Below are 57671 nucleotides of genomic sequence, written 5' to 3' on the forward strand. Positions count from 1 at the left end.
TGGCGTCCAACCGGGATCAGGTGCAGGCGCAGCAGTTCCTGCTGCAGCGGGTGGTGTCGGCGCTGGTCACCGGCGAGAGCGATCCCGAGCAGCCGCCGTTCCGCCGGTCGGTGGTGGCGGCGTTCGGGAGCATCGCGATCGCGGTGGTCGTGCTGGCGGGGTTCGGGGTGTACGGGATGGTGTCGCCGGGCGGGAGCACGGCGTGGCGCGGCGAGTTCGTGGTGGTGGAGAAGGAGACCGGCGCGCGGCACGTCTACCTGGACGGTCGGCTGCACCCGGTGGCGAACTACGTGTCGGCGTTGCTGGCGTTGGGCAAGCACGCGGACACGCGCACGGTGTCGCGCGAGTCGTTGGCCGGTGTGCCGCGCGGTCCGCGGATCGGGATCGAGGACGCGCCCGACTCGCTGCCCGGCCCGGCCCGGCTGCTCACCGGCGGCTGGACGATGTGCTCCCAACCCCGGCCGGACGTCACCGGCGCCACCGTGAACGACTCGGTGCTCGTCGTCGGCGGTGACGTCCCGGGCGGGAAGCCGCTGGCGTCGGAAGCGCTGTTGGTCGAGGTGCCGGACACCGGTGACCAGTACTTGCTCCTGCGTGGTTTCCGGCACCGGATAAAGGAGGCCGACACGGTGGCGGTGGGGCTCGCGCTGCGGTCGCAGCCGCGGGCCAGGGTCGGTTCGGCGCTGGTCGACGTGCTGCCGGCGGGCGAGCCGATCGCGCCGATCGCGTTGCCGGACACCGGCGCGGCGTCCAAGGCGGCGCCGGGTGCGCGGATCGGGCAGTTGCTGGTGGTCGAGACGTCCGGTGGCGAGGTCCAGCACTACCTGGCCGAGGCGGAGGCGCTGAGGCCGATCTCGGAGTTGCAGTACGACGTCCAACGGGCCTTCCCGCCGACCGCCCAGGCCTACGACGGCGGGCAGCCGGTCGGCATCCCGCTGGGTCTGGTCGTGGCGGGGCAGGCGAAGCAGGGACCGCCGGTGGCGACCGGGCCGGGCAAGCCGCCCACCGCGCGGCCGGAGTTCGCCGCGGTGGACGGCTCGGCGCTGTGCGCGGAGTTCGACGGCGAGGGTTCGCCGCCCACCCTCGTGGTGGGTCCCGACCTGCCGGCCCCGGATCCCCTGATGACCGCCACCGCCCGGCGCACCGGGACGGGGACGCCGCTCGCCGACCGCGTCGTCGTGCCACCGGGCCGTGCGGCCGTGGTCGAGGTGATGCCGGGCCCTGACGCGCCCGTGGGCACGGTGGCGCTGGTGACCGACCAGGGCCGCGCCCACTCGCTGGCGAGCCGCGAGCTGCTGGAAGTGCTGGGGTACAAGGACGTCACGCCCGTGCGGCTGCCGGTGAGCCTGGTCTCCCGCGTGCCGCACGGCTCCCCGCTCGACCCGGCCGCCGCCCTCCGCCGGGCCTGAGTCCCGACGACGAGACGCCGCACCGCCCGTCGCTCGTGGCGACGGGCGGTGCGGTGCGTCCCGGGTCAGCGGCCGGTCAGGGGGGACCTCGACTCCTCCGTCTGCCACAGTTCCTCGTCCAACGCCTCCGCCTCGGCGGTCCGACGCCGGTCGGTCCGGGTCGGCAGCACGCCACCCGGGTTCACCCTGCCCCGCAACGTCTCCGGAACTCCCGGCGTGCCGACGCGGTGACGTCCCCGACCCGCCGGCGGGCGCTGGGCCTCGCCCGGCTTCGGCTTGCCGGAAGCGGGCTGCGCCGCGCCCGACACCGGCGGCACCATCGGCGGCACGCCACCCCGCGTCGTCGGCTGGGACGTCGACGTGGCGCCCGACGCCGGCAACGCCGGTGGCGGCGGCGGGGTCAGTGCGGCGGCCGAGAGGGTGCCGGGCTTCGCCGCCCGGGGGATCATCGGCACGCCCGGCTGACCGGTCAGGCCCGCGCCTCCGATGCCCCGCCCGCCGACACCGCGTGCGGACAACGCCGCCGAGACGCCCGGCGTGCCCACCGGCGGCGCGACGGGGAGCTGCGGCAGCGCTGTGGACGGACGGGCCTGCGGCAGGTCGACCGACGGCGCGGACGGCAGCGCCGGCGGCGCCACCGCGCCACCGGACAGGGCCGGACCGCCGGCCGCGCCACCAGGCGCCGCGCCACCAGCCGCCGCACCGCCGGCGGGACCACCGGCCGCGCCACCGGCCGGACCACCGGCGGGACCGCCCGCGGCACCACCAGCGGGACCACCGGCCGGGCCGCCACCGGCCGCCTCAGGACCGCCGCCACCACCGGCCGACGTGACGCCCGCGCCCTGCCCGGCCGCCTGGACGGCGCTCGTCGCCTCCGTGAAGAACCCGGCCAGCACCTGCATCCGCGCCGCCGCCCGCCGCTGCAGCTCCGCGTACTGCCCCTCGGCGGACCCGGCGCCCGCCGAGTTGACCGCGGCCATCAGCTGCTTCTGCGTCGCCAGGCACAGCTCGATGAACTCCTTCGCCTCCGGGATGTCCTTGGCGAGCTCGTCCAACGCCACCCAAGGCTGCGCCGAGTCGATCCGCGCGACCCACTCGGCCATCCCGCGCTCCGCCTTCGCCGCCCGCGCCGCGAACAGGTCGCCGGCCTGGTCCGTCCACTGTGGAGCCAACACGGCGATCTCGCGGCGCAGCGACTCGCCGGACAGCGCCAGCTCGTCCCGCGCCTCCCTCCACATCCGGCTCGCCTGCCGCAACCGCGGCACGTGGCTGACCTCGTTGCGCACCATCTCGGCCATCTGCTCCAGCGTCATCCCCGCGTAGCTCATGCCAGCGCCTCCAACTCCTCGTTGGGCCCACGACGGACGCTGCGGGACCGACGGGCCGCCTCGGCGAACACCGGCGCGGGCCCGAGCGGCGCGGTCTCGCCCGCCCTGACCAGCGCCTGCGCCCCGGCGCCGTCCCCGCGCTGGTAGTCGTCGGCGCACGCCACCGCGATCTCCCGGCACCGGGCCAACTCCTGGTCCACGGCGGTCAGGTACGTGGTCAGCGCGGTGGTCGACGCCTCGTCGGCCGCGCGGAACGGCGGGCACTCCAGCACACCGCCGCCGCACCCGCCCGGCGCGGCGTACGGCGCCACTCTCGCCAGGTCCAACGGACGCGGCCGGAACGCGGCCATGTCCTCGGTCATCCCCTCGATCACTGATCGCTCCCTCGGTCCGGATCTGCCACTTGCACCAGCGACGGCGCGCGCCGCCGGTCGACCAGCCGGCCGCGCCCCGGTGGCAGCGGCTCGGGCTTGAGGCCGCCGAGCAGCGGCCCCTCGTTGCGGTCGCCGGACAACATCAGTCCCGGCGAACCGACGTCGCGCAGCCTCGCGACGAACGTCTCGAACAGCGCGCGCCCCGCGCCACCGGTCCGCCGCGTGAGCACGACGTGCAGCCCGATGTCACGCCCCTGCGGCAGGTACGGCAGCAGCGCCAGCAACGGGTTGTCCAGGCCGGTCGCGACCAGGTCGTAGTCGTCGACCAGCACGAACAGCTCGGGCCCGGTCCACCAGTTCCGCGCGCGCAACCGCTCCGCCGTCACGTCCGGGCCCGGCAGCCGCGCCGCCATCGCCCGCGCCGCCTCCGACATCAGGTGCGCGGTGGTCGACGTGTCACCGCCGTAACCGAGCAGGTGCGTGTCCGGCACGTCGCCGACCAGGCCGCGCCGGTGGTCCACCACGAGCAGCCGAGCCTGCTCGGGCGTGCGGTTGGCCACGATCCGCCGGGCCAGCAACCGCAGGAACGACGTCTTGCCGGACTCCGCGTCGCCCAGCACCAGGAAGTGCGCGTCGGCCGCGAAGTCCAGGCGCACCGGCCCCAGGTCGTGCTCGGCCACGCCGATCGCGAACCGCAGGTCCGCGTCGACCGCGGGCAGGTCGGCCTCCGCCACCCGTCCGGGCAGCAACCGCACCGGCGGCGCGGGCGCGCCCGGCCAGGCCGCGGCCACCGCGTCGACCAGCTCGCCGAGGGCGGGTGTCGCGCTGTCCACATCGGACCTGCCGTCGATCCGCGGCAGCGCGACCAGCAGGTGGTGCTTGCCCGGCGTGATGCCGCGCCCCGGCGCGCCCTCTGGCACCGCCGCCGCGCTGCGCCGGTCCACGACGCTGTCCATCGGGTCGCCCAACCTCAGCTCCAACCGGCTGCCGAACAGGTCCCGGATCCCCGGCCGCAGGTCGAACGGCCGCGCGCACGCACCCATCACGTGCACCCCGAACGACAGCCCGCGCGTCGCGATGTCGGAGACCACGTCCTCCAAGTCCTCGAACTCCTTGCGCAACGTCTGCCAGCCGTCGATCACCAGGAACACGTCGCCGTGCGGCTCGTCCGCGAACCGCCCCTGGCGCCGCAGCGCCCGGAACCCCGCGATGCCGTCCACGTCGTGCTCGGCGAACAGCCGCTCCCGGCGTTCCAGCACGGCGGACACCTCGGCCACGGTCCGCCGCACCGCACTCGCCTGCTGCCGGCCCGCCACCCCGCCGACGTGCGGCAGCCCGCGCAACGCGCCCAGCAGCCCGCCACCGAAGTCCAGGCAGTAGAACTGCGCCTCCGCCGGCGTGTGGGTCAACGCCAGGCTCGCCACCGCAGTCCGCAACGCCGTGCTGCGCCCGCTGCGCGGCCCGCCCACCACCAGCACGTGCCCGGCCGCACCGGACAGGTCGAGCTCCAGCAGGTCGCGCCGCTGCTCGAACGGCCGGTCCACCAGGCCCACCACCGCGTGCAGCCCGCCGTTGCGCCGCGCGTCGACCGGGCACAGCCCGCGCACGGGATCCGCGTCCAAGCCGCCCAACAGCTCGTCCAAAGTGGACGACCGGTCGAGCGGCGGCAACCACACCTGGTGCGCGGGCGTGCCCCGACCGGCCAGCCGGTCGACCAGGATGTCCAGCAGGCTCTCGCCCACCGCTTCCTCGTCCACCGGGTCCACCGCGGGCACGACGGGCGGCGGCGCGTAGTCGGTGGTGAAGAGCGCCATCCCCGGCACCTCCACCGAGCCCGCCGCGACACCCGTCCCGGGCCTGCGGTGCACACCCGACACGTACGCCGACCGGAACCGCACCATCGGCTCCGTGCCGAACTTCAAGTAACCGTGGCCGGGCGCCCGGGGCAGGCTGAACGCGTCCGTGACGCCCAGCACGGTGCGGCTCTCCAGCTCGGAGAACGTGCGCAGCCCGATCCGGTACGACAGGTGCGTGTCCAGCCCGCGCAACCGGCCCTCCTCCAGCCGCTGGCTGGCCAGCAGCAGGTGCACGCCGAGCGACCGGCCCAACCGCCCGATCTGCACGAAGATGTCCACGAAGTCGGGCTTGGCCGACAGCAGCTCGCTGAACTCGTCGCACACCACCAGCAGCGTCGGCACCTCGGGCAGCGGCGCGCCCGCCGCACGCGCCCGGTCGTAGTCGCGCAGCGAGGCGAAGTTGCCCGCCGCGCGCAGCAGTTCCTGCCGGCGCACCAGCTCGCCGTTCACCGCGTCGGCCATCCGGTCGACCAGCGGCAGCTCGTCGACCAGGTTGGTGATCACCGCGCTGGTGTGCGGCAACCGGTCCAGGGTCGCGAACGTCGCGCCGCCCTTGAAGTCGATCAACGCGAAGTTCAGCGACTCGGGCGGGTGCGTCAGCGCCAGCCCCAGCACCAGGGTGCGCAGCAGCTCGCTCTTGCCCGACCCGGTCGCGCCGATGAGCAGCCCGTGCGGGCCCATGCCGTCCTGCGCGGACTCCTTCAGGTCCAGCTCGACCGGCGTGCCGTCCTCTCGGATCCCGAACAGGATGCGCAGCCGGTCCCGGTTGGGCCGCGGCTGCCAGTTCTCCCCCGGCTCGTAGGAGTACACCTCGCCCAGGTCGAGCAGGTCCTCCAAGCCGGTGTCGCCCGCCAGCGGCTGCTCGCCGGCGCTGCCCGCGGTCAGCCGCAACGGCGCCAGCTCACGGGCCAGCGCCTCGGCGGACGGCAGGTCGAGCACGTCGGCGCGACCCAGCTCGACGTCGCCCTCCACCGTTCGGGCGCTGAGCACGCCGTCCCCGGACACCGCCAACGCCAACGTCCCCCGCTCCGGCACGCGCGGCAGCGGCGACGACAGGTCCAGCACGGTCACGCCCTCGACGCCGCCGCCGGTCATGAGGTGGTCCGAGCCCGCGACCGCACCGCCGTCCAGCACCACCACCAGGTGCGGCCCGGCCGTGCCGCGCGCGCCGTCGGGGTCGAACCGGGGCCGGTCGGCGAGCAGGTCGTCGAGCAACGCCTCCAGCGCGACCACGCCGGAGGTCACCAGCCGCACCGGCCCCACCGCGTCGGCGCGGTCGGGGTGCAGGGCGTGCGGCAGCCACTTGACCCACTCCCACGACGGCCGCCGGACGTCGTCCGCGCACACCGCCACCAGCACGTCGTCCGGCGCCTGCAACACCGCCAGCTGCGCCAGCACCGCCCGCGCCAACGCCGCCGCGCGGTCCCGGTCGCCGCCCACGTGGATCACGCCGAACCCCGCGAGCGCCAGCGCCAGCGGCAGGTCGGCCACGGTCGCGTAGGTGGTCAGGAACCTCCGCAACGCCAAGGCGGACAACGGTTCCAGGCGCTCCAGCGGCACGGTGTCCGGTGGCACGAGGTCCAGTGCCGGGCTCTGCGGGCCGAGTCCGACGCGCACGACGGCGAAGTCCGCGTCGGACCGGCGCCTCTCCCACCGCCGGTCCGACGCGGCGAGCGTCAGCAGCGCGTCCGGCTCGGGGTGCAGGTGGGCCAACGCGTCGCGCTGGCGGTGGATCGACCGGGTGACCCGCACCCGGTGCTGCGCCAGCTGCCGCAGGTACGACCGCCGCGCGTGCGCCATCTCCCGCTTGCTCGGACCGCTGTTGTTCAGCAACGACACCAGCACCATCGCCAGCATCGCCACCCCGAAGAGCCCGAACACGACGAACCGCAGCGCGCCGGTCGTGCCGCCGCCGAACACCAGCAGCATCGCCGCCATGATCGCCACCATCGGCAGCACCACGACCAGCTGCGTCCACGCGCGGGCGGCTGGCTGGGGCAGCTCGGGCGGCGCCTCCAGCACAAGCTCGCCGGACGGCATCTCCGGCGCGGGCCTGCGTCGGGGCCTCGTCACCACCACGGTCGCCACGCCGGCTCCCCCTTCTTCGGTGTCGGGACCGATGGTGGTGCCGGGTGGACGGTCGGCGGGCGGTGGTGGCAGGAACGTGCCGCCGGCCACCGCCGCCCCGGGTCCGCGCGGTTCGCTTGGCAGCGCCGACCGGCAACCAGGGGAAAGGAGAACCGGAGTGCAGGACCAACTTCACGGTGTCACCGAGACACTGGAGCGCGCCGCCGCGATGGCGGCCACCGTGTCCGGTGACATCGAAGGGCACCGGGCATCGCTGCGTCCGACCGTGGACGCGCTCAAGGGCGCGTGGGAGGGCACCGCGCGGCCCGCGTTCGACTCCGCGCACGCCCAGTGGGAGGCGGGCATCGCCCGGCTCACCACGGCGCTCAACAGCCTCGGCGAGAACACCAGGTTCTCCTCGAACACCTACCTCAACGCCGACCAGGCCTCGGCGTCCGGGCTGAACGCCGTGCAGGGCGCGAGCCCGTTCGGCGGCGCGCTCGGCTGACCGCCGGGCCGGACCAGGAGAGGAACGACATGCTCATCAAGGGCAACTTCGCCCAGCTCGAAGGGCTCGCCGCGCAGATCGCCTCGACGGTCGCCAGGGTCGAGCAGGAGATGGACACCTGGCGCACCACCGCCGGCGCCACCTCCGCGGACTGGCTCGACCAGGCCGGTGGCCAGTTCAGCGAGATCAGCGCCGCGTGGCACCAGGTGTCGACCGCGCAGCAGGCCATGCTCCAGGCGCTGCGCGGCGGGGTGGACAAGGCCAACGCCGAACTGCAGCAGGCGCTCGGCTCGGCCGTGGCACGGGTCGGCAGCACGGGGATCTGAGCAGGCACGCGAGAAGGCCCCGACGCCCACCGGCGTCGGGGCCTTCTCCGCGACTCAACGGCCTTCCCCGCGGCTCAGCGGGGGAACAGGAACACCTGGTCCGGCACCTCCGCCGGGGGCGGCCCCTCGGGCAACGGGTCGAGCCTGGTCGGCGTCCACCGCCGACGGCGGCCGTTGACCAGCACGAACGCGAGCGCGCCTGCGGCGGCCACCGCCCCGGCGGCCACCACGACGTGCCCGCGCGCGTCCGCCACCGCGGCACGCCACCACGCCCGTTCCCGTGCCGCGCCGGCGTCCTCGACCGGCTTGACCACCACCGGCATCACGTCCGGCTTCGCCGCGGTCAGCCCGTCGGTGACCGCGCGGTACGGGTTGACCACGCCGACGCCGTACGCGGCGGCCTCACCGCGGGCCGGGCTCGCCGTGGCCAGCAGCCGACGCGCCACCTCCGGCGCGGGAAGCTCCGGCCACGCCGCCCGCACCAGCGCGGCCGTGCCCGCGACGAACGGCGCGGCGAAGCTCGTGCCCTGCCAGTAGGAGTGCCCGCCCGCCCTGGTCGCGCCGGCCACCTCCTTGCCCGGCGCGACCAGGTCGACGTAGTCACCGAGCTGCGAGCCGGGCACCCGGTCGCCCGCGATGTCGATCGCGCCGACGCCGAGCACGCCGTCGTACGCCGCCGGGAACGACGCGAGCCGGGCGCCGCCGTCCTGCTGCCGGTTCCCCACGGCGGCCACCACGAGCGCGTCCTTCGCCACCGCGTGCGCCACGGCGTCCCGCACGTCCTTGTTGTCCTCCTGTCCGGACATCGACAGGTTGATCACCTTCGCGCCCTGGTCGGCGGCGTACCGGATGCCGCGGGCCAGCACGACGGGGTCGAGCGCGTTCACCGCGCCCGTGTCGTCCAGGTCCCGGTCCGCGACCCGCACCGGCAGGACCCGCGCACCGGGCGCGACACCGTGGAAGCCGACGCCCGCCACCGGGTCGGCGGCGACGATGCTCGCCACCGCGGTGCCGTGCGAGCCGCAGTCGAAGTCGCCGGGCAGGTCGCCGACCAGGTAGAAGTCCTCGCCGCGCGCCACCTTCCCCGCGGCGCTCAGCTGCGGGTGGTCGCGGTCGACCCCGGTGTCCACGATGGCGACGAGCACACCGGCGCCGGTGCTGTGCGGCCACGCCCGCGTCACGTCGAGCGCCTGGTGCGCCCAGGGCAGCTCCTTGATCGGCGGTCGCGCGGGCTCGGGGTCGCGGCAGGCGCCCGGCGGCGGCGCGGCGTGGGCGTCCGGTGTGGACAGTGCCACGAACGCGACGGCCGCGAGCGCGGCGCTGAGTCGTCTCACGGACCCATCGTCGGCACCGGGCCCACCACCCGTTCGCGCTCTGGCCGGAAACGGCCACGCACCAGGCGACATGGACACCGCCGTCTGCCGACGACCTGTGCGCCTCACGGACAACGCGCGGACCCACCGCCGTCTTGGAGCTGAACCTGCCCCCGGCCGCCGCACCGAGCAGCCGGACCGCCCCGCCCTTCAGGCCCCTGGGCGCACGTCACCCGACTCGTCGCACGGCAAGGTCTCCTCGCCGTGCACGTCGGCGTAGTCCTCGGCCATGTCGTCCGCGGCGGCGCGCATCGCGTCGGACGACACGCTGATCACCCCGGCGAACGGCCGGTCGACGTCCCGGATGAGCAGCAGGCTCAAGGTGAACAGCGTGGTGAGCACCACCAGCGTGGCGGCCTCCACCGCGCGCTTGCGTGCGGGCAGGTTGAACGCGAACGCCATCACGGTGACCGCGAGCGTGATCACCATGAACCAGTAGAGGATCTCCGGGATCGCGGGCACCGACTGCGCCACCCGCTCACTGCGCGCCTCCGAACGCCGCGCGTCCGTCTCGACCAGCGTCTCGAACACGGGGTCCGCCGCCCCGAGCTCCTTGAACACCGCGCGGAACCGGGTGCTCCAGACGCTCGGCTCGGGCGACGTTCCGCTGCCCTCCTCCATGTTCGGCCACTCGTGGGCCAGCACGGCGCGGGCGTAGCAGACGGTGGAGCCCTGCAACGTCCGCGCGGCGGGCTCCGGGGCGAACTCGGAGACCTCGAAGAAGTGGTCGACCACGTTGGCCTCGACGCGCGCCGCCTCGTCCGCCGCGCTGCACGACTCGGCGGCCACCACCAGCACGAACGCCAGGAGCAGCACGGCCAGCGTCCCCATCGGGCTGGTCAGGTCGCTGTTCGTGATCGGCTCGCCGGGCTCGATGTGGCGGCGGCGCTTCAGCAACCAGTTGAAGAACAGGCCCAGGGCCGGCGCGCAGAACGCGGCGCAACGGTGGTGATCACCGGTTCAGGGGTGGACCCGGTCGTGGTCGCCCACAACTCGAACGACCGCGACCACCCGTCCAGGTCACGGCCGCATCACGAAACGGTGGCCGCACGCGTGACCGGGGGTTGTGATGCAGCTCATGAGGACGCATGCTGACGGCCTGTTGGGAGCGCTCCCAAGCAGCGCCCCGTGAGGAGCAGTCGAGTGAACAACGGACCGAGACGACGGCGCGTCGGGCTGACCCTGGCGGCGACCGCGGCGTGCGTGTTGATCGGCGTGAGCGGCGCCGGGGCACAGGGGACGGTGGCGGCTTCGGGACCGCCGCACCTGCCCAAGGGCACGGCGTTCTACGTCGAACCGGACAGCAACGCCGCGCGGCAGGCCGAGCAGTGGCGAGCCGAGGGACGCACCGCGGACGCCGACCTGATGACGGGCTTGGCCGCGCAGCCGACCGCGATCTGGTTCACCACGGCCGGCGCGGAGCAGGTGCGGCAGAACGTGCGCGACGTCGTGCGCGCCGCGCGGGCCAAGGACCAGGTGCCGGTGCTCGTGGCGTACTTCGTGCCCTACCGGGACTGCTCGCAGTGGTCGGCGGGCGGCGCGCGCAGCGAGCAGGAGTACAAGGAGTGGATCGACGCGTTCGCCGCGGGCATCGGTGACGAGAAGGCGGTCGTGGTGGTCGAGCCTGACGGCCTGGCCCTGCTGACCAGCGAGCCGTGGTGCACGATCGGGCCGGACGCCGAGCTGGTGCCCCAGCGGTTCCGCGAGATCAACCACGCCGTGGACGCGCTCAAGCGCGGCAAGCACACCCGCGTCTACCTCGACGCCGGGCACTCCGCGTGGCAGGCGCTCAACGACTACGACGCGGGCTACGGCGAGCCGCGCCAGCAGCTGGGCATCGTCAACCGCCTGCTCCAGGGCGGCGTCACGCGGGCGGACGGTTTCGCGCTCAACACCTCGAACTACCGCTTCACCGAGGACCTGGTCCAGTACGGCACGCGCGTCTCCAAGTGCATCCACCTGCGCACGAAGGCGGGCGCGACCACCTGCCCGGCCGACGAGGAGCTGGACGCGATGCCCGTGCACAAGGCGAAGATGACGCACTTCGTGCTGGACACCAGCCGCAACGGCCGCGGCCACTACACGCCCGGCGAGGGCGAGACCGACTGGTGCAACCCGCCTGGCCGCGGCCTCGGCGAACGCCCCACGGCGAACACCGGCGTCCCGCTGGTGGACGCGTTCCTGTGGATCAAGCGCCCGGGTGAGTCGGACGGCGAGTGCCAGGGCGGCCCGGCCGCCGGGCGCTGGTGGCCCGAGCAGGCGCTGGAACTGGCGGAGCTGGCCTCGCCGCCGCTGCGCTGACGTCGACGTCGGGGCCACCGGCCGCCGGTGGCCCCGACCCGGCGAACCCCTGGCCGCGGGTAACCTGTCGGGGAACGGACATCACGGCGGACCAGGGGTGACAGTGTTCAGCGTGCCCGAGGCGCGGGAAGAACTGACCAGGCTCCTGCCGGTGCTCACCGAGATCGTCGAGGTCCGGGCGGACGCCGCCGAGCTGGCCGCCTCGCTCGACGGCGGCGGGCCCACCGACCTCGGCGGCCTGCCCGAGCTGAAGGCGGCGCAGGCCCGGCTGGACGACCTCATGACCACGGTGCAGGCGACCGGCGCCGAGCTGAAGGGCTTCGCGCCCCTGCTGGTCGACTTCCCGTCCGAGCTCGACGGAGTGCCGGTGCTGCTGTGCTGGATCGAAGGCGACCGAGGCCTCGACTGGTACCACCGGACGGACCTCGGGTTCGCGGGCCGACGCCCCCTGCCCTGACGGCTCGGCCGTTGCGGTGCGACAGCGACCCGTTCGCGGCACGGCGAAGGCCCGCAGGGCGAGGAACCCGGCCCTGCGCGACGCCAACCCACCGGCGATTTCCGGCAGCCCGCGCCGCCGCGCAACGGACCCGGAACCACCCGCAGAGGCCCGATGTGACATGGGTTCGGGTGCCATGGGGGTGCCCGCAAGGGCCCCATGTCACATCGAGCCGGCCTCAACCACCAAGCAGCCGCCCCAACCGGACCTCACCCGAGCAGCCGCCCCAAACCGAACTCCCCGAACAGCCACACGGGATCAGAACGCGATACCCCACCCATCAATCTTCCCGGTGTCGTACGTGTACACGTCCTTCACCCGCAACTTCCACGTCCCGTTCTTCTCCTCAGCCGACGTGTCCACCTTGAACGTCTCATGGATCCCGTCCACCGAGTTCTCCCCACCCGAACGCCGCAGCACGTACACCGCACCGCTCGGACCGATCAGCTCCACCGCCAGATCAGCGGTGTACGGGTGCACGATGTCCACCTTCACCGAGGTCGTCGCCGTCCCACGACCGTCGCATCCGGACACCACGATCTCCGACGTCACGGCCTCACCGGCGTCCGGGATCGCCACGTCCTCGTCGGTGGTCCCACCCTTGCAGGTCGGCGGGTTCGGGTCGCCGCCGCTGATGAAACCCGTGTACAGCAACTTGTTCGGCGTACCGGGGCCGGAGTTCTTGACCACGCCATCGGTCGCGTTGTCGATCAACGCCTTCGCCACCTCCGCCGGAGTGGCCGCGGCACGACCGGGGTTGGCGCCCAAGTACAACGCCGCCGCGCCCGCCACGTGCGGTGACGCCATCGAGGTGCCGTTGATCGTGCGTTCCCCGCCGTCGTTCCACGTCGACGTGATCTTGGTGCCGGGGGCGAAGATGTCCGTGCAGCGACCGAAGTTGGAGAAGGACGACCGGGTGTCCGTGTTGTCCGTCGCGTTGGTCGTGATCGCTTCCGGGGTGCGCGCCGGCGACGTCTTGCACGCGTCGCGGTTGTCGTTGCCGGAGGCCACGGCGACCGTGACACCGGCCGCCACGATCTTCTTCACCGCGTCGTCCACCGCCGTGCTGGCCGCTCCACCGAGGCTCATGTTGGCCACGGCCGGCTTCGCCGCGTGCTGCGCCACCCAGTCCAGGCCGCCGATGACCTGCGACCACTGGCCCGAACCCTGGCAGTTGAGCACCCGCACGCCGACCAGCTTCACGGCCTTGGCCACTCCGTACGTGGTGGAGCCGATGGTGCCCGCGACGTGCGTGCCGTGGCCGTTGCAGTCCTGCGCCTCCGCGTCGTCGTCGATGAAGTCGTGCCCGTCGGCCGCCCGACCGCCGAAGTCGCCGTGCTCCTTCTGGATCCCGGTGTCGACCACGTACGCGGTCACGCCCGCGCCGGTGCTGGTGTAGGTGTACTTCTTGTCCAGCGGCAGGTTCTTCTGGTCCACCCGGTCCAGGCCCCAGGTCGGGTTCTCCTGGGTGTCGGTGGCGTGCGCGAGGGCGTCCTGCTCGACGTACTCGACCGCCGGGTCGGCTGCCAGCCGGCGCGCCTGCGCCGCGCTCATCGAGGCCGCGAACCCGCGCAACGCCGCGGTGTAGGTCCGTTTGACCTCGCCGCCGTACGTGCCGACCAGGGCCTGCGCCGTGGCCGGCGTCTGCTGCACGCTGACCGCGGTCTCCCGCAGCGCGACGATGTAGCTGTCCTTCACCGCGCCCGGCCGACCGGCGCCGAGGACGTCGCCCTCGGGTTGCCGCCCCGCGGCGTGGCCGTGGCCGTAGCCCGCGCAGGCCAGCAGCACGGCCGATGTCGCCAGGGTTGAGGTGACGACCCGTCGCCGGGTCGAGCGGTCGTGTCGCATCGGTCGTTCTCCGTTCACTCGGCCGCCCAGCAGGGGTGTCGGTGAAGACTGACGGCCACGTGGACCAACCCTCCGGTGACGACGGACGTCTGACGACCCGGACAACGGCGCGCAGGCCCGCAAGAACCCCAAGGCGCAACGGCCTGAGGGACCTCGACCAGCTCGTCACCACTCGACTACCCGGCGCAGTCCCCCGTCATACCTCCGGAGCAGTCACCGGATCGGGCGATCGGCCGCGCCGACTACCCCGATAGGCCCTCTCCCGCGCCCGCGCGAGGGCCGCCGGCGCCAGGTCCAGGCCCGGCGGCCGGTTCCGGATCGGGTCGAGCGCGGGCAGGTCGCGGTCGACGTCCCGCGGCCGGACCACGAGCCTGCCGACCGGCCGCCACGGCGCGCCGATCTCCAGCGCGAACCCCAGTTCGGCGGGCAGTTCGGCCAACGCCGCCGAGGACAGCCGACGGTGATCCGGGACGGCGGCCAGCCAGACCAGCCGGTCGCGCCAGCGGAACGGGCTGATGCTGCCGTACCGGGCGCTGGTCCACGTCCGGGCGGGCCGTGGCAGCACGCGGGCGACGCACGTGGACAGCAGCACGTCCCACGGCCCCGGCAGCCGGAACGCCAACCCGAGCACGTCGGGCAACCCACCGGGCGTGCCCACGCCCTTGGACAGCCGACCGGACACCTCCGTCACGCCGACGGGCAGCGGCAGCCCGGGGTCGAACGTCACGGTCACCGTGCCGTCGAACCACCGGCCACGCGGGTGGAACGCCTTGGCGTCCCGCGCGCCGGCCAGCACGCGGAAGGCGGGTTCGACGAGGTCAGGCACTGCGCGCATGCGGATTGCCCTTGAGCGCCGAGCCCAGCGCCACCATGCCCAGGCCGAGCCCCAGGTGCAGCCAGTCGTCGGCCGCGTCGACCGGCACGAAGTTCGCCGCGCTCCCCTTGTCCACGATCAGCCCGTACAGCCACAGCACGAGGTACACCGCGCCGCCGCCGATCAGGAACGCCCGCGCCGCCGACGCCGTGCGCGCCATCGCCAGGCCCACCACGCCGAACAGCAGGTGCACCAGGTTGTGCAGCACGGACACGTGGAACACGCCGATCAGGTGCGCGCCGGATCCGGGGCCGGCGAACGTGATCTCGTCCAACCCGGTGGTGATCCCGGGGACGAACCCGAGCACACCCACCAGCAGGAACACGATCGCGACCGCCATCGCCGCCGCGCGGACCGGGTGCGGCAAGCGCGTGGTCGCACTCATAGCGGATCACCTCGCCTGTGACGGTGGCTCCCGCTCGACTACCCCTCGACGACCGCTCGAAACAGCCCGTCACCCGGCACTGACGGGCCCCTCGTCGGCACCGGGTCTTTCCCCAGCACCCGCATCCGACGCCGCACGACCACCTCCACGCGACACACGCCCAGCACGGGCAACCGCACGCCCGTCCCGCGACCCCGTCCCACCGCCGGCCGCACCAGCCACCGCACGACCACCCGCCACCCCATCCACCGCGCGACCATCCACCGCGCCACCCGGCACACCATCCACCACACGACCCGCCGCGCCGTCCACCGCGCCCCGCTCCTCCCCGCTCGCCGCCGCACGCCCCGTCGCCGCCGAGGCCACGTCCGGGTAGCGCGGGAACAACCGGTCCAGGTCCGTCCGCTCGAACACCCGCCGCACGTGCGGCGGCACGGCGGCCAGCCGCAGCCAACCACCCGCCCGCTGGGCCCTCGCCCTCGTGCGGACCAGCGCGCTCATCGCCTGGGCGCCGCAGAACGCGACCCCCGACATGTCGAGCACGATCCGGTCACGTCCCTCGCTGACCAAGCGGTCCATCCGGTCCAGCACCCGGCGCGCGCCCGCCAGGTCCAGCTCCCCGGTCGCCACGACCACCGCGCACCCCGTCCGGTGAGCCTCGACCGACAGCGCCAGCATCCCGATCCCTTCACGCCACCCGGCAGTACTCGTCGTCATCGCCGCCCGCGCCGACCAGGGAGAGCAGCAGCCCCTCCCTGGTCGACCAAGGGCATATCTCCACCTCGTCGTGCCCCGTGGCCACCATCAACGCCTCCGCCACCAGGGCCCCCGCCAACGACTGCTCCGCACGATGCCGGGAGATGCCCGGCAACCGGGCGCGCCGGGGCACGGGCATCCGGGACAGCCGGGGTATCCAGCCGCGCAGGTCGGCCAGGCGCAGGGAGCGCGGCACGAGCGGTCCCTCCTGCTGCGGTCTCGCCCCGGCGAGCCGCGCCAACTGCTGGAACACCTTCGAGCAGCCGACGGCCCGGTGTCCGGCGACCGACGTACCCTCCAGCGCGGCCACCACCCGGTCGTGCACCAGCACCTGTTCCCGGGCCAGGCCTCGGTGGTCGCGCGGCGCGGTGCGGTCGAGCGCGAGCCGCCGGGTCATCGTGCGGGCGCCTAACGGCAGCGAACGCGTGAACGACGGCTCCACGTCGTCACCGACGGCGAGCTCCACCGTGCCGCCGCCGACGTCGAGCACCAGCAGCGGGCCGGCGCGCCAGCCGAACCAGTGCCGCGCGGCCCGGTAGGACAGGCGGGCCTCCTCCCGGCCGGGCAGCACGCGCAACCGCGTGCCGGTGCGGCGGGCGACCTCGGCGATGACCTGCTCGGCGTTGGGCGCGTCGCGGATGATGGAGGTGGCGAAGGGCACGATGGCGGAGACGCCGGCGCGGTCGGCGATCCGGTGCGCGGCTTCGACGGCGGTCACAACCTGTTCGACGCCCTCCGGGCGGAGTCGGTTGTGCCGGTCGAGCGCCCGGTCGAGCCGGAGCCGGGTCTTGTGCGAGACGATCGGGTGCAGCGGCGAGCCCGAGACGACGACCAGGTTGGCGCTGAAGCAGCCGACGTCGATCACGCCGACCTGACCTGGTCGTCCGGACATACGTCACCACCATCCAAGTGAGAGAGGTACCGGGAGGGGTGCCCAAAGGCGCATCGGGTGAAACCGGATTGGGTGATCCGACTCCGGGTAGTTCACGGTCATGAGTGCTTCGGAGAGGCCGTTGGCGGTGGTGACCGGCGCGTCGAGCGGGATCGGGCTCGAGCTGGCGAAGGTGTTCGTCGAGCACGGGTTCGACCTGGTCGTGGCGGCGGAGAACGACGTGGTGCACGACGTGGCACGGGAGTTGGCCGCCGGTGGGGCGCGGGTGGACCCGGTGCGGGCGGACCTGGCCACGTTCGAGGGCAACGAGGACCTGGTCGCCGTGGTCGAGGGCGTGGGACGGCCGGTGGACGCGTTGGCGGTCAACGCCGGGGTCGGCCTCGGCGGTGATTTCGTCGACGACAGCGACCTGCGCAGCCACCTGCGGGTGGTCGACCTCAACATCTCCTCGGCGGTGCACCTGGCGAAGCGGCTCGTGCCCGCGATGGTGGAGCGCGGCGCCGGCCGGGTGCTGTTCACGTCGTCGGTGGCGGCGACCGCGCCCGGGCCGTTCCACTCGGTGTACGCGGCGTCGAAGGCGTTCCTGGCGTCGTTCTCGCAGGCGTTGCGGGAAGAGCTGCGCGACAGCGGGGTGACGGTGACCGCGCTGATGCCGGGCCCGACGGACACCGACTTCTTCCGCCGGGCGGGCATGACCGGCACCAAGGTCGCGACCGGGCCGAAGGACGACCCGGCGGACGTCGCGCGGGCGGGGTTCAAGGCGCTGGTGGACGGCGACGACCACGTGGTGGCCGGTTCGCTGCGGAACAAGGCGCAGGCCGCAGCCGGCCGCGTCCTGCCGGACCCGGTGAAGGCGCGGGCGATGCGCGCGATGACCGAACCGGGCTCTGGGAACACCTGACCGGCGCCGGGGAACACCTGGCCGAAGCCGCCGGGGAAGAACCGCCGACCGAGGATCGGCGTTCCGCGATCTCGGGCAGGATCAGAACTCCGGGATGTCGGGCACCCGCCTCCTCGACCTCTCATCCGGCGCACCCGACTCACCCGACGCCCGTGCCGCGCGGTGATCGCGCGCCACACACGGCTCCGGCGTCTCGTCCCCGATCAACGCCCGGTACTCGTCGACCTCCTGCGGGGTCGGGTCGATCGGCGCTTCCTCCGCGATCTCGTCCGGGTCGACCGGGTCGATCGGCTCTTCCGCCCGCTCCCGGGGCTCCAGTGGTTCCTGTGCTGCGGTCATGACCGCTGGTTACCCAGTGTGCGAATGCTCGAACGGGGTAACCGTGACGCCGTGACCATCCACGCGAGACGAGACGTCCCCGCCCTGCCCGACCTGGTGTTCATCGCCGCCGCCGACCCCGCCCGCCTGGCCTCCTGGCTGCCCGACCCCTACCAGGTCGTCGGCCGCGCGGACGACGTGCTGATCCTGCGCGCCAACGACGAGCCGCACCAGGTCAGCCTCGCCGCCGACTACGACCAGCTGCTCCTCACCTGGACGCCGCTGGCCGAGCACGGCTGCCGGGGCGAGCTGCGCGTCTCGCTGGCCGGGGTGGCGGGCAGCGTCGCCGAGCTCCGGGTGGACGACTGCCCCGACGACCAGCTGCCGTCACGCCTGCTCGAAGCCCTCGCGAACGAAGTTGAGCAGAACCTCACCGCCGGCTGATCATGCGCGGGTGGACATCCGCACCGCCCGGCCGGACGAACTGCCGCTGCTGCCCCCGATCGAACGGGCCTCCGGTGAGCCCTTCCGCGATTTCGGCATGCCCGAGATCGCCGACGACGACCCGATGCCGCTGAGCACCCTCGCCGGTCTGCACGTCTGGGTGGCCGTCGACCCGCACCCGGTGGCCTGGATCGCCGTCGAGGTGCCGGCCGAGGACCGGGCGGCGCACGTCGAGCAGATCTGCGTGCACCCCGACCACGCGCGGCGCGGCATCGGGGCGGCGTTGCTCGACCACGTCGGGCGCTGGGCCGCGACGCGCGGGCTGGACGCGTTGACCTTGACCACGTTCCGCGACATCCCGTGGAACGGCCCTTATTATCGACGGCTCGGGTTCCACGAGGTGGCCGACCTCTCGCCGCGTCTGACTGCCGTCGTGGCGGCGGAAGCCGCACGTGGCCTGGACCCGGCGACACGTGTTTGCCTGCGCAGGCCGCTTCCGTGACGGTGATCGGGCGCGATACTGAACGGGCAGGCCCTCCCCTGCCAGCAACCGTTCGGAGGTTCCCCCGGTGGTCGACTTCGTGCACGAGGCACTGCTCTACCGCGACGACGAGGACTACCTCGCGGGGACAGTGCCGTTCGTGCGCGACGGCGTCGCCGCGGGTGAACCGGTGCTCGTGGCCGTGCCGCGACACGGCATCGACCTCCTGCGGCGCGCGCTGGGCGGGCTGGCCGAGCAGGTCGAGTTCCTGGACATGAGACGCGCCGGGCGCAACCCGGGCCGGATCATCCCGGGTGTGCTGACCGCGTTCACCGACAACAACGCCGCCACCGGCCGGGTGCGGATCATCGGCGAGCCGATCTGGCCGGACCGCACGGAACTCGAGTACCCGGCCTGCGTGCAGCACGAGGCGCTGATCAACACCGCGTTCGAGGACCGGCCCGCCTGGATCCTGTGCCCGTACGACACGGCGAACCTCGCGCCGGAGGCGGTGCGCGACGCGGAGACCACGCACCCGGTCATGGTCGAGGGGCAGCAGCGCAGACCGAGCACCGGCTACCGCGAGCCGTTCCTGATCGCCGAGGAGTTCAACCGGCCACTGCCGTCGCCGCCGCCGAACGCGCTGACCCGCCGGTTCGACCTCGACGCCCTCGGCGTCACCCGGCGGCTGGTGGCCGCGTTCGCCGTCGAGACGGGCCTGACCGCCGACCAGGTGGAGGACCTCGTCCTCGCGGTCAACGAGCTGACCACGAACAGCGTGGTGCACGGCGGCGGCTTCGGCACGCTGCTGCTGTGGCGCGAAGGCGGCGCGGTGGTGTGCGAGGTGCGTGACGCCGGCCGGATCGCGAGCCCGATGGTGGGCAGGCGCAACCCCGGCGTGGACTCCCGCGGCGGGTACGGCGTGATGCTGGTGAACCTGCTGTGCGACCTGGTCCGCGTGCACACCCACGAGGCCGGCACGGCGATCCGCGTGTACGTCGGCTGACCCCGCACCCACTCCGGGCACACCCCGCGCCACCCCCGGCGGACCACCTCACCGCCTGCCGAACCCGTCTGCGTCGTGTGTGCTTGCACACCCACCGACCGCCGTCTCCGGATCCACGCTGGTCACGAATCGCCCTTCGCGCGCAATTCGTGCCGCCGCAGGCGCGCCGCCCGGCAGAATCGGCCCCGTGACTCCCGCACTTCTGCTCGCCCACGGGGCCGGTGGCACGGTCCGCGCCCACTTCAGCCCGCTCATCCCGCGGCTGTCGCGCAAGCGCAAGGTGCACGCGGTGGACTTCCCCGGCTCCGGGACCACCCCGCGCGCGACCGGGCCCCTCGACCTGGACGACCTCGCCGACCGGCTGGTGGCCGCCGCCGAAAGCGAGGAGCGGTTCGCGGTCGTCGGCTACTCGATGGGCTGCGCGGTCGCCGTGCGCGCGGCGCGGCGGCACCCCGAACGCGTGACCGCCCTGGTGCTCACCACCGGGTTCGCCCACCTCGACGACGAGACGAGCGAACGGGTGCGGCAGTGGCGCCGGCTGCTGGACGCCGACCGCGCCGAGCTGGCCCGCTTCATGGTGTCCGTCGCGTTGGGCGAGCCGTTCCGCCGGCGGCTGACCGCCGAGCAGACCGCGGGTTTCCTGGAGCTGATCGCGCTCACCGTCCCGCCCGGCACCCCCGATCACGTCGACCTGGTGCAGCGGATCGACCTGCGTGACGAGCTGCCGACGCTGACCGTGCCGACGCTCGTGATCGGGGCCAAGCACGACCGGCTGATCGCCCCCGGCGCCACGCGCGCCCTGGCCGACTTGATCCCCGGCGCGCGGTGGGCCGAGCTGGACAGCGGCCACTCGCCCGCGGTGGAGGCGCCCGCCGAGTGGGCTCGGCTGATCGAGGAGTTCCTGGACTCCCTCCCCGCCCGCGGCTGAGCGCCACCGCTCGCCCGTGCGCCGCGAATCGCCCGTCCACAACAGCTTCGACGGCACGGCGACGTTCGTGCTCCAGGCCCGGGACGTGCACGGCGACGTGCACGTCCACCTGCCGCCCGGGGCCGAGCCGGTCGACCTCGCCGCGGCGGAGCTGGCCGCGCTCGTGCTGGCGCAGTGGCGCGACGAGTCCGCCGCCCGCGACGTGTTCGACCCCGCGCCGCTGCCGGTGCTGTGGCGGGCGGGCCGCGAGCACGCCGACCACCAGGCGAACATCGGCGGCGCGGCGCCCGAGGGCGACGACCTGGCGCGGCTGGCGGAGGCGTTCCGCGCGCTGCCACGCGGCAGGTTGGTGGTGCTCGGGGAGCCTGGCTCGGGCAAGACCACGTTCGCGATGCTGATGGTGCAGCAACTGCTGGTCGACCTGCGCGAGCGGCAGACGGTGCCGGTGCTGCTGTCGGTCGCGTCCTGGGACCCGGTCCGCGAGCGGCCCGCCGAGTGGCTGCTGCGCCGGATCACCGAGGAGTACCCCGGCCTGCACGTCACGCACGGCCGGGCCGCGGTCGAACGGCTGGTGCGCGACCGGCGGGTGCTGCCGGTGCTGGACGGGCTGGACGAGCTGCCCGCGCCGGTGCGCGGCGGGGCGCTGGCGGCGTTGCACAAGGGGTTCGGCGAGGTGGTCGTCACGTCCCGCGCCGCCGAGTACGCGGCGGCCGTGGCCGACGGCGAGGTGCTGCGGTCGGCGGCTGTGCTGCGCGCCGCGCCGCTCACCCCGTCCGCCGTGGTCGCGCACCTGCGCACCGCCGTCACGCCGGGCCGATCACCCGCCTGGCGCCCGGTGCTGGACGAGGTCGAGGGCCATCCGAAGGGCGACCTGGCCACCGCGCTGTCCACGCCGCTGATGGTGTGGCTCGCGCGCCGCGTCTACCGCGCGCCCGCCACCGACCCCGGCGAGCTGGTCCGCCTGCCCGACCGGGCGGCGATCGAGGAGCACCTGCTGGACGGGCTGATCCCCGCCGCGTTCGACGACGAGGACCGCGGCCGGTGGGACGTCGAGCAGGCCACCCGGTACCTGCGGTTCCTGGCCGACCACCTGACGGCACGCCGCGAGCAGGACATCGCCTGGTGGCGGCTGAGCCGGGCGCGGCCGGCCCGGGTCGCGTTCCTCGTGCTGGCCTCGCTGGTCACCGGGGTGGTGCTGGCGGCCCTGGTGGTCGCGGACCTCAACTTCGCCCGCCTCGACCAGCTCGGCTGGTTCGCGACCGCGCTCGGCTTCCCGGTGGGCGTGGTCGTCTGGCTGCTCGTGGAGTTCACCTCGGGCGGGGTGACGTCCGACGGCCGGGCGCCGACCGGCAGGCCGGGCCGGACGGCGTGGCGCAGGCGGATCCGCGCGCTGGTCCAGGAAGCCCGGCACCGACCGCGCCGGGCCGTGCTCGCGGTGGGCGGCTGGGTGGGCGGCACGGCGTTGATCGGCGGGCCGCTGGCGGCGATCGGCGACCACTTCGGGTGGTTCCTGCTGCCCGCGGCCCTGCTGCTCGGGTTCGGCAGGTCCGTGCTGATGTCACCGGTCGACGCGGACCGCGCGGTCGACCCCGACGCGCTGCTGCGCGGCGACCGCAGGGCGGTGCTCGCGGTGCTGCTGTTCGTCGCGCCGCAGGTCGGCTCGCTCATGTACCTGCCGACGCTGCACCAGGGCGAACCCGTCGTGGTGCAACTGCTGCTCGGCGCGGTGTTCATGATCGGCTCGTGGGCGGGGTGCGGTGCGGTCGCGCTGCTGGTCAGCGCGTCCGGCCGGTGGGTGGTGACCAGGGCGGGCCTGGCGCTGACCGGGCGGCTGCCGTGGGCTGCCCTGGCGTTCCTGCGCGAGGCGCACCGGGCGGGCGTGCTGCGCCGGGTCGGCGGCGTCTACCAGTTCCGGCACGTCCGGCTGCGCGACCGGCTGGCCACGGTGTCGCCCACGCCCGGCCACGGCCTCACCACGGTGCCGGTCCGCGGCAGCGAGGTGCTGTTCCGGCAGGCGAACACGGTCACCGGGTCCCGTGCGGCGCTGTCGATCGGCGGTGCGGTGGCGTTCGCGGTGTTCGCGGCGCTCGGCAACATGATCCGGCTGATCGTCCCCGCCTGGGTGCCGTGGGCCGTCCTCGTCGCGAGCCTCGCGGCGCTGCACTGGCACGTGCGCGGCGTGCCGTGGCGGCCCAACCGGCTGCGGGTGGAGCCGACCCGGCTCGTCGTGTCGTGGCACGGCTACTCGCGCGAGTTCACCGCCCGCCAGGTGGACCGGTTGGAGATCCGGCTCATCGACGACCGGACGTACGGCCTGCGCCTGCGCACGAGGGCCGGGATCCGGCCGGCCGGCGACGACGGGTGGCTCGTGGTGTGGCCGCTCGGCGACACCGCCCGCGGGCACCCGGACCTGGAACGGGCGCTGGCGCGGTTCGCGAGGTCGGCCGGTTTGCGGGTCGCGCGGCCGGGCTAACCAGGCCCCATGACCAACACGCTCGTCCTCGACGTGGACGGCACGCTGGTGGACACCAACTACCACCACGCGGTGGCCTGGTTCCGCGCGTTCCGCCGCTTCGACATCACCGTGCCGACCTGGCGCCTGCACCGGGCCATCGGGATGGGCGGTGACAAGCTCGTCGCCGCCGTCGCGGGCGAGCACGTGGAACGGGAGCACGGCGACGACCTGCGCAAGGCGTGGGAGGTGGCGTTCGAGCCGATGCTGGCCGAGGTCAGGCCGCTGGAGGGCGCGCACCGCCTCATCTCCTCGGCGCTGGAGCAGGACTTCGCGGTGGTGCTGGCCAGCTCCGGCAAGCGCCACCACGTCGACCACTACCTGAAGCTGATCGACACGCCCGGCATCACCTCGACCTCGTCGGACGACGTCGCCGACAGCAAGCCCGCGCCGGACCTGATCGAGGCGGCGTTGCGGCGGGTGGACCGCGGCGGCCGGGCCGTGGTCATCGGCGACTCGGTGTGGGACTGCGAGGCCGCCGCACGGGCCGGGCTGCCCGCGGTGTGCCTTCGCACGGGTGGTTTCGGCGAAGCCGAGTTGCGCGACGCCGGCGCGTCGGCAGTCTACGAGGAACTCGACGAGTTGCGGGCGGACCTCACCGACCTGCCGATGGCGTAGGAGGAATCGTGCGGATCGGCTACACGCTGATGACCGAGCAGGCCGGGCCACGGGAGCTGGTCGAGCACGCGGGGCTCGCCGAGCAGGCGGGGTTCGACTTCGAGGTGATGAGCGACCACTACTCGCCCTGGCTGGACGAGCAGGGGCACGCGCCGTACGCGTGGAGCGTGCTCGGCGCGGTCACGCAGGCCACCGAGCGGGTCGAGCTGATGACGTACGTGACCTGCCCGACCATGCGCTACCACCCGGCGGTGGTGGCGCAGAAGGCGGCGACCGTGCAGCTGCTGTCGGGCAACCGGTTCACGCTCGGCATCGGCGCGGGCGAGAACCTGAACGAGCACGTCGTCGGCCGCGGCTGGCCGCCGGTGAACGTGCGGCACGAGTTGCTGCGCGAGGCCGTGGAGATCATCTCCCAGCTGTTCGAGGGCGGGTACGTCAACTACTCGGGCCAGCACTTCCGGGTCGACTCGGCGAAGCTGTGGGACCTGCCCGAGCAGCGCGTGCCGATCGCGGTGGCGGTGTCCGGCGGGCAGTCGGTGCGCACGTTCGCGCCGCTGGCGGACGCGATGGTGGCGACCGAGCCGGACGCGTCGCTGAGCCGGGAGTGGGACGTCTTCCAGGGCAAGCGCTCGCGCAAGATCGGCCAGCTGCCGATCTGCTGGGACCCCGACCGCGACGCGGCGGTCCAGCGCGCCCACGAGCAGTTCCGGTGGTTCGCGGGCGGCTGGAAGGTCAACTCCGAGCTGCCCGGCACGTCCGGTTTCGCCGGCGCGACGCAGTTCGTGCGGCCGGAGGACGTGGCTGAGCAGATCCCGTGCGGCCCGGACGTCGGCCCGGTCGTGGAGGCGGTGGCGAAGTTCCGCGAGGCGGGCTTCACCGACCTGGCGCTGGTCCAGATCGGCGGCGACCACCAGCCGGAGTTCCTGGACTTCGCCAAGGGCGAGCTCCTACCGGCCCTCCGCTGACCCGACAGCGCTCACCGACAGCGCGGCCACTGGCCGCACACCCACCGACAGCTCCCGCCGGCAACCTCCACCGAGCGGGCCGCCGGGTCAGGTCAGCCCCGGCCGGACGAGCTGCCGCGGTCCCTCGACGGCGGCCCGGTCACCACCGTGGGAGGTCCGGGGTTCGGCACGATCACGGCCGGCGCGTTCGACGGCACGACGGGCGTCTCCCGTTCGGCCTTGGTGGTGGTCGTCGTGGCGCCGGGGGTCGTTGCCACCACCGTGCTGCCGTCGCCCGCGGCGTGGTCCCCGGTGTTCCCCGTGTTCCCGGCCGGCAGCTCCGGCGCCGGCACGCCCTCCAGCACGGTCACCGTGGAGGGGTTGCCCGGCACCGCCGCACCGGTCTGCGGCGCCTGTTCGGCGATCGGCTCGGCCGCGGTGCTCGTCGCCGGTCTGCCGACGCGCTCGCCGGACCCGGGGTCGAACGGGTCGCTCATCGCCAGGAAGCCGACCGCGGTCAGCACCACGGCCGCCGCGGCGGCGCCCAGCAGCAGTGGCCGGTTGTCGGACTTCGGCTCGGGTTCGACCACCTCGGGCCGGTGCACCACCGCCACCTCGACCAGCGGCGACAGGCCGGCGCTCGCCCGCTGCGCCGCCGCGAGCAGCCGCTCGCACTCCGCCGCCGACGGCCGCTTGGCAGGGTCGGACGCGGTCATCGCGGTCAGCACGTCGACCCACGGGTCGGGCAGGTTGGCCGGGATGCGCGGCTCCCGGTGGAGCCGCGACAGCGCCGCCTCCGTGTCGCCGCCCGGGTACTCGGGCCGCCCGGTCAGGCACTCCAGCAGCACCAGGCCGAGCGCGTAGACGTCGGCGGCCGGCAGCACGTCGCCCCCGCGCACCTGCTCGGGCGCGAGGTAGCCGGCCGTGCCGACCAGGACCCCCGACCTGGTGACGCGGGTGACCTGGGCCTGCAACGCCAACCCGAAGTCGGCCAGGTACGCCCGCCGCCCGGTCGCGTCGAGCAGGATGTTGGACGGCTTCACGTCCCGGTGCACCACGTCGTTGGCGTGCACGTGGGCCAGCACGCCGGCGATCTGCGACCCGATCGCGGCCACCACCTCGGGCGACATCGCGCCGCGCATGCGCCGGCGCAGCGTGCCGCCGTCGACCGGCTGCATCACGAAGAACGGCCGGCCGCGGAAGCTGCCGGTGCCGTACACCTCGACCAGGCCGGGGAACTGCATGGCGCCGAGCACCTGCGCCTCGCGGTCGAGCCGGATCCGGTCCTCGCCGGAGGCCTGGCCCAGGAAGAACTTGATCGCGACCTGCCGGTCGAGACGGGTGTCCACCGCCCGGTACACCTCGGCCATGCCGCCCGACCCGTACAGGCTGCCGAGGGCGTATCTGCCGTCGACCACCTCTCCGGTCAGGTCACCGTCCCACATCCGGTTGAACCTCCGCTGTGTCGACGATGTCGGCCCGGACGCCGGAAGCTACCTGTCCCCGGCACGGTCAGCCACCCCGTTTGCCCTTCCGCGTCCACCTACCCGTAACACCGCCGCCACAAACCACCGATTTCTTCGGGATGCCGAAGCCGGCCACCGTCGTGTCGGCGCACCGACCCGCGGGTACCTCCGCGACATGACCGAACGCGAGCGCGAACCCACGATCGACGAGTTCATCGACGACCCCGCCGCGAAGGTGGACGCCCTCGGCGAGGTGGACGAGGTCAGGCCCGCGCAAGACGGGAACGACCCCGACGAAGAGTACGAGCACGGACCCGTGGACGGCACCGAGCCAGCCGACTGAGCGCCGAAGACCACCCGGTTGAGTGACCTCCGGCGCACGGTCGAGCGAAATCCCTCACCCGTTACGGCGTGGCTGTCGTGCAGGTCGCGGTCGACGAGGTCGTGGTGGTGGTAGTGGGCAGTGTGGTCACCGGCGGACCGGCCGAGGCGGGCCGGGTGCCGCTGCAGTAGTGCGACTCCACCTGGCCGTCGGACACGTCGCCGTGCGCGAACACGACGTACTCGGTGCCCTGGTAGAGGCTGATGCCGCACATCGCACCGCTGGCGGGCGTGACGATGTCGACCTGGGACGGCACGTCGGCCTTGTAGACCCGGCCGACGTCGACGGTGTAGCGGTACTTGTCGTCGTAGGTCACGGACGGGTCGCCGGCCTCCAGCGTCTTGCTCAGCACGACCGCGTCGAAGACGTAGGTCGCCTGGTGGAAGCGCTGCCCCTCGGTGCTGGGCAGGCAGCTGCACGCGCTGGCCGGGCTGGTGAACACGGCGGCGAGCAGGGCGGCGGTGGCGGTGACGACACCGGCCGCGTGGGCCAGCAGTCTCAAGCGTGGCAAGGTTTCCCCCTGGTGGTCGAAGGAGAGCGCCCAGCGGCGCGATCTCCGGCGGGTGGTCACGGCGCGGCCGTCGTGCAGGTCGTCGTGGGCGGCGAGGTGCCGGACCACGGCGAGGTGGTCGTGGGCGGCCCGGCCGCGGCCGTCCGGGTGCCGCTGCAGTACTCGGTCTCCACCCGGCGGTCGGACACGTCGCCCTTCGCGAACACGACGTACGCGGCGTCGACGGTGAGCCGGATCCCGCAGGAGTGGTTCCGCGGCGACAGCACGTAGACCCGGTGCGGGACGTCACCCTTGTACTCGGTGTCGACCTCGACCGTGTACCGGTAGAAGTGCTCCTCGGCCTTTTCGTGGACCACCACGCCGGAGAACACGTAGGTGGCCTGCTGGTAGCGCAGGGCCTCGTTGGCCGGCATGCAGACGCAAGCGCCGGCGGGGTTGACGAACACGGCGGTGAGCAAGGCCGCGGTGACGGTGACCACCGCCGCCGCGTGGGCGAGTAATCGGAAGCGCGCCAAAGGATCCCCCTCGTGGACAAGGAGTGGACGGTGGCGGTGTCCGCCCAGCGTACGGTCAGGCGTGCAGGGCGAGCCACAGTTCGGCGCGCACGCCTGCGGATTCCAGCGAACGGCCGAGCAGCGCCTCCACCCGCTTGAGCCGGTTGCGCACGGTGTGCCGGTGCACGCCCAGCCGGGCGGCGGCCGGGTCGGCTAGGCCGTGGCACGCGAGCCACACCCGCACCGTCTCGCGCAGCACGTCGTCCAGCGGCGCGAGCAGGGCGGCGGCGAACTCCGCCGCGTCCGGCGCGAGCATGCCGGAGCCGGCGACCTCCTCGAACGCGTCCACGCCCGCCTCCAACGCGCGCAACGCCTCCCGGTAGCCGCGCGCGACGCCGTCCACGTCCACCGGGCTGGACGCGGCGGCGGGCACGTCCACCTCGTGGGCCAGCACCACGACCCGACCGTCCACCTCCGCCCAGAACCCCGCCGGCTCGGCCCGCTCACGCAGCACGAACACCCGGAACGGCCCGTCCGGCACCCCGTCCACCGGCACGCCCGCCAGCACCAGCCGGAACCGCGCTTCCCGCAGCTCCCGCCGCACCGCGTCGACCTCGTCCGACCGGGCCAGGGCCACGGTCAGCAGCGACGCGGCTGTGTTGACCACGCCCGCGTCCAGCGGCGCGCCTGCGGCCACGGCGAGGTAGCCGCGCCGGCCCAGCACCTGCATGGCGACGTGCCGCCCGCCCGACTGCCACGCCGCGCCCGCCGGTCCGCCCGCCGCCGCGAGCCGCCGCACGTGCCCGGCGAGGTCCGGCAGCGAGCCGACGACGTGCACCGGCGCGCCGTGCGGGTCGAGCAACGCCGCCGCGCCGTCGATGAGCCGGGCCAACCGCCGCACGACGCCCGTCGGCCCGTCGGCGACCGCGGCACGGGTCAGCGCCCGCTGCGCCGCGCCGGTGCGCGCCAGCGCCGCGTACTCGTCCGCCGCGACGGCCCGCGACACCGCCTTGGTGATCGCGATGAACGGCGTGGCCCGCGGCACCTCCAGCAGCGCCAGCCCGGCGTCCCGAGCGGCCCGGACCAGGTCCGCCGGCACGTGGTCGTGGCTCAGCCCGGTGCCGAACCCGAGCCCCACCGCGCCGGCCGCCACCAGCCGCCGCACGTACCCGTCGTGCGGCCCGAGCGCGATGCCCGTGGTCAGCAGCAGCTCACCGCCCTCCAGGAACGGCGTCGGATCGACCAGCTCGGTGCTGTGCACCCACGCCACGACCCGGTCCAGCCCCGCGTCCACGTGCACGGTCAGCCCGACCTCGCGGGCCAACGCCCCGACCGTCAACGACATGGACACTGTGTACAGCCGGCGACCCCCCGTCCACCACTCCGGACACTGTCGTCGGACGCCGGACCGGTCGATGCTGGAGCCATGGCCCGACTGCGCACCGAGATACCCGGACCCCGGTCACGCGAGCTGGCCGCGCGGCGCAAGGGCGCGGTCGCGGCGGGCGTCGGCTCGGTGCTCCCGGTGTTCGTCGACCACGCCGAGCCGGGCCTGGTGGTCGACGTCGACGGCAACCGGCTGATCGACCTCGGCTCCGGCATCGCGGTGACCGGCGTCGGCAACCCCGCTCCGCGCGTCGCGCGGGCCGTGCACGAGCAGGTCGACCGGTTCAGCCACACGTGCTTCACGGTCACGCCGTACGAGGGTTACCTGGACGTGTGCGAGCGGCTGGCCGAGCTGACGCCCGGCGGGCACGACAAGCGCTCGGTGCTGCTCAACTCCGGCGCGGAGGCGGTGGAGAACGCGGTCAAGATCGCCCGGCGCGCCACCGGGCGGCCGGGCGTCGTGGTGCTCGACCACGCCTACCACGGCCGCACGAACCTCACGATGGCGATGACCGCCAACGAGCTGCCCTACAAGCACGGCTTCGGCCCGTTCACCCCCGAGGTGCACCGGATCCCCGGCTCCTACCCCCTGCACGACGGCCTGACCGGCGCGGAAGCCGCGCGCCGCGCCGTCGCCGCGATCGACCGGCCGGACGGGATCGCGTGCGTCGTGGTCGAGCCGATCCAGGGCGAGGGCGGCTTCGTCGTGCCCGCGCCGGGTTTCCTCCCCGCCCTCGCCGACTGGTGCCGGTCGCACGGCGTGCTGCTGGTCGCCGACGAGGTCCAGACGGGGTTCTGCCGCACGGGCGACTGGTTCGCGTGCGACCACGAGGGCGTGGTCCCCGACCTGGTGGCCACCGCGAAGGGCATCGCGGGCGGACTGCCGCTGGCCGCCGTCACCGGGCGCGCCGACGTGATGGACGCCGTGCACGCGGGCGGGCTCGGCGGCACGTACGGCGGCAACCCGATCGCCTGCGCCGCCGCCGTCGCCGCGATCGACACCATGCGCGAGCTGGCCCTCGACGCCGCCGCCCGGCGCATCGAGGCGATCGCGCTGCCCCGCCTGCGCGCCCTCACGTCGGACGCGGTCGTGCAGGCCCGTGGCCGCGGCGCGATGCTGGCCGTGGAACTGACCTCCGCCGAGGAGGCGGCCCGGGCCGCGGCCACCTGCCACGCGGCCGGGGTGATCGTGCTGACCTGCGGTGCCCGTGGGAACGTGATCCGCCTGCTGCCACCGCTCGTCATCCCTGACGAGCTGCTGGCCGAGGGCCTGGACGTGCTGGGAGGAGCCCTTCAGTGACGACGACGCCGTACTGGGTCGCGGGACGGCCCGCGACGAGCGAGGACCTGGTCGAGATCCGCACGCCGCACGACGGCGCCCTGGCCGGCGTGACGTCCAACGCGACCGCCGAGGACGTGGAGCGGGCCGTCGCCTCGGCGCACGCCGTGGCCGACGAGTTCGCCGCCCTCCCCGCGCACGCCAGGGCGGCGGCGCTGGACCACGTGTCACGCCGGCTCGCCGAGCGCGCGGACGAGGTGGCCGCGCTGATCACGGCCGAGTCGGGCAAGCCGGTGAAGTGGTCGCGGATCGAGGTCACCCGCGCGGTGTCGACGTTCCGCTGGGCCGCCGAGGAGGCGCGCCGCTTCTCCGGCGAGCTGCAGCGGCTGGACACCGACCCGGCGGCGGACGGCAGGCTGGCGCTCGTGCGGCGGGCGCCGCGCGGTCCCGTGCTGGGCATCGCGCCGTTCAACTTCCCGCTGAACCTGGTGGCGCACAAGGTCGCGCCGGCGTTGGCGGTCGGCGCGCCGATCGTGGTCAAGCCCGCGCCGACGACGCCGCTCGTGGCGCTGCTGCTGGGCGGGCTGCTGGCGGAGACCGACCTGCCCGCCGGCTCGTGGTCGGTGCTGCCGGTGCCCAACGAGGTGGCGGGCGCGCTGGCCGAGGACCCCCGGCTGCCGGTGGTGTCGTTCACCGGTTCCGGCCCGGTCGGCTACTCCGTCCTGGACCGGGCGCCGCGCAAGCACGTCGTGCTCGAGCTGGGCGGCAACGCGGCGGCCGTCGTCTGTCCGGATTGGACTGACCTCGACCGGGCGGCGCAGCGGATCGCCACGTTCTCGATGTACCAGGGCGGCCAGTCGTGCATCTCGGTGCAACGCGTGTACGCGCACGAGGACGTGTACCCGGCGTTGGCCGAAGCCGTGGTGTCGCACGTGCGCAAGCTCGGCACGGGCGACCCGACCGACCCGGCCACCGACGTCGGCCCGCTGATCGACGAGGCCGCCGCGCGGCGGGTCGAGGCGTGGGTGGACGAGGCCGTCGCGGCGGGCGCGCGGGTGCTGACCGGCGGGCGGCGGGCGGGCGCGACCTACGAGCCGACCGTGCTGGCCGACGTGCCGCCGGCGTGCAAGGTGGTGGACGAGGAGGTGTTCGGACCGGTGGTGGTGCTGGACTCCGTGCCGTCGGTCGACGAGGCCTTCGACCGGGTGAACGCGTCCCGGTTCGGGTTGCAGGCGGGCCTGTTCACGCACGACGTCCGGCTGGCGTTCCGCGCCGCCAGGCGGCTGGCCGTCGGCGGGGTGATCGTGGGCGACGTCCCGAGCTTCCGCGCCGACCAGATGCCGTACGGCGGTATCAAGGAGTCGGGCACGGGCCGCGAGGGGGTGCGCGCGGCCATGGAGGACCTCACCGAGCAGCGGGTCCTCGTGCTCACCGGACTGGAGTTGTAGAGCTTGCCGCCCGACCACGCCGCCATCGCGATCGCCACCGACGCCGCCGCCGACCTCGACCGAGGCCGGCGGCTGCTCGTGGGCGTCCTCGACGGACCCGCCCGCGCCGCGCCGGGCCACGACGACGTCCTCCTCACCCGACCGCCGTCGGCCCGCTTCGCGGTACGGCTCACCGAAGCCGTCCACCGGCACAACGACTCGGCCGCGACCCCGCTCCGCCTACGGTTGGTCATGGCTCACGGCGAGGTCTCCACGGCGCTCGCCGTGCTCGGCTCGGAGGCCCTCCGGTCCGCGCACGCGGCCACCACCCGTCCCGTCACGGTCGCGCTCACGGACGGCTACGCCCGGGCCCGACCGATCACCGACACCGATCGCCACCGGATCGTGCGAGTGCCCGGCGTGCCCGAACCGGTCTGGCTGCTCGACGCCCGCGTGCCGGACGCCGAAGCCCTCTTCCACGCGCTGATGGCGCTGCCGTCCATGCAGCGGGAGGAGTCGCGCCGACTGGTCCTCGACCTGCTGCCGCCCGCGATCACCGCCGCCGTGCCGCACCACCCGAACGGCGCGCTGCACGTGAGCGGCCTGCTGCTGACGTGCCTGGAGCACGAGGACGGCTTGAATGCCCTCCGCCACGCCTTGCACTTGGTGGAAGGTGAGGGTTCCACACCAATGGCCCGGATTGACACCCTATTGCGCAGTGAATCGAACCTCGACCGGTAGCGACAATCCGTAACGTGTTACCCGGAATAGGGCGATGCCGGAAGGGGTTGGACCACTGGGCGCAGACCGCTCGAATGGGGGACCACCGATGGTCCATGCGGACGACGACGGCGGCAGAGGGCTGCTCATGCCACTGGTCGACGTGCTGGCGCGCGTCCCGAGCCTGGCCGATCGCGCCGGCCGCGTCCTGGTCATCCGCATGATGTCCGCAGAATTGCGGGAACCCCTGATGGTCACGGAGCACCAGACCGCGATCGGGCACCTGTTCAACCTCGCCGAGATCTGCCAGCAGAGTCCGGAACGCCTATCGGCACTTGTTCGTATCGTAAGCCGCTTCGAGCACGACTCGCACGCGATGGTTGAATTGCGCCGCGTCGTCGCCGAACTGACGCCGTTGGACCTCTTCCCGACCCACGAACGAGCAAGGCTGTTCACATTGCTGGCTGGCGTCGTCGTGCCCGACATCGCGGACATCTACCGCGTCGTGGCCGGTCCGACCGCACCGCCGCTGTACGGGCCGACCACCTACGCCGAGGTGTTCCGGGTGCTCGAGACGCTGAACGCGGGCGCGGACGGCGTGCCGCGCCCGCTGGTGTTCGTCGAGCACCTCGCGGCGCGCGTGCGCACCGAGCTGGCGATCGAGCTGCACCGGTGGAACGAGGCGCAGGCGGTGTCGATGAACCTGCTCGCGGAGCTGACCGCCGTCCGCGACGGGCTGCGGCCGGAGACGGCGCAGCCGCTGACCCCGCCACCCGGCTCCCCCGCCTACCTCGTGCTGCAGCTGCGCCGCGAAGGGCCGAGCGGCGGGATGTTCCGGCTGTCGCACTGGCGGCAGCTCGGCCGGCCCGCGCCGTGGTCGCCGCTGCACGGCGCGGACTCGGTCGGCACGCTGGACGAGGTCAAGAAGCAGGTCGCCGCGCTGATCGAGAGGGTCGAGGACGACTGGGCGCAGTACAGCCCGGACATCCGCATCGAGTTCGTGCTCGACTACGAGAACCTCAACCTCGACGTCGACCAGTGGCCGTGGGAGAACAGCGAGGACGACGACGTGGTCGTGCCGATGGGCTGCCGGTACCCCGTGGTGATCCGCAGCCTCGAGCGGATGGCCACGCGGAAGTACCACCGGGAGTGGCGGCAGCGGTGGGCCGAGCTGACCGGTCAGCTGGGTCGGGCCGCCGGTCTCGCGCACACCTCGACGTGCCGCGCGTTGAGCGGCACGGAACAGGGCCTGCGGGAGCTGGTGACGCGGTTCAACACCGAGCGCGGGCTGGTGTCGCTGGTGCTGAGCGCGCCGCCGTCGCCGGAGACCGCCGGGCGTGACGAGGTCGCGGTCGGGGTCAAGGCGGGCGTTCCGCTGGTGGTGTGGCACCGGCACGACTGCGGCACACCGGAGTTCGGCGACGTGGTCGAGTCCGTGCTGCACGGCCAGGACGAGCTGCACGTGCTCGAACGGGTCCGCCTGGCGCGGAACACGGCGTTCAAGGAGCGGCACCACGTCGGCGGGGCGCTCACGATCCTCTACGACGACCCGGAGCGGATCGTCGTGCCCAGCCAACCGGGTCCGCCCCGGGAAGGGGTTGCGGTCGGATGAACGACGGCCAAGTCCACGTCGGCGCCGTCTACCACGGCACGGGGGACGTCGCGGCGACACCGCTCGCGGACCTGCCGCCGCCACCGCCGTGGCGGACGTTCACCGGTCACGGCGCCACGTCCCGCCCGACCGACGACGGCGGCGAGGGCGACCGCCGGGTGGGCGGCGTGCGCTCGGTGCGGCGGACACCGCACCCGAACGAGGTCGCGATGGTGAACGCGGCGATCCGGCTGCGCCGTCCGCTGCTGGTCACCGGCGCGCCGGGCACCGGCAAGTCGTCGTTGGCCTACCTGGTGGCGCGTGAGCTGGGCCTGGGTCCGGTGCTGCGCTGGCCGATCACCAGCCGCGCCACGCTCAAGGACGGCCTGTACCTGTACGACGCGATCGCGCGGGTCCAGGCGGTGGGCGCGAACGACCCGGACTCCGGCATCGGCGACTACGTCCACCTCGGTCCGCTGGGCACCGCCCTGCTGCCCTACGACCTGCCGCGCGTGCTGCTGATCGACGAGCTGGACAAGGGCGACATCGACCTGCCCAACGACCTGCTCAACGTCTTCGAGGAAGGCGAGTACGAGATCCCGGAGCTGGTCCGGTACGCCAAGCACCAGGCCGAGGTCGAGGTGCTGACCCAGGACCGGGGGCACACCGCGACCGTGCGCCAGGGCGTCGTGCGCTGCCGCGAGTTCCCGATCGTGATCATCACCAGCAACGGCGAGCGCGAGTTCCCGCCCGCGTTCCTGCGCCGCTGCCTGCGGCTGCACGTGCGGCAGCCGGGCAAGGAGCAGCTGGGCGAGATGGTCGCGGTGCACTTCGGCGACGCCCACGGCGTGGACGTGGCCCGGCTCATCGCGGACTTCCTGGCGCACCGCTCCGACGTCGGCACGGTGTCGGCCGACCAGCTGCTCAACGCCGTGCACCTGGCGACGTCCGGGTCCTACCAGCCGGACGAGGAGTGGACCGAGCTGCTCAAGGCGATCTGGCACCCGTTGTCCGCGGAGGCCGGATGACCGGACCGCGGGCCGAGCCGCCGGCCGGTGAGGTGCTGCTGCAGCACCTCGACGCGACCGACAGCCGGGTGGAGGTGCTGCGCACGGCGGACCTGACCTTGCGCGAGGTCCGGGATTCGCTGTGGCTCGCCGGCGCGCTGCGCCCACCCGCGGCCGAGCCGACCGCGGAACCGACCCCCGACGCCGACCGCCCGCGGGACGACGAACCGCCGCTGCCTCCCCCGCCGCCGGACGAGCCGCCGCGGGACGAGCCGCCGCGGGACGTCTCGCCGCCGGAGCACGATCCGGGTTCGGAGCTCGACCCCGCCGGCATCGAGCGGTGGACGCAGACGGCGACGACGCTGGCCCGGGTCGACCCGGTGCTCGCGGTGGGCGGCGCGGTGAGCGCGGTGTCGGCGTGGCCGACCGTGCCGGCCTTGCCGGAGCGGCGCGGGATCAGCCGGGCGTTGCGGCCGTTGGCGCGCCGGCAGCCGTCGCCCTGGTCGAAGGTGCTCGACGAGGAGGCGACCGCGGTGCGCGCCGCCCGGGACCGGCTGTGGCTGCCGGAGTGGCGGGCCGCGCCGTGGCGGCGGTTCGAGGTGGCGCTGGTGGTCGACACGACCGTGGCGGCCGAGCTGTGGCGGCAGACCGTGCGCGAGTTCCGGGTGCTGCTGGAGCGCCAAGGCGCGTTCCGGGACGTGCGGACCTACGAGCTGGACAGCTCCCGCACGGCGGCGCGGGACGTGACGCTGCGGTCCGAGGGCGGCGCGCGGCACGAGTGGCGCTACCTGGTCGAGCCGGCGGGCAACCGCATCGTGCTGGTGCTGACCGACACCATCGGCCGCGCCTGGCACAGCGGGGCGATCGGGCACGTGCTGCACGCGTGGGGCCGTTCGATGCCGGTCGCGGTGGTGCAGACCCTGGCGCAGCGGCTGTGGTCGTGGGGCGGCCTGCCGACCAGGCGGATGCGGCTGTCCGCGCCCGCGCCCGGCGTGCCGAACCGCAGGCTGCGCGTCGAGGGCGAGCCCGAGGGCGGCGGCACGGCGGTGCCCGTGCTCGGACTGTCGGCCGAGTGGATGGCCGGCTGGGCCAGGCTGCTCACCGCGCCGGGCTCGGAGTGGGTGGAGACGACCGGCGCGGTGGTCGCGCCGCAGACCGCGCCGCCGGCGGAGCCCGCCGACGAGGAGCCGCTGAGCGCGGTCGAACGGGTGCTGAGGTTCCGCACCTACGCGTCGGTCGACGGGTTCCAGCTCGCGGGGCTGCTGGCCGCCACGCCGTTGAGCCCGCGGTTGATGGGCCTGGTGCAGCGCGTGCTGCTGCCCGGCTCGGACCTCTCGGCGTTGGCCGAGGTGATGCTCGGCGGCCTGATGACGCGGCTGCCCGGCGCCAACGGCGCGAACGACGCGGTCGCCTACGACTTCGACGCCGGTGTCCGGGAGGAGCTGCTGGCCACGTCGCGGCGCTCGGACACCGCCCGGGTCGCCCGCGTGCTCGACGACTACGCCGGCGCCGACAACGAGGCGTTGCGCAACTTCAGGCTGGCGCTCGACGAGCCGGACCGCACCGCGGAACCGGAGCCGTCACCGGAGAACGTGCCCTACCTGAAGGTCCAGGAAGCGGTGTTCCGCGCCCTTTCCGGACCTTACGCTCGAAGGTCGCAACGCATTCGACGCGTGCTCGGCCTCGGCGACCGGACCCGCGTCGACCCTGGCGGGGTCCCGGACGGCACAACCGACCAGGAGATCAACTCTGTGACGAACACCGACACCCGACCACCGGCGCCAGTGGTCGGGTCGCTGCCGCGCGAAGGAGAAGACGTGAACGCTCCCGGTAGCCCCCTGTTCACCGGCGAGCGGCTGCCCGGTTCCACACAGCCGCAGGTGTGGGGTCACGTGCCGTTGCGCAACCCGGACTTCGTCGGCCGCGACGACCTCCTGGAGCAGCTGCGCCTGCGCCTGAGCGAGGCGGGACCCACCGCCGTGCTGCCCGAGGCGCTGCACGGCATGGGCGGTGTCGGCAAGTCGCAGACCGTGGTCGAGTACATCCACCGGCACGCCCCCGAGTACGAGGTCGTGTGGTGGATCTCGGCGGAGCAGCCGGCGCAGATCAAGTCGAGCTTCGTCGAGCTGGCCAAGAAGATCGGCGTCGCCGCCTCGGGTTCGGCCGACACCGCGGTGCCCGCCGTGCTGGAGGCGCTGCGCCTCGGCGAGCCGTTCCGCCGGTGGATCCTGGTGTTCGACAACGCCGACCGGCCGCAGGACGTGCGCCAGTACTTCCCCGCGGGCAACGGCCACATCGTCGTCACGTCCCGCAACTCCGAGTGGGGCGGCTTCGCCCGGCCGGTCGCGGTCGACCTGTTCACCCGCGCCGAGAGCATCGAGCTGCTGCACCGCCGCGCGGGCGACCTCGACGACGCCGAGGCCGACGCGCTGGCCGAGGCCCTCGGCGACCTGCCGCTGGCCGTGGAGCAGGCAGCCGCGTGGCGCGCGCAGACGGGCATGCAGGTCTCGGAGTACCTCCAGCTGCTCGAGCAGAACCGCACCGAGCTGCTGGAAGCGGGCACGTCCAGCGAGGACCAGCTCCCGGTCGCGGCGGCGTGGAACGTCCCGCTCAACCGCCTGAAGAACGACCACCGCGCGGCCCTTCAGCTGTTGCAGGTGTGCGCGTTCTTCGGCCCGGAGCCCATCTCCCAGAAGCTGTTCCGCGGCGTGCGCGACATGCCCGTGCCGGACGCGTTGCGCGAGGCGCTCGGCGACCCGATCAAGCTCAGCCGGGCGATCCGCGAGATCAGCCGCTACAGCCTGGCCAAGATCGACCACCGCAACAACGCCCTGCAGCTGCACCGCCTCGTCCAGACCGTGCTGAAGAACCGGTTGGACAACGACGAGCAGGCGCGCATGCGGCACGCGGTGCACGTGCTGCTGGTCAACGGCGACCCCGGCGACCCGGACGCCTCGACCAACTGGCCGCGCTACGCCGAACTGCTGCCGCACGCGTTGGTGTCGAAGGTGGTCGACTGCCAGGACCGGTGGGTGCGGGTGCTGGTGATGAACCTGGTCAGGTACCTGCTCAACGCCGGTGACTTCGGCGGCGCGCGCGACCTGGCCGGCCAGGCGTCGGAGTCGTGGCGGGCGTCGTTGGGCGAGAAGGAGTTCGACACGCTGGAGATCACCCGCCGGTACGGCATCTCGTTGCGCAGGCTGGGCCGGATCGAAGAAGCCCGCGTGCTGAACCAGCGGACCTACGGGCTGTTCCGGGAAGTGGTCGGCGACGACCACGAGGGCATGCTGAACATGCTCGACACCCTCGCCCTCGACGAGCGCGCGCAAGGCGTGTTCGGCAAGGAGCTGATGACCAGGCAACGGGTGTACGACCGCGCCGTCGAGATCCTGGGCGAGGACGACCCGCAGACCCTGGGCTACGCCAACAACCTGGCCAGCTCGTTCCGGTTGACGGGCGACTACGGCCGGGCGCTGGAGATCGACCAGGACGTGCTCCGCAGGCGCAACGCGGTCCTGGGCACCGACCACCCGCTCACCTTCTCCTCCTACAACAGCGTGTGCATGGACCTGCGGGAGCTGGGTCGCTACGCGGAGGCCGCGCGGCAGCAGGACGAGTCGCTGGCGCTGCAACGGGAGTTGTTCGGCGAGGACCACCCGCAGGTGATCGGCGCGTCGCGGAACCTGGCGGTCGCGCTGCGCAAGGCGGGCGAGCACGTGCGCGCCCGCGAGGTGATCGAGGACGTCATCAAGCGCTACCGCAGGCGGCACGGTGACGAGCACATCGACACCACCACGGCGCGGATGAACCTGGCGCTGGACCTGCGCCACCTGGGCGAGCTGGACCGGTCGTTGGAGCTGGGGCGGCGCAGTCACGAGACGTTCCAGCGGATCGTGGGCCGCAACCACCCGTACACCCTCGTGACCGGGATCGGCTTGGCGGTGACGCACCGGGCGCTGGACCAGGTCGACGCCGCGCTCGCGCTGGACCGGGAGCTGCGCGCGACGTTGACCGAGGTCTTCGACGCCGACCACCCGTTCACCCTGGTCGCGACCACGAACCTGGCCAGCGACCTGGCCGCCGCGGGCAATCACGCGGAGGCCAGGGCGCTGGACGAGGACACCCTCGACCGGTCCACCAGGGTGCTCGGGCCGGAGCACCCGTCGACCCTGGCCGTCGCGTTGAACCTGGCCATCGACCTGGGCGAGCTCGGCGACGAGAACGCGGCGGCGGTGCTGCACTCGCGCACGGTGACCGCTTACCGCAAGGTCCTCGGTGACGAGCACCCCGGCACCATCTCGGCCACCCAGTACGTCCGCGCGAACTGCGACACCGACACCATGCAGTTCTGACCTCTTGAGCCGGTGGAGCCGGCGGACCGGTCGAACCAGGTCACCAGCTCCACCGGCGAGCAGCACCGCCGGCCGGACGAGCGGGCGCCCATGACGGGGCGTTCCGCGATTTCGGCCTGGCACCGAACGGGCGGGCGCCGTCTTCCGACGCCCGGTATGTTCCCCCACCCCCGCGACAAGCCGCCGTGCGAGGAGGACGCGAGTGGACGTTCCAGCGATCTGGGGTCACGTGCCGTTGCGCCACCTGAACTTCGTCGGCCGGCACGACCTGCTCGAACAGCTGCGGCTGTGCCTGGGCGACGCCGGACCGACCGCCGTGCTGCACGGCATGGGCGGCGTGGGCAAGTCGCAGACCGTGGTCGAGTACGTCCACCGGCACGCCTCCGAGTACGAGGTCGTGTGGTGGATCCCGGCGGAGCAGCCGGCGCAGATCAAGTCGAGCTTCGTCGAGCTGGCCGAGAAGATCGGCGTCCCCACCCCGGGTTCGGCCGAGGCCGCGGTCCCCGCCGTGCTGGACGCGCTGCGGCGCGGCGCACCCCACCGGCGCTGGATCCTGGTGTTCGACAACGCCGACCGCCCGCAGGACGTGCGCCAGTACTTCCCCGCCGGCAACGGCCACATCGTCGTCACGTCGCGCAACTCCGAATGGGGCGGCTACGCCCGACCCGTCGCGGTCGACCTGTTCACCCGCGCCGAGAGCATCGAGCTGCTCCGCGGTCGCGCTGCCGCCCTCGACGCGGCGGAGGCCGACTCCCTCGCCGAGGCGCTCGGTGACCTGCCGCTGGCCGTCGAGCAGGCCGGCGCGTTGATCGCGCAGACCGGCATGCGGGTACCGCGTTACCTGCACCTGCTCGGCGAGAACCGCACCGAGCTGCTCGACGCGGGCACCTCCAGCGAGCACCAGCTCCCGGTGGCCACGGCGTTGAACGTCGCTCTCAACCGCCTGCGGCAGGACCACCCGGCGGCGCTGCGTCTGCTCGAACTGTGCGCGTTCTTCGGTCCCGGGCCGATCTCCCTCCAGCTGTTCGACAACGGGTGCGCCCCACCGGTCGGGGAACCGCTGGCCGGGGTGCTGAACGACCCGATCAAGCTCAGCCTGGCGATCGGCGAGATCAGCCGCTACAGCCTCGCCAAGATCGACTACCCCACCCACACCCTGCAGTTGCAGCGGCTCGTCCAGACCGTCCTGAAGAACCGGCTCGGCCCCGAGGAGAAGGATCGGATGCGGCACGCGGCGGTCGTGCTGACGGGCAGCGCCGGCGAGGTCGACAGCGACCTGGCGGTCACACCCGGCCGGCAGCCTCGGCCAGGCGCCAAGGCGGTCAGGCTCGGCGTCCTCGTCGACGTGGAGGGCTACACGCGGCGGCCGTCGGACCTGCGGAGGCTGGCGCAGCGCCGGGTGACCGACCTGGCCGATGCCGTGGTCGACCACCTCGGCGTGGGTGGGGCGGCTGTCGACGGGCAAGGCACCGGCGATGGGAAAATGATCTTCTTACCGGCGGGGGTGGACGTGTCGCTGGTCTTGTTGCCGCTGCTCAGGGCCGTCCGCGAGCAGCTCGTCGCGGACGGCCGGCGGTACACCGATCGGCTCAGGATCCGGATGGCCGTGACCGCGGGGCCCATCGCGCCGTCCGAACTGGGATTCGACGGGCAGCCGGCCAGTGAGCTCGGCAGGTTGATCGACAGCGAGGTGCTGCGTGCGGCGATGGCGGAGCACGAGGACGTCGACCTGGTCGTGCTCGTGTCCGATCGGCTCTTCTCGATCGTCGATCCCTTCGACGAGGAGTTCACCCGGGTCTCGGTGCACGGGAAGGACTACCATGAGGACGCGTGGATCTGGGTAGGTCGGCCACCCGCGTAGTCGAACCAGGTCACCAGCTCCACCGGCGACGGCGCGGCGCCGGTCCGCACGGCCACGCCGCGGTGCACCGCCCGCACCAGCTCGGGCTCCCGCCGCATCACGTCCGAGTCGAGCGCGAGGCCCAGGCCCGCCCACGCGGCGACGGCGTGCGGCGTGGCGAGCAGCCTCGCGGCATAGCCCTCGGCGGCTGCCTCGCGCGCGCCGCGCAGGTAGGCGAAGTCCGGCCCGTCCCGGTGCGGCACCCGGTCGAACTCGCGCGGGTTGAGCACGCGCAGCTTGAGCAGCGCCGTGAGCAGCGACTCGCCCGAGCCGGCGGCCGGCACGACCGAGCCGGGACCGCCGCGGCCGGGTGGTCGGCCGTCGAGCCAGGCCGCGACCGCGTCCCCGACCGCACCGGGGTCCGGGCGGACGTGCCGCAGCCGCCAGGTGGTCGCGTGCTCGGCGGTGATCTCCTCGACGGTCGCGGCGACCTCGGGTGAGGAGTCCACCGGCCCGCACGCCGCGAGCCGCACGGCCACCGCCGCGACGAAATCGCGCCCCAGGTCGGTCAGCTCGACCGCACCGCGCAGGCCGTCGACGGCGCGCTCGACCTGCCGGGCCCGGTAGGCGAGGGTGAACTCGGCGCGCCGGGCCGGCGCCGCGGGCGCCAGGCCGCGCTGGGCGTGCCAGAACTCCACCACGCTGACGAACGCGTAGATGCCGTGCAGCAGCCCGTCGAGTGGCCGCGGGTCGTCCCGCCAGGGCGCGTAGTGCCCTGGCGTGCCGTCGGAGGTGTGCAGGTCGACCAGGTCGAGCAGCGCGTTGACCTTGGAGTGCTGCAACTCGTGCACGAGCGCTTCGCCGAACTCGGTCGCGGACCGCTTGGGCGACATGGCGATCGCGCCGAACGCCGCCGACGAGGACGCCGCGAACACGTCCCGCCGCGCGTCCAGCGGCACGACGGTCGACAACCCGGCGGACAGCTCCGCCGCCGCGTCGGGGTGCCGTGCCGTCAGCAGGTCCCACGCCTCGTCCAGGTACTTCAGCCACTCGTCGCGCTCGGTGTCGCCGAGCGGGTCCGGTGGCACGGGCCCGCCGAACTCGCGGTACGGGCCGAGGTCGTCCACCACCACCTCGACGGTGTGGCCGCGGGCCGAGCTGCGGTGCCGTCGCACGGGTTGCCACCGCACCGGTCCCGGCACCTCCACCACCGTGCCGGACGCCGAGTTGACCACCCGTGCCTGGCCGACCGGGAAGCGCCCGCCCAAGCGGTACGCGCCGACCGTCGGCAGCGTCACGGCCCCGTGCACCACCGGCACGGTGACCGCGCACGGCTGTCCACTCCGGACGGCCGCGGCGACGGCGACGGCGTGGAACCAGCCGACTTCCGACGACAGCGGCGTCGCGTCGGCCGCCGTGCCCAGCACCTGGCGCAGGGCGCGGCTCAGCCAGACGCCGACCGAGTGGTGCATCAGCACGTCCTCCACCACGTCCGGCGCGACCCGTTCCACTTCGGACAGCAGGGTCCACGACCCGTCGAGGTCCGCGAACGGGCCGAGCCGGTTCGCGATCGGCGAAGCGGCCTGGAGAAAAGCGCGCAAGCGCAGTTTGCGGACGCTGTACTGAGTTCTCCGCAAAATTGCCATTCCAGCCGCGGAGACCGGTCCCGAGCAGATCTCGTCGAACACGAATCGGGGCAAGCGGTGTGTGCTCAGCCCGACCGGGTTCACGCGTCCCGCCGTCCCGTCTGCTCCTGCACCGAATCGCCGAAGTCGCCCAACCGGAACCGGTCGAGCGTGCGGCGAACGGCCCGGTCGAGCAGGGTGTCGTGCAGCGTTCTCATCTCGGACAACGACGTCGAAGTGAGATCCAACAAGTCCGAGGACAGTTCTTCTGGTGTTCCCACGGTCATACCGGCCGCCTCCCCGATACCGCCCGATTCCATCATGCACGAACATGCACATGTCCGGGAGTGGCCGAACGGATAATCCGTCCGACGGCCATCGGGTCTACGACGAACGGCCCCGGTGCGATCGGGTCGGACCACTGCCGCGTCGAGGAGGTGCGAGCCTGGAAGGAGGTGCGGTGGGACGCACGCCGGTACGGTCGCGGATCGTGGACAGGGTGCGGGTCGGGTCGGAGGCGGAGTTGAGCGGCGCCGGGTTGCCGGTCGGGCGGCCGGTGCTGGTGCTGGTCGGCGGCGCCGACGGGATGGACCGGGACGGGGTGGCGGCGTTGGGGGTGGTGCTGCGCGAGATGGTGCCGCTGCTCGACGCGTGCGGCGCGGTGGTGGTGGACGGCGGCACGGACGTCGGCGTGATGCGGGCCGTCGGTCGGGCGCGGGCGGCGGCGGGCGGGCGGTTCCCGTTGATCGGGGTGGCCGCCGAGGTGGCGGTGGACCTGGCCGCGTTCGAGCCGAACCACACCCACCTGGTGCTGGTGCCCGGTGACGCGTGGGGTGACGAGTCGCCGTGGCTGGCCGAGGTGGCGGACGTGGTCGCCGGACCGGAGCCGTCGCTGACCGTGCTCGTCAACGGCGGACCGATCACGTTCGACGACGCCGAGCACAGCCTGGGCCGCAACCGCCCGCTGGTCGTGCTGCGCGGCAGCGGTCGGACCGCGGACGCCATCGCCGAGGGCGCGGACGAGCGGTCCACCGCGATCGCCACCTCGCCGTTGACCACCGTGCTCGGCCTGGACGAGCTGCGCGCGCACGTGGAACGGGTCTTCCGACCGGGAGGGGAGCGATGACGGCGAAGGGGTTGGGCGACGACGACCTGCCGGGCCTGTTCGAGGCGGCGGACAGCGCGTCGCTGGACGGGCAGCACCGCTACGTCCGCGCGGTCCGGCTGCGGCTGCTGCTCGCCGTGGCCGCCGCCGCGACGGGCGCGGTGCCGTTCGTCCTCGGGCGGGTCGACGTGGCCGCGATCGGCACCGCGATCGCGTTGGCCGCGGTGTCGGTCACCGAGCTGAACCTGAAGTCCGCCCGCCCCGAGGACCGCTGGTACGACGGCCGGGCGCTGGCCGAGTCGGCGAAGAGCCTGGCGTGGAAGTTCAGCGTCGGCGGTCTGCCGTTCGACAAGGCGGGCGGTGAGCCGGAGACCGAGCGCCGGTTCATCCAGCAGATGCACGAACTGCTGGAGGACGCGCCGGCGACGAGCATCCGGCCGTCGCAGCGACCCGTGGTCACCGAGGGGATGAGGACGCTGCGGGCGGCGCCGTTCGCCGAGCGCAAGGCCGCCTACCTGGGGGCGCGGGTCGCCGACCAGCAGCGCTGGTACACCGCCAAGGCGGCGCGCAACGAGCGGCTGGCCGGGTGGTGGCGGGCCGGGTTGCTGTCGATCGAGGTGATCGGCATCTGCGCGGCGTTGGGCAAGGCGGTCGGCGCGGTGCGGTTCGACCTGGCGGGCGTGGTGGCGGCGGTGATCGCGGCGGGCACGGCGTGGATCAGCCTGCGCCAGCTGTCCACGCTGGCCCGCGCGTACACGTTCGCCGCCAACGAGCTCGCGATCGTGCGCAGCCGGTTGGAGCTGGTGGAGGACGAGCCTTCGTGGGCGAGCGAGGTGGCCGACGCGGAGGAGGCGGTGAGCCGGGAGCACACGATGTGGCGCGCTTCCCGGACCCGACCGTCCAGTTGACGGCGTCCGGGCCGGTGCGCCGGCGACGTCGCCACGCCCCGCGCACGAGCCTGCCGGCCCGCGGCGATCCCACCCGGGACCGCCGGAGCCCTTCTCCAGTCGGTGCCGAACCCCTACCGTCCGCTGCCGGCCCGACGGCCCGGCCTCATCTCAGGTGCCGGGCGAAGAACCGGTTCCCGTCGTCACCCTCGAATCGAGGGACGCCGGTGTGCCCGCCCATGTTGGCGTGCAACGTCTTCTCCTCGGAGCCGAAGGCGTCGAACAGGTCCAGGGCCATCTGCCGGTCGTTCCCCTCGTCGTCCCACTGCAGCAGGACCTGCAACGGGATGGAGACCTGCCGGGCCTCCTCGAACACGCTGCGGGGCACGTAACTCCCGGCGAACAGCAGGGCGGCCGAGATGCGCGGCTCGACCACCGCCAGCCGGACGCCGATGGAGATCACCCCTCCCGAGTACCCGACCGGGCCGCCGATCCCGGGCAGGGCGAGGAGTGCGTCCAGCGCGGCCCGCCATTCCGGGACCGCTTGGTCGACCAGCGGGAGGACGAGCCGGTCGACGATCCCGTCGTCGACCGGCCCGCCGGCCTCCAGCGCCTCGCGCAGGTCGGCGCGGGCCTGTTCGACGGCGGCGAAACGGGGCCGGTCACCGCCACCGGGCAGTTCGATGGTGGCCGTGGCGAAGCCCTCCGCCGCGGCGTGCCGGGCCCGGGCCACCAGCCGCGGGTAAGTCCTGGGCAGCCCGCCGGGGTGGCCGAGCAGGATCAGCGGGGCGGGCGTGGACGCGGATCCGGGCGTCCACAGGATGCCGGGGATCCCGCCGAGGGTGAACTCGCGCTCGAGGACGCCGTCGTCGAAGCGCTGTTCGGAGGTGAACCGCATGGGTCGTGCCTTTCGGGAGTGCTCGCGGAACGGCGCTCCCGGACGACCTATCGCCCGACCGCGACCCCGGAGGGGAGCACCCATGTCGACACGTTCACGGGTACCACCTCCTCGATCTCTCGCGCGGTCGCCGGCAACGTAGCAGTGGCGGCCGTTGCCCGCCAACGGGTTTAGCCGGGCACGTCGAGCCGGCCCGGCGGCGGCTGCTTGTCCGGCGGGTTCAGGAGCCGCTCCGCGTGGCTGTAGCCGATCCGCGGGCCCGATGCCGGCCGCGTGGGCCGGTTCGGCGGTTGGTAGTAGTAGCCGAGGCCGTGCGCGGTGACGATCGCGTTGGGGTCGAGGCCTGCGGTGGCGAGCTTCGTGCGCAGGGTGGCCACGACGACGGCCAGGTTGCGCTTCAGGTGGACCGTCACCGCGGATTCGCCCCACACGTGCGCGACGATCGCGTCGATCGGCTGGACGGAGCCTGCCGACCGGACCAGGATCTCGAGCAGTCGGAGCTCGCGGGGGGAGCAGGCCGCTTCGGCGTCGCCGACGCGGACCTCCGGCAGCCTGAAGTCCACGCGGAGGACCCCGTCGTCGTAGACCTTCTCGGCCGGGGCGGCCCGCTGGCGCATGGCCCGGCGCATGCGGGCGACGAGCTCCCCCAAGTCGAAGGGCTTGACGAGGTAGTCGTCAGCGCCGATGTCGAGGCCGAGGGCGATGTCGTCGACCGTGCCCCGCGCCGTCACGACGATCACCGGGATGTCGCTCGCGCCGCGGAGCTTGCGCAGCAGGGTGATGCCGTCCATGTCGGGCAGGCCGAGGTCGAGCAGCACCACGTCGGGACGCTGCGTGATCGCCTCGCGCAGCCCCGTCCTGCCGTCGCGGGCCGCCACGACCTCGTACCCCCGGCGTCGCAGGGAGCCGATCAGCGCGTCGGCCACGCGGTCGTCGTCCTCGATGAGCAGCACCTTCCCCCCACCGGGAGGGCGGGGAGCGGTCCGCGTCGGTTCGGTGCTCGCGTCGGCGACGGGCCTGATCTCCACCGCCGTCGCGGACGCGCCCTGGCCGACCAGGAACGCCAGCGCCAGTTCCCGGCACGCGGGGCAGACCTTGAGCTGCCGCCCGTCCACCGCGAGCGCGAACGCCGCGGCCCGCTCGCACCGGTGCCCGGCGACCTCGACGTCGCACTGCCGCGCCAGCCGTGCCGTGGCGCGTTCGGTCTCGTGCTTCCGGACGCGGTGGGCACGTGAGCGGCACCGGTCCGAGCAGAACTTGCGCGGGCGACCGGTCTCGGTCGAGAAGGGCAGGGGCCCTCCGCAGACCTGGCAGGTCGGTGTCGTCACCGAGGAGTTCCCCCTCCCGATTCGCCGGAACGAAACCACTTTCGTGTCGCCCTCACGATAGTGACGCGAAGGCACGTCTTGGCTTGCGCCGATCGGTGCTGTTCCCTGTAAGGGAGGCGGTCCGGCCGCCTCGCGACGGCCGGACCCGGGTTCACGATCGCTTGTGCCTGCCAGCGTCGACGATCGCGTCACCCACCACGAGGAGCGCCCTCGCCGTGATGGCGAGGGCCGCCTCTCCCTTGAGCGGCGCCACGACGCCCTCCAAGAGCAAGAGGGCCACGCGTACCACCTTCCAGATCCTCGGCGCCCGGTTGCGACGCCACCGCGCGACCCGGCGAAGCGCGGTGCGGACCCGAGTGGTGCGCACCAGCGGTTTCGACCGAGCCGTCCGACTCGAAGGAACGGCCACCTCGACGACCTCCTCTCGACAGCGGACGCGACCATCGCGGGCTGTCGCGACGAGCCCCGCGGCAGCGCAGCTGCGGGAGAAGACCGTCGGAGAGCGGCCACTCCCCCGTCACCGGAGGTGTGGTGGATCAACCGTCGCGCGCCCCGGCCGAAGCGCGCAAGATCGCGAAAACAACATAACGAGCCGGCCGCGGCGCCAGACCCTGTTGTGCGGCATGTCAAACGCAAGGACCGGCACCGGCCGCTCGGGTGCGAGACCGGCCGCGGACGTGGACGCCGCCGTCGCCGCCCTGGCCGTCCGAGCCGCCCGCACGACTGGATGCCGCCCGGACCGACCGGCAGAACGGACCGCCGGGTGTTCGCTGATGCCAACGGCGGTGTCATGCCCGGCGGCATGCCACCCGACGACCTCGGCCGGCGCAATTGGGCTGCGACGTCGTCGCCGGCCGGGCACCATGGCCGCGTGTCGGATCTTCGCTGGGATGAGGTCAGGAGCTTCTTCGATCCCGACCTGATGGGGGCACTTCCTGACGTGGTCGTCCCGGATGCCTCGGCGGAGGACTGGCAGGCTGTGTTCGACCTGGTCGAGGCGCGTGGTTGGCAGTGGGAATTCGTCCAGGGCGACACGGCGCTGCCGCTGCCCCTGGCCGCTGACGCGCTCGCCCGCCCGTCCGGTGCCGAATTGGTTGAGCTGAAGGTCTGGCCGGTTCCGGGGATGCTCGCGATCTTCCGTCTCATGTCGGCCGAGGAGATCGACTTCGACATCGACCTGCGGGAGTTGCAGGGGCAGGATGGCGTCGACACCCTCTGCGGGTTCTTCGGCGAGATCGGGCGGAAACTGGGCAAGCCGGTGCTCATGACGTCGGAGGGTGGAAGCCAGGCCCACCCGGTCCTCGGGTTCGATCCGGTACTTGACCGAGTGCTGTTGCTGGCTGATCCGCTGGTCCGCTGAGTTCCGACAACAGACAGCAACTCGAGGGCTCGGTGGCACCCGCTCGTGACGCCGACCGGGTTGTTCGTGACCCACCCAGTGCTCGCGACACCGGCAATACCACGATCGGATCGCCGACCTGCTCAGCGCCGTCCAGCAGGCCGGTCGGAGCGGCGAACGCCGCGCGCAGCGCAGCGGCGACGTCCGGACACCGACAACTTCAGCCGGACCAGACAGCCGCGTCCGAACCAGGTGCGCTTGATGGTTGTCACGGTGCAATCACAGAGAGTATGGTCTAGACCGGCCGCCGCGTTTGGGTGAACGCTCCACCCAGCGCGCTCGGGTTGGCGTTCGCCACAAGCGTTTCCGCCCATCCGATCAGAGGAGTCCACATGTCACTCCGCCGAAGGATCGCCGCGGTGGCGGCAGGCGTGCTCGCCGCGCCGCTCGTGACGGTCGCCCTGCCCTCGGCGCCCGCCTACGCGCACGGGTACGTCTCGTCACCGGCCAGCCGCCAGGCGCAATGCGCCCGCGGCGTCGTGTCGTGCGGCGACATCAAGTGGGAGCCGCAGAGCGTCGAAGGTCCGAAGGGCCTGCGCAGCTGCAACGGCGGCGTCGCCCGGTTCGCCGAGCTGAACGACAACAGCAAGGGCTGGCAGGTCGCGAACACCGGCCGGACCGTCACGTTCACCTGGACCTTCACCGCACGGCACCGCACCGCGAACTACGAGTACTACGTCAGCGGCAGGCGGGTCGGCTTCGTCGACGGCGGCATGCAGCAACCCCCGGCCACCGTGTCGCACACGGTGAACCTGGGCACGTCCGGCCGTCAGACGGTGCTCGCCATCTGGAACATCGGCGACACCTCCAACGCGTTCTACGCCTGCATCGACGTGAACGCGAGCTAGCACAACCGCGAGAGTCCTACAACCAGCGCGCGAGAGTCCTACGTTCGCGCACCCCGAGTTCAACGCTCAGGCTCCACCGACCCTGCGCTGAGCGTTGAACTCAGGTGCTCTGAACGTAGGACTCTCGCGGCGTGAACGTAGGACTCTCGCGGCGCGTCAGGCGGTGAAGCCGCCGTCGACGTGCAGCTGGGCGCCCGTCACGTAACGGGCCTCGTCTGACGCCAGGAACGCCACCGCCGCCGCGATCTCCGACGGCTCCGCGTAACGCCCCACCGCCGTGAAGCCCCGCACGACGTCGGAAACGGCGCCGTCCGCCGGGTTCATGTCGGTGTCCGTCGCACCGGGGTGCACCAGGTTCACCGTGATCCCCCGCGGCCCCAGCTCCCGCGCCAACGCCTTCGTCATCCCCGCCAACGCCGCCTTCGACGCCGAGTACAGCGAGAACCCGGGGAACACCGCCCGCTCGGCCACGTTGCTGCCGATGCCGATCACCCGCCCGCCGTCGCCGAGGTGCGGCAACGCCGCCTTCACCGCCAGGAACGCCGCCCGCACGTTCACGTCGAACGTCCGGTCGAACTCGGCCACCCCCAGCTCCTCCACCGGCCCGACGATGAACTCGCCCGCGTTGTTCACCAGCACGTCCAACCGCCCCAGCACCGCGACGGTCTCCTCCACCGCCGCGACCACCGCCTCGGCGTCACCGCTGTCCGCCCGCAGGGCCACGACCCGCCGCCCCAGCTCCTTCACCCGGTCGACCACGTCACCCGGGCTCGTCCGGTAGGTGATCGCGACGTCCGCGCCCAACTCCGCCAACCGCACCGCGATCGCCGCGCCGATACCCCTGCTGCCGCCCGTGACCAGGACGACCTTGCCTTCGAAGTTCATGCTGCGATCGTGTCGCGCCACCGCAGTCCGGTCCGGCGGGAATCGGACGCCGCGGTCGAGCCGGAATATCCGTTGCGGGCGTCGAGCGGCCTCGCATAGGTTCGTGGCACACGAGGAAGGAGGTGGTCCGAAGTTGAATAGCTATAGGACTCGTCGTGAGGTGGCTGTCCGCTAGGACCGACCTTTCCCAGGTGGTCTGGGCGAATCCCAGGCAGCCACCCGGCCCCCGTGACCCCGAGCCCAGTCCAGCTCGGCCCGCACCTGGTGCGGGAAGCGGTCAGGGGGCCGCTTCACGTTCACGGGCACGTCAGCCCAAGTGGGCGCGCACGACCCGCAGGTCGGCGAGGAAGCTCCGGTACGCCTCGTCGCGGTCGGGAGCGCGGAGCACCGCCGACGGGTGCACGGTCGCGATCACGTCGTAGTCCTCGACCCGCTCGACCTGGCCGCGGCGTTCGGTGACCTTGAACGCGTTGCCCAGCACGGCCTTGGCCGCCGTCGCGCCGAGGCACACCACCAGCGAGGGCCGGACCTGCGCCAACTCGGCGTGCAACCACGGCAGGCAGGCCACGACCTCGCCTCGCGACGGCGTCTTGTGGATGCGCCGCTTCCCGCGCTCGGCGGGCACGAACTTGAAGTGCTTGACCGCGTTGGTCAGGTAGACGCCCTCACGGGCCAGGTCGGCCTCGTCCAGCAGTCGGCCGGCGGGCCCGACGAACGGCTCGCCCTGCCGGTCCTCCACGTCGCCGGGCTGCTCGCCCACGAGCACCAACCCGGCGTCCCCCGGCCCCGCGCCGAACACGGTCTGCGTGGCCGGCTCGTACAGCTCGCACCCCTGGCACCCGGCCGCGGCACGGCGCAGCGCCGCCAGGTCCGCGCCCTCGGGCACGAACGCGGCGGCGCTGGAGGCGTGACTAGCGGTCGTCACCGCGGAAGGCGTCCTTGACCTTCTCCCCCGCCTGCTTCAGCGACCCCTTGGCCTGCTCGGCGCGGCCCTCGGCCTGCCACTGCTCGTTGTCGGTGGCGTCGCCGACCGCTTCCTTCGCCCGGCCCTTGAGCTCCTCGGCCTTGTTGCTGACCTTGTCGTCGGTCCCCATGACCGTTCCTCTCGTCGGGACTTCTCCGTCCACCGACGGATACCCATCGCCCGAACGGGGAAACTCCGACGACATGACCGCACGCATCCTCGCCATCGCCGTGGACTGTCCATCGGACCAGGTCAGCGCCGTGGAGGAGTTCTGGTGCACGGCTCTGGGCTACCGCGTCGAACGCCGCTGGAAAGACCCGAAAGGGGTCGAGTACACCGAGTTGACGGGCACCGGTCCGATACTCGTGCTACAGCCCGTCACGAAGCCGAAGCGGGCCAAGAACCGGCTGCACCTCGACCTCGCCGCCGACGGCGACCGGGACGCGGACGTGGCACGGCTCACCGGCCTCGGCGCCCGCGTGGTCGACGCCGACCCGACCCTGCCGTGGGTGGTGTGCGCCGACCCGGCGGGCAACGAGTTCTGCGTGCTGCCGGCGAGCTGAACCCCCACCGCGCGCCACGCGGAAAACCCCTGCCAGTTGCACCGCGCCGCCCGTCCTCTACTACGGTGATCGTCTACGCGGTTGAAAAGCCAGCCGCAAGCCACCCGGCGCCCGCGAGGGCACCAGGGTCAGCGAGAGCTGTCGGGCTTGCCGGGTGCTGGCACCCGCGTGTCCGGACGCTCTCGCACCGCTGGCCTGGCTGACCGGTACCGACGTGCGAGAGAGGAGCCCGACCGTGGTCGGGGACAACGGGCGCGACGATTCGCTGACCGCGCGGATCGCCAGCCTCGAGGCCGAGATCCTGGGACTGCGCAAAGCGGTGCAGACGCGCACCGTGATCGGGCAGGCCACCGGCCTGATATCCGCGGTGCAGGGCTGCACGCCCCAGGAGGGGTTCCAGCTGCTCGTGCGGATGTCACAGCACCACAACGTGAAGCTGCACACGATCGCGCTGAAGCTGCTCGACCTCTCCACCGAGCTGGGACCGCGACAGGCGGTGCGCGCCGTCCACGCCTCCGCCGAGGTCGCGCCCGACCCCGAGCCGGGCGACGGCCACGTCGCCGTCGCCGAGTGGCCCGGTGTCGAGGTGGTGAGCGCGGCACGCGGGCTGGTCGCGGCCTACGACGCGGCTCAGCACTCCGGCGACGACCGGCCGGAGGTGCGAAGACGGCTGGCCGACCAGGTCGAGTCGGCCGGTCGGCTGTTGGCGGAGAAGCTCACCGAGGTCGGCTGGCTCGTCCCCGACCAGGGACCGTGACCGACGCCCGGTCGACGATGGCGAAGGAGTCGGCGGGCAGGTGCACCGCCTGCCCGTCCACTTCCACCTCCGCCGACGCGAGCAGCACCTCGCCCGGCTCGACGTCGAGCCGCACCACGGCGTCCTCCCCGAGGTTGCACAGCACCCGCAGCGAACCCCGGTGCAGCACGAGCACCGCACCCTCCTCGCGCACGACGAACCGGTCCAGCCGCGGATCCGCCAGCTCCGGGCGCGACCGGCGCAGCGCGATCAACGCCCGGTAGAGGTCGAACAGCTCCCGGTGGCCGGGCGCGGACACCTCGTCCCAGCGCAGCGTGGACCGCCGCACGGTCTCCGGGTCGATCGGGTCGGGCACCTCCGACTCGCCCCACCCGTGCCGGCCGAACTCGCGCCGCCGCCCCGTCCGCACCGCCTCGGCCAGCCCGGGGTCCGGGAACGACGCGAAGAACTGCCAGGGCGTGCCCGCCGCCCACTCCTCGCCCATGAAGATCATCGGCGTGTAAGGGGAGCAGAGCACGATCGCCGCGCCCACCGCCTGCCGCCGCCACGACACCGCGGCCGACAGCCGGTCGCCGGTGGCGCGGTTGCCGACCTGGTCGTGGTTCTGCAGGTAGGCGAGGAACCTGTAGCCGGGCAGCCGGTCGCGGTCCACCGGACGGCCGTGGCGCCTGCCCCGGAACGACGACCACGTGCCCGCGTGGAGGAACACCTCGCGCAGCGTCTTGCCCAGCCCGCCCTCGAAGTCCGGGTAGTAGCCGAACGTCTCGCCGCTCAACGCCACGTGCAGCGCGTGGTGCAGGTCGTCGTCCCACTGGGCGTGCAGGCCGTAGCCGCCGCCTTCCCGCGCCGTCACCAGCCGGGCGTCGTTCAGGTCCGACTCGGCGATCAACGTCAACGGCCTGCGCACGGCGGCCGACAGCGCGTCCACCTCTACCGCCAGCTGTTCCAGCACGTGCGTCGCGCTGCGGTCCACGAGTGCGTGCACGGCGTCGAGCCGCAACCCGTCCACGTGGAAGTCGCGCAGCCAGCCCACCGCGTTGTCGACCACGTACCGGCGGACCTCGTCGGAGCCCTCGCCGTCGAGGTTCAGGCCCGGTCCCCAGTCGTTGCTGCCCGCGAAGTACGGCCCGAACCGGTCCAGGTACGCGCCGGACGGCCCGAGGTGGTTGTAGACCACGTCCAGCAGCACGGCCAGGCCGCGCGCGTGGCAGGCGTCCACGAACCGCTTGAACCCGTCCGGCCCGCCGTACGGCTCGTGCGCCGCGCCCCACAGCACGCCGTCGTAGCCCCAGCCCGCCGTGCCGTCGAACGAGTTCACGGGCATCACCTCGACGTGCGTGACGCCGAGGTCCACCAGGTGGTCCAGCCGCCGCACCGCGCCGTCGAACGTGCCGGCGGACGTGAACGTGCCGATGTGCAGCTCGTAGACCACCGCGCCGGGCAACGCGCGCCCGGTCCACGCCCGGTCGGTCCACTCGAACGCCGCGTGGTCGTAGACCCGTGACGCCGCGTGGACGCCGTTCGGCTGCCACCGCGACCGCGGGTCGGGCAGCACGTCGTCGGAGTCGCCCAGCAGGAACCCGTAGTCGACCCCCGCGACGTCCGAGTGCCACCACCCGCCGTCACCGGCCGTCATCTCGTGGTCCCGACCGTCGACCCGCACCCGGACGCGCTCGTGCGCCGGCGCCCACACCGCGAAACCCACAGCTCTCCTCAGTCCGATCGTCGGCTCAGTCCCGTTCCCGGGTCCGCCGGCCCGCCGACTCAGCCCGATCCCCGGTTCGACCGGTGGTCGACCAGCAGCGCCACCGGGTAGCGGTCCAGCAGGTCCGCCAGCCTGGTGGCCGCCGGGCGGGAGGTGAGCACGTCGGTCCACTCACCCGGCGGCAGCGGCAGCACCGCGTCGCCCCAGCCGCCCGCGTTCGCCAATCCCACCGGAAGGCGGGTCGCCACCGCGACCAGACCCGTCCGCTCGAACGCGACTACGTGCGGTGCGGTCCGGCCGGACGCCTCCAGCGGCCGGTAGCCGCGGAACAGCTCGGGCCGTTCCCGGCGCAACCGCAGCGCGCGCTGCACGACGAGCAGCTTGGCCGCGCCCGAGTCGTCCACGTCCGGCAGCCAGCCGTCCTCGATCCTGTCCAGCAGCCGCCGCCGCACCTCGTAGTCCACCGGTCGCCGGTTGTCCGGGTCGACCAGCGACAGGTCCCACAGCTCGGTGCCCTGGTACACGTCCGGCACACCGGGCGCGGTGAGCTGCACCAGCTTCTGCCCGAGCGCGTTGGACCAGCCGGGCGCGACGATCCGCTCCACGAACGACGCCACCTCGGCCGCCACGGGGCCGGACAGCACCTGCTCCGGCCACGCCGCCACGGCCGCCTCGAACGCCTCGTCGTGGTCGATCCACGTGGTGCGGACCTTCGACTCCTTGGCCGCCTTGTCCAGGTAGGCGCGCATCCGGTCGGCGGTGATCGGCCACGCGCCGACCAGCGACTGCCACGCCAGCATGGTCAGCGACGGCTCGTCGATCGGGTGCGACGCCGTCCACCGGCGCACCGACTCGGCGAACTCCCCCGGCAGCTCGGCCAGCACCGCGAGCCGGGCCCGCACGTCCTCCGACCGCTTGGTGTCGTGCGTCGACAACGCCGTCATCGCCGCGGGCAGCCCCGCCTCACGGGCCGCCGCACGCGCGTGGAACTCGCTCGGCGGCACCCCGAACCGGTCCGGCGCGCCGCCGACCTCGTTGAGCGCCACGAACCGGGTGCACCGGTAGAACGCGGTGTCCTCGGTGCCCTTCGCGACCACCATGCCGGACGTCTGCTGGATCCGGGTGGCCAGCTCGCCGTGCGGCTCGGCGCGGACCTGCCGGTCCAGGGCCGGGGCCGCGGGCGACGTCGCCGCGCTCACCGCCGCCGTCCACGCGTCGAGCCCTTCGGGCAGGTACGAGCGGTAGACCGGGAAGTTGACCATGACCTCGGCGACCGCGCGTTCGGCCTCCGCGCGGTCCGCGTCACGCACCAGGGCCGCGATCCGCCGCACCTCGGCGCGCAGGATCGTCCGGGTCGCCAGGTCGCGGCACTCGTGCTCGACCGCGGCGAAGTCCGTCGGCACGCCGAACTCCTCGGCCAGCGCCGTGAACGCCGGCTCGCCCGCCGGGTCCACGAACAGCCCGCAGACCTCGCGCAACGCGTCGTAGCCCGTGGTGCCGTCGACCGGCCAGCTCACGGGCAGCCGTTCGTCCGCGCCGAGGATCTTCTCCACCACCAGCCACACGCCGGCGCGTTCCCGGAGCCGCCGCACGTACCCGCCGGGGTCGGCCAGGCCGTCGGGGTGGTCGACCCGCAGGCCGGTCACCTCGCCCGCCGCGACCCACCGGAGCACCTCGCCGTGGGTCGCGTCGAACACCTCGGGATCCTCGACCCGCACCGCGGCCAACGTGGTGATGTCGAAGAACCGCCGGTAGTTCAGCTCGGTGTTGCCGCGCCGCCAGAACACCAGCCGGTAGTGCTCGTGCTCCTCCTCCGACGCCTCGTCGCCGGCGAACGGCAGCAGCAACGGCCCGGAGTCCCAGTCGACGTCGAAGAACTTCGCGTACCGCGACCCCCGGCCATGCCGGAGCACGTCCCACCACCACCGGTTTGCGTCGTCGTGGCCGACCGCCATGTGGTTGGGCACGATGTCGAGCACGAACCCGAGCCCGGCCCGCCTGAGCGCCTTGTGCAGCGCCACCCGCCCCGACTCGCCGCCCAGCTCCTCGCGGGCCCGGGTCGGGTCGACCACGTCGTAGCCGTGCGTGGAGCCGGGCACGGCCTCCAGCACGGGTGAGGCGTACAGCGCGCCGACGCCCAGCGCGTCGAGGTAGTCGACCACGGCCTCGGCGTCGGCGAAGGTGAAGTCGGGGGTGAACTGGACCCGGTAGGTCGACGCGGGCGCCGCACCGACCTCGCCGACCGCGTCGCTTCGCAGGCGTCCCCCCTGGGGGTCCCCTGCTTTCAGGTTACCGGCGGGGTCCGACAATTCCGTCACTCCTGCTCCAGCCGCTGCAGCACCACGAGCGACCGCGCCACCAGCGTGAGCGTGCCGCCTCCCGCCACCACCTCGCCCTGCTCGGGCGGTGTCACCTCACCCGTCGCCGTGTCGATCACGACCGTCCACCTCGCGCCGTAGCCCTCCTCGGGCAGGGTGACCTCGATGTCCTCGTGGTGCGCGTTGAACGCGAGCAGGAACGAGTCGTCCAGCACCCGCATCCCCCTCTGGTCGAGGTCGGGGATGCCTTCACCGTTGAGGAACACCACGACGCAGCGGCCGAAGTCGTCGCCCCAGTGCTGCTCCGTCATCTCTTCACCCGAAGGTGTGAACCAGGCGATGTCGCGGAGTTCGTCGCCCTTGCGGATCGGCTTGCCCTGGAAGAACCGGCGCCGCCGCAGCACGGGGTGCTGCCTGCGGAACGCGGTCAACGCCGAGGTGAACTCCACCAGGTCCCGGTTCTTCTCCGCCAGCGTCCAGTCCACCCAGGACAGCTCGTTGTCCTGGCAGTAGGCGTTGTTGTTGCCCTGCTGCGTCCGCCCCAGCTCGTCGCCGTGCAGCAGCATCGGCACGCCTTGCGAGAGCAGCGTCGTGGCCAGCAGGTTGCGCCGCTGCCTGGCCCTCAGGTCGTTCACCTCGGGGTCGTCGGTCGGCCCCTCGACACCGCAGTTCCAGGACCGGTTGTCGTCCGCGCCGTCACGGCCATCCTCGCCGTTGGCGGCGTTGTGCTTCTCGTTGTACGACACGAGGTCGTTGAGCGTGAACCCGTCGTGCGCGGTTACGAAGTTGACCGACGCGTACGGCCGCCTGCCGTCGTCCTGGTACAGGTCCGACGACCCGGTGATGCGGGACGCGAACTCGCCCAGCGTCGCCGGCTCGCCGCGCCAGAAGTCGCGCACGGTGTCGCGGTACTTGCCGTTCCACTCGGTCCACAGCGGCGGGAAGTTGCCGACCTGGTAGCCGCCCGGCCCGACGTCCCACGGCTCGGC

53 protein-coding genes (2 of these 53 running past the window's edge) are annotated in these 57671 nt (G+C 73.3%); 27 read left to right on the top strand and 26 right to left on the bottom strand.

What is annotated here, in order from left to right:
* Positions 1 to 1409: the 3' portion of a type VII secretion protein EccB gene (gene eccB / locus AB0H12_RS18430; RefSeq protein WP_499624025.1), read on the top strand. It extends 1 nt beyond the left edge of the window; the window shows 1409 of its 1410 coding nt (coding positions 2-1410); only part of the start codon is in view: it crosses the left edge, with 2 bases visible at positions 1 to 2; it ends in the stop codon at positions 1407 to 1409.
* Between the two features lie 65 nt (positions 1410 to 1474).
* On the opposite strand, the gene AB0H12_RS18435 is transcribed toward eccB, so the two are convergent.
* The 3 genes from AB0H12_RS18435 to eccCa are packed head-to-tail and all read right to left on the bottom strand — an operon-like array spanning position 1475 to position 7055.
* On the bottom strand, positions 1475 to 2737 hold the full coding sequence (locus AB0H12_RS18435; protein ID WP_499624027.1) for a hypothetical protein: 1263 nt from the start codon (positions 2735 to 2737) through the stop codon (positions 1475 to 1477).
* The gene (locus AB0H12_RS18440) at positions 2734 to 3111 is read right to left on the bottom strand and encodes a hypothetical protein (protein WP_499624028.1); all 378 of its coding nucleotides are present in this window, start codon (positions 3109 to 3111) and stop codon (positions 2734 to 2736) included. Before AB0H12_RS18440 ends, AB0H12_RS18435 begins: the two co-directional genes overlap by 4 nt.
* Positions 3108 to 7055 (bottom strand): type VII secretion protein EccCa, encoded by a 3948-nt coding sequence (gene eccCa, locus AB0H12_RS18445; protein WP_499624029.1) that lies wholly within the window; start codon positions 7053 to 7055, stop codon positions 3108 to 3110. The genes AB0H12_RS18440 and eccCa overlap by 4 nt, the downstream gene beginning before the upstream one ends.
* Positions 7056 to 7212: 157 nt before the next feature.
* On the opposite strand from eccCa, the gene AB0H12_RS18450 reads away from it, so the two are divergent.
* Entirely contained in the window at positions 7213 to 7542 is a 330-nt protein-coding gene (locus AB0H12_RS18450) for a WXG100 family type VII secretion target (protein WP_230571210.1), read from the top strand.
* Positions 7543 to 7571: 29 nt separating this feature from the next.
* A complete protein-coding gene (locus AB0H12_RS18455) occupies positions 7572 to 7868 on the top strand; it encodes a WXG100 family type VII secretion target (protein ID WP_230571209.1) in 297 nt (98 codons plus the stop codon).
* Positions 7869 to 7942: 74 nt separating this feature from the next.
* Here AB0H12_RS18455 and mycP read toward each other — a convergent pair whose 3' ends face one another.
* Complete coding sequence (mycP, locus tag AB0H12_RS18460; RefSeq protein ID WP_499624030.1) at positions 7943 to 9202, bottom strand: type VII secretion-associated serine protease mycosin; 1260 nt, start codon at positions 9200 to 9202, stop codon at positions 7943 to 7945.
* 189 nt (positions 9203 to 9391) lie between these two features.
* Complete coding sequence (locus tag AB0H12_RS18465; protein WP_499624120.1) at positions 9392 to 10159, bottom strand: bestrophin-like domain; 768 nt, start codon at positions 10157 to 10159, stop codon at positions 9392 to 9394.
* Positions 10160 to 10384: 225 nt separating this feature from the next.
* Here AB0H12_RS18465 and AB0H12_RS18470 point away from each other — a divergent pair, with 225 nt between their 5' ends.
* Both AB0H12_RS18470 and AB0H12_RS18475 read left to right on the top strand, forming a co-directional pair.
* Positions 10385 to 11542, top strand: a complete 1158-nt coding sequence (locus tag AB0H12_RS18470; protein WP_499624031.1) for a glycoside hydrolase family 6 protein — start codon at positions 10385 to 10387, stop codon at positions 11540 to 11542.
* 97 nt (positions 11543 to 11639) lie between these two features.
* Entirely contained in the window at positions 11640 to 11999 is a 360-nt protein-coding gene (locus AB0H12_RS18475; protein WP_499624032.1) for a DUF2203 domain-containing protein, read from the top strand.
* A gap of 297 nt (positions 12000 to 12296) precedes the next feature.
* On the opposite strand, the gene AB0H12_RS18480 is transcribed toward AB0H12_RS18475, so the two are convergent.
* From AB0H12_RS18480 to AB0H12_RS18500, 5 genes are all read right to left on the bottom strand, one after another.
* Positions 12297 to 13886 (bottom strand): S8 family peptidase, encoded by a 1590-nt coding sequence (locus tag AB0H12_RS18480; RefSeq protein WP_499624033.1) that lies wholly within the window; start codon positions 13884 to 13886, stop codon positions 12297 to 12299.
* A gap of 196 nt (positions 13887 to 14082) precedes the next feature.
* Positions 14083 to 14721, bottom strand: a complete 639-nt coding sequence (locus AB0H12_RS18485) for a hypothetical protein (RefSeq protein WP_499624034.1) — start codon at positions 14719 to 14721, stop codon at positions 14083 to 14085.
* Positions 14705 to 15145, bottom strand: coding sequence for a DUF4383 domain-containing protein (locus AB0H12_RS18490; RefSeq protein ID WP_499624036.1), 441 nt, complete (start codon positions 15143 to 15145; stop codon positions 14705 to 14707). The genes AB0H12_RS18485 and AB0H12_RS18490 overlap by 17 nt, the downstream gene beginning before the upstream one ends.
* A gap of 69 nt (positions 15146 to 15214) precedes the next feature.
* Positions 15215 to 15823 carry an STAS domain-containing protein gene (locus AB0H12_RS18495; protein ID WP_499624037.1) on the bottom strand — a complete coding sequence of 203 codons (609 nt, stop codon included), beginning with the start codon at positions 15821 to 15823 and terminating at the stop codon, positions 15215 to 15217.
* A gap of 10 nt (positions 15824 to 15833) precedes the next feature.
* Complete coding sequence (locus tag AB0H12_RS18500) at positions 15834 to 16793, bottom strand: Ppx/GppA phosphatase family protein (protein WP_499624038.1); 960 nt, start codon at positions 16791 to 16793, stop codon at positions 15834 to 15836.
* 100 nt (positions 16794 to 16893) lie between these two features.
* Between AB0H12_RS18500 and AB0H12_RS18505 the strand changes: the two genes are divergently transcribed.
* Positions 16894 to 17694, top strand: a complete 801-nt coding sequence (locus AB0H12_RS18505; protein ID WP_499624039.1) for an SDR family NAD(P)-dependent oxidoreductase — start codon at positions 16894 to 16896, stop codon at positions 17692 to 17694.
* 81 nt (positions 17695 to 17775) lie between these two features.
* Here AB0H12_RS18505 and AB0H12_RS18510 read toward each other — a convergent pair whose 3' ends face one another.
* Positions 17776 to 18033 (bottom strand): hypothetical protein, encoded by a 258-nt coding sequence (locus tag AB0H12_RS18510; protein WP_499624040.1) that lies wholly within the window; start codon positions 18031 to 18033, stop codon positions 17776 to 17778.
* 51 nt (positions 18034 to 18084) lie between these two features.
* Here AB0H12_RS18510 and AB0H12_RS18515 point away from each other — a divergent pair, with 51 nt between their 5' ends.
* The 7 genes from AB0H12_RS18515 to AB0H12_RS18545 all read left to right on the top strand — a co-directional run bounded on the left by AB0H12_RS18515 (position 18085) and on the right by AB0H12_RS18545 (position 24966).
* Entirely contained in the window at positions 18085 to 18456 is a 372-nt protein-coding gene (locus AB0H12_RS18515) for a hypothetical protein (protein WP_499624041.1), read from the top strand.
* Positions 18457 to 18466: 10 nt separating this feature from the next.
* The gene (locus AB0H12_RS18520; RefSeq protein ID WP_499624042.1) at positions 18467 to 18958 is read left to right on the top strand and encodes a GNAT family N-acetyltransferase; all 492 of its coding nucleotides are present in this window, start codon (positions 18467 to 18469) and stop codon (positions 18956 to 18958) included.
* A gap of 67 nt (positions 18959 to 19025) precedes the next feature.
* Entirely contained in the window at positions 19026 to 19943 is a 918-nt protein-coding gene (locus AB0H12_RS18525) for an anti-sigma factor RsbA family regulatory protein (RefSeq protein WP_499624043.1), read from the top strand.
* A 187-nt stretch (positions 19944 to 20130) separates the two neighbouring features.
* The gene (locus AB0H12_RS18530) at positions 20131 to 20871 is read left to right on the top strand and encodes an alpha/beta fold hydrolase (protein WP_499624044.1); all 741 of its coding nucleotides are present in this window, start codon (positions 20131 to 20133) and stop codon (positions 20869 to 20871) included.
* 16 nt (positions 20872 to 20887) lie between these two features.
* Complete coding sequence (locus AB0H12_RS18535; RefSeq protein WP_499624045.1) at positions 20888 to 23344, top strand: NACHT domain-containing protein; 2457 nt, start codon at positions 20888 to 20890, stop codon at positions 23342 to 23344.
* 9 nt (positions 23345 to 23353) lie between these two features.
* Positions 23354 to 24001, top strand: a complete 648-nt coding sequence (locus AB0H12_RS18540) for an HAD family hydrolase (RefSeq protein WP_499624046.1) — start codon at positions 23354 to 23356, stop codon at positions 23999 to 24001.
* A gap of 8 nt (positions 24002 to 24009) precedes the next feature.
* Positions 24010 to 24966 carry an LLM class F420-dependent oxidoreductase gene (locus tag AB0H12_RS18545; RefSeq protein WP_499624047.1) on the top strand — a complete coding sequence of 319 codons (957 nt, stop codon included), beginning with the start codon at positions 24010 to 24012 and terminating at the stop codon, positions 24964 to 24966.
* Positions 24967 to 25058: 92 nt separating this feature from the next.
* Here AB0H12_RS18545 and AB0H12_RS18550 read toward each other — a convergent pair whose 3' ends face one another.
* Entirely contained in the window at positions 25059 to 26390 is a 1332-nt protein-coding gene (locus AB0H12_RS18550; protein WP_499624048.1) for a serine/threonine-protein kinase, read from the bottom strand.
* A gap of 196 nt (positions 26391 to 26586) precedes the next feature.
* Between AB0H12_RS18550 and AB0H12_RS18555 the strand changes: the two genes are divergently transcribed.
* A complete protein-coding gene (locus tag AB0H12_RS18555) occupies positions 26587 to 26754 on the top strand; it encodes a hypothetical protein (protein ID WP_499624049.1) in 168 nt (55 codons plus the stop codon).
* Positions 26755 to 26815: 61 nt separating this feature from the next.
* On the opposite strand, the gene AB0H12_RS18560 is transcribed toward AB0H12_RS18555, so the two are convergent.
* The 3 genes from AB0H12_RS18560 to AB0H12_RS18570 form a co-directional block, all read right to left on the bottom strand.
* Positions 26816 to 27295 (bottom strand): hypothetical protein, encoded by a 480-nt coding sequence (locus AB0H12_RS18560; protein ID WP_499624050.1) that lies wholly within the window; start codon positions 27293 to 27295, stop codon positions 26816 to 26818.
* 65 nt (positions 27296 to 27360) lie between these two features.
* Positions 27361 to 27819: a hypothetical protein gene (locus AB0H12_RS18565; RefSeq protein WP_499624051.1), complete on the bottom strand. Its 459-nt coding sequence runs from the start codon at positions 27817 to 27819 to the stop codon at positions 27361 to 27363.
* Between the two features lie 55 nt (positions 27820 to 27874).
* Positions 27875 to 29143, bottom strand: coding sequence for a PucR family transcriptional regulator (locus AB0H12_RS18570; RefSeq protein ID WP_499624052.1), 1269 nt, complete (start codon positions 29141 to 29143; stop codon positions 27875 to 27877).
* An 81-nt stretch (positions 29144 to 29224) separates the two neighbouring features.
* Between AB0H12_RS18570 and gabT the strand changes: the two genes are divergently transcribed.
* The 7 genes from gabT to fxsT (AB0H12_RS18605) all read left to right on the top strand — a co-directional run bounded on the left by gabT (position 29225) and on the right by fxsT (AB0H12_RS18605) (position 41421).
* Positions 29225 to 30484, top strand: a complete 1260-nt coding sequence (gene gabT / locus AB0H12_RS18575; protein ID WP_499624053.1) for a 4-aminobutyrate--2-oxoglutarate transaminase — start codon at positions 29225 to 29227, stop codon at positions 30482 to 30484.
* On the top strand, positions 30481 to 31911 hold the full coding sequence (locus AB0H12_RS18580) for an aldehyde dehydrogenase family protein (RefSeq protein WP_499624054.1): 1431 nt from the start codon (positions 30481 to 30483) through the stop codon (positions 31909 to 31911). Before gabT ends, AB0H12_RS18580 begins: the two co-directional genes overlap by 4 nt.
* A gap of 3 nt (positions 31912 to 31914) precedes the next feature.
* On the top strand, positions 31915 to 32631 hold the full coding sequence (locus AB0H12_RS18585) for an effector-associated domain 2-containing protein (RefSeq protein WP_499624055.1): 717 nt from the start codon (positions 31915 to 31917) through the stop codon (positions 32629 to 32631).
* Positions 32632 to 32719: 88 nt separating this feature from the next.
* Positions 32720 to 34222, top strand: a complete 1503-nt coding sequence (locus AB0H12_RS18590; protein ID WP_499624056.1) for a VMAP-C domain-containing protein — start codon at positions 32720 to 32722, stop codon at positions 34220 to 34222.
* Positions 34219 to 35229 (top strand): AAA family ATPase, encoded by a 1011-nt coding sequence (locus AB0H12_RS18595; protein WP_499624057.1) that lies wholly within the window; start codon positions 34219 to 34221, stop codon positions 35227 to 35229. Before AB0H12_RS18590 ends, AB0H12_RS18595 begins: the two co-directional genes overlap by 4 nt.
* Positions 35226 to 39560: an FxSxx-COOH system tetratricopeptide repeat protein gene (fxsT, locus tag AB0H12_RS18600; RefSeq protein WP_499624058.1), complete on the top strand. Its 4335-nt coding sequence runs from the start codon at positions 35226 to 35228 to the stop codon at positions 39558 to 39560. Before AB0H12_RS18595 ends, fxsT (AB0H12_RS18600) begins: the two co-directional genes overlap by 4 nt.
* 202 nt (positions 39561 to 39762) lie before the next feature.
* Positions 39763 to 41421, top strand: coding sequence for an FxSxx-COOH system tetratricopeptide repeat protein (gene fxsT, locus AB0H12_RS18605; protein ID WP_499624059.1), 1659 nt, complete (start codon positions 39763 to 39765; stop codon positions 41419 to 41421).
* Here the strand turns inward: fxsT (AB0H12_RS18605) and AB0H12_RS18610 are convergent.
* Together AB0H12_RS18610 and AB0H12_RS18615 are read right to left on the bottom strand one after the other, a co-directional pair.
* On the bottom strand, positions 41376 to 43001 hold the full coding sequence (locus AB0H12_RS18610) for an aKG-HExxH-type peptide beta-hydroxylase (protein ID WP_499624061.1): 1626 nt from the start codon (positions 42999 to 43001) through the stop codon (positions 41376 to 41378). The two genes, fxsT (AB0H12_RS18605) and AB0H12_RS18610, sit on opposite strands and share 46 nt — an antisense overlap.
* Before the next feature lie 125 nt (positions 43002 to 43126).
* On the bottom strand, positions 43127 to 43273 hold the full coding sequence (locus AB0H12_RS18615; protein WP_499624062.1) for a hypothetical protein: 147 nt from the start codon (positions 43271 to 43273) through the stop codon (positions 43127 to 43129).
* A 242-nt stretch (positions 43274 to 43515) separates the two neighbouring features.
* Between AB0H12_RS18615 and AB0H12_RS18620 the strand changes: the two genes are divergently transcribed.
* Together AB0H12_RS18620 and AB0H12_RS18625 are read left to right on the top strand one after the other, a co-directional pair.
* Positions 43516 to 44151: a hypothetical protein gene (locus AB0H12_RS18620; protein WP_499624063.1), complete on the top strand. Its 636-nt coding sequence runs from the start codon at positions 43516 to 43518 to the stop codon at positions 44149 to 44151.
* Positions 44148 to 45038, top strand: a complete 891-nt coding sequence (locus AB0H12_RS18625; protein WP_499624065.1) for a DUF4231 domain-containing protein — start codon at positions 44148 to 44150, stop codon at positions 45036 to 45038. Before AB0H12_RS18620 ends, AB0H12_RS18625 begins: the two co-directional genes overlap by 4 nt.
* Positions 45039 to 45183: 145 nt before the next feature.
* On the opposite strand, the gene AB0H12_RS18630 is transcribed toward AB0H12_RS18625, so the two are convergent.
* The 3 genes from AB0H12_RS18630 to AB0H12_RS18640 all read right to left on the bottom strand — a co-directional run bounded on the left by AB0H12_RS18630 (position 45184) and on the right by AB0H12_RS18640 (position 47523).
* The gene (locus tag AB0H12_RS18630; protein ID WP_499624066.1) at positions 45184 to 45915 is read right to left on the bottom strand and encodes an alpha/beta hydrolase; all 732 of its coding nucleotides are present in this window, start codon (positions 45913 to 45915) and stop codon (positions 45184 to 45186) included.
* A gap of 170 nt (positions 45916 to 46085) precedes the next feature.
* Positions 46086 to 47243, bottom strand: coding sequence for a response regulator (locus AB0H12_RS18635; RefSeq protein WP_499624067.1), 1158 nt, complete (start codon positions 47241 to 47243; stop codon positions 46086 to 46088).
* Positions 47244 to 47394: 151 nt separating this feature from the next.
* On the bottom strand, positions 47395 to 47523 hold the full coding sequence (locus AB0H12_RS18640; RefSeq protein ID WP_499624068.1) for a hypothetical protein: 129 nt from the start codon (positions 47521 to 47523) through the stop codon (positions 47395 to 47397).
* A gap of 483 nt (positions 47524 to 48006) precedes the next feature.
* Here AB0H12_RS18640 and AB0H12_RS18645 point away from each other — a divergent pair, with 483 nt between their 5' ends.
* Positions 48007 to 48603 carry a hypothetical protein gene (locus tag AB0H12_RS18645; protein WP_499624069.1) on the top strand — a complete coding sequence of 199 codons (597 nt, stop codon included), beginning with the start codon at positions 48007 to 48009 and terminating at the stop codon, positions 48601 to 48603.
* Positions 48604 to 48974: 371 nt separating this feature from the next.
* Positions 48975 to 49490 (top strand): lytic polysaccharide monooxygenase auxiliary activity family 9 protein, encoded by a 516-nt coding sequence (locus tag AB0H12_RS18650; protein WP_499624070.1) that lies wholly within the window; start codon positions 48975 to 48977, stop codon positions 49488 to 49490.
* Between the two features lie 156 nt (positions 49491 to 49646).
* On the opposite strand, the gene AB0H12_RS18655 is transcribed toward AB0H12_RS18650, so the two are convergent.
* The 3 genes from AB0H12_RS18655 to AB0H12_RS18665 all read right to left on the bottom strand — a co-directional run bounded on the left by AB0H12_RS18655 (position 49647) and on the right by AB0H12_RS18665 (position 51469).
* Positions 49647 to 50375 carry an SDR family NAD(P)-dependent oxidoreductase gene (locus tag AB0H12_RS18655; RefSeq protein WP_499624071.1) on the bottom strand — a complete coding sequence of 243 codons (729 nt, stop codon included), beginning with the start codon at positions 50373 to 50375 and terminating at the stop codon, positions 49647 to 49649.
* A gap of 307 nt (positions 50376 to 50682) precedes the next feature.
* Positions 50683 to 51300: a UdgX family uracil-DNA binding protein gene (locus tag AB0H12_RS18660; RefSeq protein WP_499624072.1), complete on the bottom strand. Its 618-nt coding sequence runs from the start codon at positions 51298 to 51300 to the stop codon at positions 50683 to 50685.
* Positions 51287 to 51469, bottom strand: coding sequence for a CsbD family protein (locus AB0H12_RS18665; RefSeq protein ID WP_499624073.1), 183 nt, complete (start codon positions 51467 to 51469; stop codon positions 51287 to 51289). The genes AB0H12_RS18660 and AB0H12_RS18665 overlap by 14 nt, the downstream gene beginning before the upstream one ends.
* A 73-nt stretch (positions 51470 to 51542) precedes the next feature.
* On the opposite strand from AB0H12_RS18665, the gene AB0H12_RS18670 reads away from it, so the two are divergent.
* Together AB0H12_RS18670 and AB0H12_RS18675 are read left to right on the top strand one after the other, a co-directional pair.
* Positions 51543 to 51902 (top strand): VOC family protein, encoded by a 360-nt coding sequence (locus AB0H12_RS18670; RefSeq protein ID WP_499624074.1) that lies wholly within the window; start codon positions 51543 to 51545, stop codon positions 51900 to 51902.
* 235 nt (positions 51903 to 52137) lie between these two features.
* The gene (locus AB0H12_RS18675) at positions 52138 to 52659 is read left to right on the top strand and encodes an ANTAR domain-containing protein (protein ID WP_499624075.1); all 522 of its coding nucleotides are present in this window, start codon (positions 52138 to 52140) and stop codon (positions 52657 to 52659) included.
* Here AB0H12_RS18675 and treZ read toward each other — a convergent pair.
* The 3 genes in view from treZ to glgX are tightly spaced (at most 59 nt apart) and all read right to left on the bottom strand, a layout consistent with a single transcriptional unit that may run on beyond the window.
* A complete protein-coding gene (gene treZ, locus AB0H12_RS18680; RefSeq protein WP_499624076.1) occupies positions 52619 to 54364 on the bottom strand; it encodes a malto-oligosyltrehalose trehalohydrolase in 1746 nt (581 codons plus the stop codon). The genes AB0H12_RS18675 and treZ overlap by 41 nt on opposite strands.
* A gap of 59 nt (positions 54365 to 54423) precedes the next feature.
* Positions 54424 to 56622: a malto-oligosyltrehalose synthase gene (gene treY, locus AB0H12_RS18685; RefSeq protein WP_499624121.1), complete on the bottom strand. Its 2199-nt coding sequence runs from the start codon at positions 56620 to 56622 to the stop codon at positions 54424 to 54426.
* Between the two features lie 56 nt (positions 56623 to 56678).
* A protein-coding gene (gene glgX, locus AB0H12_RS18690; protein ID WP_499624077.1) for a glycogen debranching protein GlgX crosses the window boundary here: on the bottom strand, positions 56679 to 57671 show its 3' end. Its footprint extends 1131 nt past the window's final position; 993 of the gene's 2124 nt are visible here — the last part of the coding sequence; the start codon falls outside the window, past its right edge — the gene reads right to left on this strand; the stop codon is at positions 56679 to 56681.

It is taken from the genome of Actinosynnema sp. NPDC023794 (assembly GCF_040639675.1).
GTDB classification, from domain to species: domain Bacteria; phylum Actinomycetota; class Actinomycetes; order Mycobacteriales; family Pseudonocardiaceae; genus Actinosynnema; species Actinosynnema luteola.

Bases quoted from the DNA above. Each gene is read 5' to 3' on its own strand.
- AB0H12_RS18435 (WP_499624027.1), bottom strand. From the start codon at position 2,737: ATGAGCTACGCGGGGATGACGCTGGAGCAGATGGCCGAGATGGTGCGC.
- AB0H12_RS18455 (WP_230571209.1), top strand. From the start codon at position 7,572: ATGCTCATCAAGGGCAACTTCGCCCAGCTCGAAGGGCTCGCCGCGCAG.
- AB0H12_RS18480 (WP_499624033.1), bottom strand. From the start codon at position 13,886: ATGCGACACGACCGCTCGACCCGGCGACGGGTCGTCACCTCAACCCTG.
- AB0H12_RS18485 (WP_499624034.1), bottom strand. From the start codon at position 14,721: ATGCGCGCAGTGCCTGACCTCGTCGAACCCGCCTTCCGCGTGCTGGCC.
- AB0H12_RS18490 (WP_499624036.1), bottom strand. From the start codon at position 15,145: ATGAGTGCGACCACGCGCTTGCCGCACCCGGTCCGCGCGGCGGCGATG.
- AB0H12_RS18495 (WP_499624037.1), bottom strand. From the start codon at position 15,823: ATGCTGGCGCTGTCGGTCGAGGCTCACCGGACGGGGTGCGCGGTGGTC.
- AB0H12_RS18500 (WP_499624038.1), bottom strand. From the start codon at position 16,793: ATGTCCGGACGACCAGGTCAGGTCGGCGTGATCGACGTCGGCTGCTTC.
- AB0H12_RS18505 (WP_499624039.1), top strand. From the start codon at position 16,894: ATGAGTGCTTCGGAGAGGCCGTTGGCGGTGGTGACCGGCGCGTCGAGC.
- AB0H12_RS18510 (WP_499624040.1), bottom strand. From the start codon at position 18,033: ATGACCGCAGCACAGGAACCACTGGAGCCCCGGGAGCGGGCGGAAGAG.
- AB0H12_RS18540 (WP_499624046.1), top strand. From the start codon at position 23,354: ATGACCAACACGCTCGTCCTCGACGTGGACGGCACGCTGGTGGACACC.
- AB0H12_RS18550 (WP_499624048.1), bottom strand. From the start codon at position 26,390: ATGTGGGACGGTGACCTGACCGGAGAGGTGGTCGACGGCAGATACGCC.
- AB0H12_RS18555 (WP_499624049.1), top strand. From the start codon at position 26,587: ATGACCGAACGCGAGCGCGAACCCACGATCGACGAGTTCATCGACGAC.
- AB0H12_RS18570 (WP_499624052.1), bottom strand. From the start codon at position 29,143: ATGTCGTTGACGGTCGGGGCGTTGGCCCGCGAGGTCGGGCTGACCGTG.
- gabT (WP_499624053.1), top strand. From the start codon at position 29,225: ATGGCCCGACTGCGCACCGAGATACCCGGACCCCGGTCACGCGAGCTG.
- AB0H12_RS18590 (WP_499624056.1), top strand. From the start codon at position 32,720: ATGGTCCATGCGGACGACGACGGCGGCAGAGGGCTGCTCATGCCACTG.
- AB0H12_RS18595 (WP_499624057.1), top strand. From the start codon at position 34,219: ATGAACGACGGCCAAGTCCACGTCGGCGCCGTCTACCACGGCACGGGG.
- fxsT (WP_499624058.1), top strand. From the start codon at position 35,226: ATGACCGGACCGCGGGCCGAGCCGCCGGCCGGTGAGGTGCTGCTGCAG.
- AB0H12_RS18625 (WP_499624065.1), top strand. From the start codon at position 44,148: ATGACGGCGAAGGGGTTGGGCGACGACGACCTGCCGGGCCTGTTCGAG.
- AB0H12_RS18630 (WP_499624066.1), bottom strand. From the start codon at position 45,915: ATGCGGTTCACCTCCGAACAGCGCTTCGACGACGGCGTCCTCGAGCGC.
- AB0H12_RS18650 (WP_499624070.1), top strand. From the start codon at position 48,975: ATGTCACTCCGCCGAAGGATCGCCGCGGTGGCGGCAGGCGTGCTCGCC.
- AB0H12_RS18655 (WP_499624071.1), bottom strand. From the start codon at position 50,375: ATGAACTTCGAAGGCAAGGTCGTCCTGGTCACGGGCGGCAGCAGGGGT.
- AB0H12_RS18665 (WP_499624073.1), bottom strand. From the start codon at position 51,469: ATGGGGACCGACGACAAGGTCAGCAACAAGGCCGAGGAGCTCAAGGGC.
- AB0H12_RS18670 (WP_499624074.1), top strand. From the start codon at position 51,543: ATGACCGCACGCATCCTCGCCATCGCCGTGGACTGTCCATCGGACCAG.